Origin of the sequence: Rothia sp. HMSC058E10, from assembly GCF_001809415.1 — a bacterium.
Classification (GTDB): domain Bacteria; phylum Actinomycetota; class Actinomycetes; order Actinomycetales; family Micrococcaceae; genus Rothia; species Rothia dentocariosa.
In genome coordinates this window covers 57,287-114,957 of sequence record NZ_KV797643.1, presented here as the reverse complement: position 1 = coordinate 114,957, position 57,671 = coordinate 57,287, and the positions used below count along the sequence as shown (strand labels likewise).

Here is a 57,671-nt window from a genome sequence, read left to right as displayed (position 1 = left end):
TCCATCTCGTTTTCAAGAACATTAATAGACGCTGGTATTAACGTAAGATTAGCAGCATACTTATCAATAATATCAATACTGGTGAATGCTATGTTTCTATTGAATTTATCGATTCTATCGATAGCTTTATAAAAGGTTACCTCGTAATAAATTTTATAATTGGCAAAAAAGGGTTTAATGCTATGAATATAATAACGGCCAGTTTTTTGAAGCGAGATAGAGGTGCTAGTTTGCGTACTCTCAATAACTTCAGCAATTTTTTCATGATATTCATGTATTGACGGATCAAGATCAATTGGAAATAGTTCTATATTCTGAAGTATCTTAATGTCAAGCTCATTCTCCACCACACTCCGTAATCTTAGCAAATACTCATAGTATTTAAGCATTAATCTTTCTGATCCGTCACCTTTAAATGTATAATGTGATGCACTTACTTGCAATAGTCTATGAAATTTACTTAAGAAAGAGTACTGTCCTCTAGTACGAATATACTCTAAACCTTCTTGGACTATAGAGTATTCATATTCAATATCACCATTTTGCGACATGATCCTGGAAGCAACAGCCTCTACAAGATTTCGTAGTTGCGATAATATATTCTGAGACAAAAGTCCTCTACTATCAGCAAGATTACTAATATTTTGCGTGATTACTTCATCTGTAGATCTGATGTGTTCATCAATCGAACTCATATCATGGTCCTTTACTATTTTCGGGCTGCAATTAACACTCAATGTACTCTAGAATATCAAGTTATACTGTAAGTTTCATGATTCCATGTTCATAAAGAGAAAAATCTTCAAATATTCTCTAGCCAGGTAGGAAGACACTATACCCCGAGCATAAAACGGCAAGCATGTAAAAATCCCCGACCTCGAAAACTCGAAGCCGGGGAAAGAGCGGAGGATGGGGGATTTGAACCCCCGAGGGCGTGAACCCAACACGCGTTCCAGGCGTGCGCCATAGGCCGCTAGGCGAATCCTCCAACAAAACACCCAAAAGGGCGAACGGATAAAACTATACAGGGAACCCAACACTAAGGCAATTCTGCCCCAACGAAAGTGCCCAATGCCACTAGCCGCCCCAAGGCCCCGGCACCAAGTTCACAACCACCACAAAATCAGGTAGACTGGTACGTGCCTCTTACGTGGCGTTATCTTGGAAAACTCCCCCAGGACCGGAAGGTAGCAAGGGTATTCGAGCTATGACGGGTGCGTAAGAGGTTTTATCGTTAAACTTCGGATGCATTACACAGTGCATCAGGCTGACAGGATTTCCCAGCTTTACAGGGCCCCTGTCAGCTACGCTCGTTCCTCGCTTGCTGACATCCCTAGGCGCTTAGAAATCCTGTAGCCATGATGCACCTGCATCTCGTTTCCCTTGGGGCGGGAGGGGCAAGTGTCTCTGGGTTTCTAGTGTTTTTTGGCAAAATGATGTTTTCCGTTTCAGCGTCGAAGGTGGATTCTAGGTTCTTCTAGACTTCGGGAGCGTTTTCTTCATTCGGGAGTTTTCTTCATTCGGGAGCAATTAAAGTGCTCCCGAATGAAGAAAACGCTCCCGCTTTATGCCTTCAAGAGACTTATCTGAGATAACCTGCCTGCCATTTCTCACAGGCGAGAATTTAGGCATAAACCATCCCACGCCGATGACGAAACCAAGCCCCAAGCGTGTATCCGTGAACTAAAATAGTGTAGAACCCCGCATCGTCAACCAGAAGGTCACCCGTGAGCACAGCACTCTACCGCCGTTACCGCCCCGAGACCTTCGCCGAAGTCATCGGGCAAGAACACGTCACCGAACCGCTCATTGCCGCACTCACCAACAACCGCGTCAATCACGCCTACCTCTTCTCAGGCCCACGCGGATGCGGCAAAACCACCTCCGCACGCATCCTGGCACGCTGCCTCAACTGTGCCCAAGGACCAACCCCCACCCCCTGCGGCGTATGCGACTCCTGCCGCGAACTCTCCCGCGACGGCGGCGGCTCCCTCGACGTCATCGAAATGGATGCGGCATCCCACGGCGGCGTAGACCACGCCCGCGACCTGCGTGAACGTGCAACCCTCGCACCCGTGCGCGACCGCTACAAAATCTTCATCATCGACGAAGCACATATGGTCACCCGCGAAGGATTCAACGCCCTGCTCAAAATCGTGGAAGAACCGCCCGAGCACATCAAATTCATCTTCGCCACCACAGAGCCAAATAAGGTTCTCGGAACCATCCGCTCACGCACCCACCATTACCCGTTCCGGCTGGTACCGCCCGAAGTTCTTCTGCCCTACCTCGAAAAGCTCTGCAGCGAAGAGAACGTACCCGTCGAATCCGGCGTGCTTCAACTCGTCATCCGTGCTGGCGGCGGCTCCGTGCGCGACTCGCTCTCCATTCTTGACCAGCTTATCGCCGGTGCCAACACCGAATCCGGCATTAGCTACGACCGCGCGGTCGCCCTGCTTGGGTATACGCACGCCCAACTTCTCGACAACGTGATTGATGCGTTTTCCGCCCAGGATGCGCCCTCCCTCTTCGAGGCGGTCTCGCGGGTGGTGGCGACCGGGCAAGACCCCCGCCGTTTCGTCGAAGACCTGCTCGAACGCCTGCGCGATTTGATTGTGGTGCAGGCGGTGCCGCAGAATGCAGCGCAGATTCTGCAAGGCGTTCCCGCCGACCAGATAGAACGCCTCAAAACGCAGGCGCAAGCCTTCACCACGGTTCAGCTGACTGGCGCAGCGAGCACCGTAAACGAAGTGCTTAACTCTATGACCGGTGCCACCAACCCGCAGCTGCAGCTTGAACTGCTATGTGCGCGGCTGCTAGTTCCTGCGGGCAATTCGGGCGGTGCTGGCGGCGATATTACTGCCTTGACCTCTCGACTGGATGCGCTCGAACGTCGTCTTGCCGCCGGTGGGGTGGGTGCGCCTCAACGCGGGGGACGCTCGGGAAATCCCGCAGTGGGTCAGAGTACGCCTTCCGGCGCGCAGAATAACGTATCGCCCAGCGCTGGCGGTTCCGCCGAACGTCAAGCTCCCGCGCAGCATGCCGCTCCCCCGTTGGCGGCAGGCGGCGGAGCATCAAAGAAGGCGGCTGGTGCCGAGGCTACGAACGCATCGGCACAGCATCGCGGCCCCGTTTTAGGGCAGAACACGAATCAGCAGATGCCTAAGTCTGAAACGGAAGGCGAGCAAAAAGAGACGCCCCAGACTCAGAAGTCTCAGGGTTCCGCGCCTCAGAATTCAGCGCCGTTGGCCTCTGCCGCAGAAGGTACAGGATCTTCCGAAGCTGCGCCTTTGGAGCCCACACCATCCCGTTCGGCTCCCTCAGAACCATCGGTCGCGCAGGAAACTCCCGTCAAGCGCGTTACCGTCGCGGATGCAGAAGACCCGCTTGCCTCGGTGCGTGCCAACTGGCGTGCCGTGATTGCTCGGGTGAGTGCGCCGGGCGCATCCGAAAAACTATTACAGGTTGAACCCGTGCGTCTGATTAGCGGCGAACTGTATGTGCGGGCAGATATGCCTACACTCAAGGCGGTCGCTTCTTTTGTGCCGGAGTTGAGCGCGCGCGTAAGCGATTTTCTGCGTGAGCAGGTGCGTGTGCGTGCCGAGGTTGCGCGTCCCCAAACCCAGCCAGATGCACGCCCTGCCCAGGCACCCGCCGCGAACCAGAAATCTTCTGATCCCGCGCCGATCGCTGACGGCCCGCGTGGCGGCGTGGATGCGTGGAACCGTCACGGGCAGCCCGTCCCGTCCGGGCAAGAGGCGGCATCACAGGGTACAACCAACGTAGATGCGCCCATCACGGCCTGGGAGGTCGCGCCTATTCCGCAAGATTCCGAGGATTCCCCCGCCGAGCTACGCCCAAACGATGCGGCTGAGGGCCAGCCCGCCGCAGCATCACAGCCCGGTTCTTCCCCGCAAGATACAGCGCCTCAAGATTCCCCGTCTCAGCCCAGCGCATCCTCGGAGGCGCAAGCGAACTTGCCTCCCGAAACCGAGCCTGTACCCCCTGAAATACCCGAAGATAGCGGGAATACGAGGGTTCCCGAGGGCGGTTTTGGCGAGCGCGATTCCTTCGCGGCTTCGGGCAGCGGGATTCCGCAGCAGGATTCTCCGAGTCCGCACGAACAGGGTGAGGATAGCGGTAATAAAGATCCTCAGGATGCCGGCAACCATGATGAACCGGTGGACGATTCCGCGCCGGATCCGGGCGAGACGCAGGGTGAGGGCTCTTCCCCCTCAGTTTCCCTTGAGTCTGTAGATACCGCCGAGAATGCCGAGTTCAGCAATATCCCGGCGCCAAGCGCATCTGCACCGCTGGCTGCGGGGAATAAGTCGGCTCGGGAGGCTGCCGCATCCGCCCCGGTCTCACCTTTACCACCCCTGGCTCAGCGGCCGGATTCAGCGGACACAAAACCCGAAGAGCCGCCCGCCGAACCCGAGCAGGAGACTGCCCCGGCACGCGGACAACGCGCGCAGCAGGAGCAGAGCGATGAAGAAGATGTCGTTTCCGATGACGACGAAAGAATTGAGAACAGCGTTCATATCGGTTTACGCGCCATCGAAAAGATTATTGGCGGCAAAGTAATCGACGAACGTCCGCTCCATCAGATTTAGCGCGGCACAACGCGCTCACAGCACACACAGACGAGGAGAAGCATGTACGAGGGCGCAGTCCAAAATCTCATCGATGAACTTGGTCGCCTGCCGGGGGTGGGTCCCAAGTCGGCGCAGCGCATCGCCTTCTATATTCTCAACTCTGACGCCTCAGACATGGCACGCCTGACCAACGCGATTTCGAAGGTCAAATCGAGTGTGAGCTTTTGCGAAATATGCGGCAACGTTTCGGAGACGAAGCAGTGCGTTATCTGCCGTGATGATCGGCGTGACCCGGGCCTGATTTGCGTGGTTGAGGAATCCAAGGATGTGGTGGCGATTGAGCGCACCCGTTCCTTCACTGGGCGTTACCATGTGCTGGGCGGGGCTATTAACCCGCTAGCGGGGCTTGGTCCCGAGCAGCTGCGCATTCGTGAGCTGGTTTCGCGCCTGGCAGATGAGCGTATTCAAGAGATTATTCTAGCGATGGACCCTAACCTTGAGGGCGAAGCGACCGCAACCTACCTTTCGCGAATGCTGGTTCCGCTGGGCATTCGCCTCTCACGGCTGGCATCCGGTCTGCCCGTCGGCGGCGACCTGGAATATGCAGACGAGATTACGCTCGGGCGCGCGCTTGAGGGGCGCCGCGTGATCAGCGAAGGCGCAAGTATCGCCCAGGCGAATGCCGCCGAAGATTTTGAGCAGGTGGTTGACGAAGAGCAGGCGGAACGTGAGCGCGCTGATGCTGAGCCAAAGGCGCCGCGTAAACGCTGGAGCGGGAGCATGTTCGACGACCTTGATGATTCCCAGGGTGAGCCCGAGGATTCTTCCTCTGACGATCCGCGCGACGCGAAGAACGATAATCCTCGTACAGATAATTCTCCCTCACCTGGCACGCAGACTACCGTTGATGAGGCGCTTATCGAACAGGCGCTCGATAATTCTGCCCAGGCAGACGCCCCGAGTTCCGAAGACACGCCAGATTCCCCTCAAGAGACCCCGCCCGAGTCCCATAAATCGGCGGCTCAGGCTGAGCAGATTCCGGTGGATATTACGCGCGCTGATGCCTACCGCACCCACGCGCACCGGTCGGAGGATTATGAGGCGCGCATCCGCAAAATCCAGGAGGAGCCCTTACGCACGCCCACCCCGGAGGTTCCGCCTCTGCCCGGTGCCAAATACGTTAACCCGTGGAGCTAATAAGCCCTGCCGTTCTATAAAAGTGGGATGTGCACCGCTCGGTTCCGCAGAGTCATCCGTAACAGTTCTTCATATTTCACGTTCTAATACACATACGTGCACAATTCCCACCGCGCGCCGCACCCGCCTACTATGTAAAGAGCCGGTAAACTAGCCGGTGGCATACTCAATACTGACCTGGAGAATTCAATGAGCCTGATCGTCCAAAAGTTCGGCGGTTCTTCCGTCGCGGATGCCGAGGGTATCAAACGCGTCGCCCAGCGCATCGTGGACACCCAAAAAGCGGGCAATGATGTGGTCGTGGTTGTCTCCGCGATGGGCGACACCACCGATGAACTACTCGACCTTGCCGCTGAAGTAACCGCTACCGTTACCCCCTCGCGCGAGCTCGACATGCTCCTGACTGCGGGCGAGCGCATCTCGACGGCTATTCTGTCGATGGCGGTCAACGATCTAGGCGCGAAGGCGCAGTCTTTCACGGGTTCCCAGGCGGGCATGATTACCGACGGCGTACATGGTTCAGCGCGGCTTGTGGAAGTCAATCCAGACCGTATTCGCCGGTCTGTTGAGGCCGGAAACATCGCGATTGTAGCGGGGTTCCAGGGTGTTAACCGCCAGAGCGGTGACATTACGACCCTCGGTCGCGGCGGTTCAGATACTACGGCGGTCGCTCTTGCGGCGGCGCTTCACGCGGATGTGTGCGAGATTTATTCGGATGTGGACGGCGTGTTCACAGCCGATCCGCGCATCGTATCAACCGCGCATAAACTCAATACTGTCACAAGTGAAGAAATGCTTGAGATGGCGGCAAATGGCGCAAAGATTCTGCATCTGCGCAGCGTGGAGTACGCCCGCCGTTTCAATCTGAAACTGCATGTGCGTTCGTCATTCTCGAATCTTGAAGGCACTCTTGTTATCCCGGAAAATTCCGCGGAACTAACCCCCACCCATGTGAAGGAGATTCCCTTGGAACAGCCCCTGATTTCTGGCGTTGCACACGACCGTGGACAGGCAAAAATTACCGTGGTGGGCGTACCCGATATCCCCGGATCTGCCGCTAAGGTTTTCGGTCTGCTCAATGAGGCCAAGATTAACATCGATATGATCGTGCAGAACGTCTCGACCGACCGCCCGAACGTGACCGATATTTCCTTTACGCTCAACCAGGCGCAGGGTCCGCAGGCGTTGCAGGTACTTGAGAAGACCCAGGCCGAGATCGGTTTTGAGGAGGTTATTTACAACGAGGCGGTGGGTAAGCTTTCGCTTGTGGGCGCGGGCATGAAGACCAACCCGGGTGTCTCGTTTACCTTCTTTGAGGCGCTGAGCAATGCGGGCGTGAACGTCGAGATGATTTCGACCTCCGAGATTCGCATCTCGGTTATCACCGAGCTCTCAAAGCTTGATGAGGCGGTCCGCGCGGTACACACCGCTTTTGAGCTTGATGCCGAAGGCGAAGCCACCGTATACGGCGGAACAGGCCGCTAAACTTCTTATCTTCCAAGAAGGGTTAGGGGCGTCGGAAGGACATTTTTGTCTTTCCGACGCCCCTACTTCTTAAACTCATCTACCTTCTTTATGTGAAATATCGATTTATGCGCTTCACTTATTTCAGATATTTGATACGCTGGTATTTGTAACGCTAGCGCACCATTGCAGCTGGTTCCCGTCGAAACTCTTATTCTTCATGGTCACCGACTGTCTGCGCACGAAAGGAAAGCTTATGTCTGTAACTATTCCCAATCTGCGTGATGAAACTATTTCTCAGGCTCGTGCCGAGGCACAGCACCTCCTTGCCCAAGCGAAGGAAACCACGATTTCACTCAACGTTTCCGGAGCGGAAAGTGGACAAATCGGGGATGCGCTCAATCAGGTCATCTCTCAGGTTTTGCATGCTTTGGCTCAAGGACAGCACATCGACATTCAGACCATCCCGCACGATCTGACGACCACAATGGCCGCACAGCGCATCGGCATTTCTCGCCCTACGCTCATGAAGGCAATCCGCTCGGGAGAGCTGCCAGCTCACAAGGTTGGATCCCATTTCCGCGTTCGTACCGAAGATGCCGATAGGTTCCGCAAGAAACTACTGGAAAAAAAGGTTGCCGAAAGCAAACAAGCGCTCCAAGACCTCTGGGCGTTCGAAGAAGAAAATAACCTTGTAGATGTACTCGGGGGCCCTGCGTGGTAACACGTGATTATTCCGTCCTGCTCGATACCAATATCCTGATGAGCAAGACCCTGCGGGACTGGATCTTAATGCTCGCAAAAGAGTCCAAATATCAACTCTTCACGCCATATATCTCATGGGGAATTCTTGATGAGTTTGGGTACAGAGTGCGCCGCAATGAGCCAACGCTTGATGACGGAGTAATATCCACATGGCGAAAGCAGATTCTCAAAGTAACCGGTCAGCCACTCGAAGGTTTTCCTGTAGGCTCTGTCGAGGGGTACCCCGACCAAGATGATCTTCATGTACATGCCGCAGCCCAGTACTGCGGTATGCATATTCTCGTCACTGACGACGTAAAGCTCCTTGCCTATGCGAGCACCACAGAATCAGAGCTAACACAAAACTATGAGACCTTCAGCGCCGACGATTTTCTCATGCACCTCACAGAGCTCTCGTCCCTTTCCCTCTTCGCTCAAGTGTACGTTAAACATGTAAAGTACACCCTTAGTCGCGGCTATAAAGATATCGATGTATGTAAGGCGCTAGACCGCACAAAAGATAGACGAGGGAATATTCAGAGACCTCTCGCTCCTACGTTTGCCCGATTCTTACGAACAAATATTATTAACCGCCCGAATGTCGCCTCTGCTATCGACCGAATTCTTACGGAAAGCGCCGATGTTCCGTTCCCTCCGTCCTCATGATCTTGCGCTCCCTTATACGCCCTGCGCAGCAGATAGTTTAGTCTAGAAGAATGACTCCCAAAGTGCTACAGGTACTTGACGGCTCGCTCTGGCGTGCTTATGCGAAGGAGCATGAGCGCCGGGCGGGTCGTTTTGCTGACCCGTTTGTGTGGCGGCGCGAGCGGGGGCAGGCGCATCCGGTCGAGGATTTTCTGTTTACGTACTACACGCTCAAGCCCGGTCAGTTCAAGCGCTGGCATCCGGGGGCTGGTGTCATTCTGCTGGATGCCGCCGAGCGCACCAGCTGGAAATTCTACCGCGCTGCAACCGAGGACGAGCTCCTTTCAGCTGGGCTCTCCCCCGACGATGCACACACCCATGCCGAACGCGGCGACGCGGTTCGCGTGGATGTACCCCAATTCGTGGACAAACGTGGCACCGCCCTCACGTTCACCCGCGAAATTCTGTCAAATACAGCCGATAAAAAAGCGTTTTTTGGGTGCTTTGGTATGCACGAATGGGCTATGGCGTATAAATCAGTTCAGAACAATATTCGTCACGACTACCTGGATTTGCGCTTGGGTGCTGAAGGCACCGACCGGGTGGTTGAGTCCCACCGCATCCGCTGCTCGCATTTCGATGCGTTCCGGTTTTTCATGCCTCAGGCGGCGCCCATGAACGAGCTGCAGCCCACCCGTGAATCGCAGCGCACACTAGAACAGCCCGCTTGCCTGCACGCCAATATGGACGTCTACAAGTGGGCATACAAGCTGATCCCGCTCATCGATTCGGCGCTCGTGATGGACTGTTTTGAGCTTGCCTGGGATGCGCGCGAACTCGATATGCGCGCCGCACCGTACGACCTTCTCGATTGGGGTTATGAGCCCATCAAAGTAGAGACCCCCGAGGGTAAAGCCGAGTATGTGCGGCATCAGCGCGAGCTTTCGGAGCGTTCGGTAACGCTGCGCCGTCGCGTCTTGAGTCAGATTGAGGGCGCTCTCGATCGCGCCGCTGTGGCTTAAACTAATTTCTCCCCCGCCGGAAAACGAGGGAGAAATACTTGTGGTTGAGTTTATCTATCGCGATAGCCTGTCTTTTTCATCCCGAGGAGCATCTTCGAGCTTTTCTGAAGTGCCACACTCCTCAAGCCCGTATGTATTCGGTGAATATTTTCAGCGATCGTTATTTACTTAGTGGTGATTGTCCTGCACGGCTTGTGCGGTGACTCAGCGCGGTGCATCACCGCCCACCCCGGAAATGATGGCTCATTCCGCTCGGTGGAACGGAGTGAATTAACATAGCCGCGCGCTATGCCTTTTCAAGCCACGGTGGTTACGCGGTTGATGCAGCTCAGGGTTTGCCCGTTTTGTTTTCTGCCAGTGGTGATGACAGGAGTGCGATGAGGCGCCGCTTGAAAACTGGCGCGACATCATACACGTTCTTAGAGAATTTGTAATCATATATTCTCTGTGAACATAATCACTTTAAACAAAATGTGAGCAAAATGAATCGTTGATGTCACTTTTATGGAGCAAAAGTTTACAACGGAAATATACTATACAGCATGCGAGATTGGTTTTTATAATTTACATGTAAATAGTTTATGTGAAATCAACAACTTTAAGATTAGTTTACCACTCAAGCATACTTTAAACATTGACACGACGCTTGAAAACTAGCTGAGGCGCGCATCCTGATATGCATAATCTCCAAAATTATTCTTTAATCCGCAATTCTGAAACATCACCTGCTAGAGACTTCAAAATTCCGATGTTCGCTCACAGAGAACGATTTTTGAGAAGAATTATTACGCTTTTCTACAAGGAGTTTTGATTCCACACTTTCTTCTTGGTAAGGCATAGCTCACCATGGGTATCTTCATATTTCTGCACATCTAGTTTCACGTTCCCGTACCCGCCGCTCTTTCACTGAATACTGCGGTCAAAATTCGCTCGCCGAGCGGGCGTCAAGAAGCGTGTTTGCGGTAACATTAAGACGGCTCAATCAGAACTCATGCACCCAAGGAGTGCCCGCACATGGCCCGTATTGTTGTTGATGTTATGCTCAAGCCCGAAATTCTTGACCCACAGGGTAAAGCTATCGCTCACGAGCTGCCCCGTATCGGTCTAAATTCCTTCACCGACGTTCGCCAAGGCAAGCGTTTTGAGCTGACCGTCGAAGGCGAAGCTACCGAAGAGCATCTTGCGCAGGCACGCCAAGCGGCAGAAGAGCTACTCTCAAACCCCGTCATCGAAGACGTTGTGAACGTCTCGGTTCTGGAGGACTAAGAGCATGGCAGAATCACTCGCAGCACACGAAGTTCCCCTTGTTGGCGACTTCAGCGTCTCGGCACCCAACCCCGACTTTGCTGATGCGCGCATCGGAGTTATTACTTTCCCCGGCACCCTTGATGACCGCGATGCGGCGCGTGCAGTACGGTTAGCGGGCGGAACCGTCGTCGAACTTTGGCACGACGAGGAAGACCTCAAAAACGTTGATGCCGTCATTATTCCCGGCGGTTTCTCCTACGGCGACTATCTGCGTGCGGGCGCTATCGCAGCGAAAGCACCCGTCATGCATTCGGTCATCGCAGCAGCAAATGCAGCGGGAACATCGGGCTCTGTTCCCCTGCCGGTGCTGGGCATCTGCAATGGTTTTCAGATTCTTACCGAGTCGCATCTGCTCCCCGGTTCCATGATTAAGAACGATCACCGCAAGTTCATTTGCCGTGACCAAACCCTGCGCATCGAAAATAACGCCACCTCATGGACCGGATCTTACGAACCTGGGCAAGAGATTGTGGTTCCGCTCAAGAACCAGGACGGTCAATACGTGGCGGACGCCAAAACCCTAGAGGCGCTCGAAGCCGAGAATCGTGTCGTGTTCCGATACGTGAGTTTCAACCCGAACGGTTCACGCCACGATATTGCCGGTATCAGCAACGAACGCGGAAACGTCGTCGGTCTGATGCCCCACCCAGAACACGCGGTTGAGCCCGGTTTTGGTCCCTCATCCTCCGGATTCGGTGATGTTTCACTACGAGGCGGTGCCGACGGCTTGGGCGTCTTCACCTCCGTTCTTTCCAACCTGATCAACGCCCGCTAGACGCACGACGACAAGGATAGACACAAGCGATGAGCGAGAAGCAGTTTAACCTCGATACCGTCGAGCATGCGGCGGAAACCCCCGATACTGAACTCCCCTGGGCAGAGCTGGGGTTAAAGGAAAACGAGTTCGAAGACATCAAGAAGATTCTGGGCCGCCGCCCGACCGCGGCCGAGCTGGCCATGTACTCAGTCATGTGGTCCGAGCATTGCTCCTACAAATCCTCGAAAGTACACCTGAAGCAATTCGGCGCCAAAGTCACCGACGAGATGAAAAAAGACCTGATGGTCGGCATCGGCGAGAACGCTGGTGTAACCGATATCGGCGACGGGTGGGCGGTAACCTTCAAGATCGAGTCACACAACCACCCCTCCTATGTTGAGCCTTATCAAGGTGCGGCAACCGGCGTGGGCGGTATTGTGCGTGACATTATTTCGATGGGTGCACGCCCGATCGCGGTTATGGATCCGCTGCGCTTTGGCGCTATCGACCACCCGGATACCGCCCGCGTGGTTGGCGGTGTGGTTGCGGGCATCGGCGGCTACGGTAACTCTCTGGGGCTGCCCAATATTGGCGGCGAGACCGAATTTGACGCCTGCTACCAGGCAAACCCCCTTGTCAATGCCCTGGCAGTCGGTATTATGCGCCACGAAGATATTCGCCTGGCAAACGCATCCGGCGTGGGCAATCAGGTAGTGCTCTTCGGGGCACGCACTGGCGGCGACGGTATTGGCGGCGCATCCGTACTGGCTTCAGAGTCCTTTGACGATACCAAGCCCTCCAAGCGACCCGCAGTGCAGGTAGGCGATCCCTTCGCCGAGAAGGTTCTGATCGAATGCTGCCTGGAACTCTTCAAGGGTTCCGTGGTCGAAGGCATTCAGGATCTCGGTGCTGCCGGTATTTCCTGTGCAACCAGTGAGCTCGCCTCCAACGGCGAGGGCGGCATGCATGTAGACCTCACCAAAGTACTCTTGCGCGACCCCACCTTAACCCCCGGCGAAATTCTGATGTCGGAATCGCAGGAACGCATGATGGCGGTCGTTTCGCCCGAGAACGTCGAGCGTTTTGAGGCGATTATGAAGAAATGGGGCGTGGAGTACTCCTTCTTGGGCGAGGTGACCGATACCGGTCGCCTAACCATTGAATGGGACGGCCAGGTGATCGTTGATGTAGACCCGCGTACCGTGGCGCACGACGGCCCCACCTATGAGCGTCCCTATGCGCGCCCGGCTGGTCAAGATGCACTCCAGGCAGACCATTTCACAGGCTCCACTGCCGACGATGCGCGCCCGCGCGGCGAACAGCTGGGCGAGGCTATCAAGGCTTTCATGGCATCTCCGAATATGTGCTCCAAGTCCTGGATCACCAATCAATACGACCGCTACGTGCAGGGCAACACAGCCCTCTCTATGCCGGACGATTCGGGCGTGGTGCGTGTGGACGAGAACACCAACCTGGGGGTCGCGCTGGCGACTGACGCATCACCACGTTTTACCTACCTTGACCCGTATGAGGGCGCGCGGGCATCCCTGGCGGAGGCCTACCGCAACGTGGCAACCGTGGGTGCCCGCCCGGTCGCGGTTTCGGACTGCTTGAACTTCGGTTCCCCCGAAGATCCAGACGTCATGTGGCAGTTTGCCGAAGCCGTGCGAGGTCTTGCCGACGGCTGCATGGAGCTGGGTGTTCCGGTCACCGGCGGCAATGTTTCGCTGTACAACCAGACCGGCGGTAAGGCCATTAATCCGACCCCCGTGGTCGCGATGATGGGCGTCATGGACGACGTTACCCGGCGCACCCCCTCGGGTTGGGCGCCGGAACACGATGGTCAGGCTATCTACCTGCTGGGTACTACGCGTGACGAGCTAGACGGTTCAGAATGGGCGCGTTTCAAGGGGCACTTGGGTGGTCTGCCCCCGAAGGTTGATCTGGCGGTTGAACGTCAGCTTGGCGATATGCTCGTAAATATGTCGCGTGACGGCATGATCGATGCGGCACATGACGTTGCCGCCGGTGGCCTTGCCGCAGCACTCGCGGAAGCCTGCCTGCGTTTCAACACCGGGGCGCGCATCGGGCTGGGCGAAGTTGCCGAACGCGACGGGCTCGACCTGTTCACCCTGCTGTTCTCGGAATCCTTAGGTCGCGTGGTGGTTTCCGTCCCGCGTTCTGAGGAGGTGCGTTTCAAGGATATGTGCACCGCCCGGCAGTTCCCGTTCGCGCGCATCGGCGTAGTGGATGCGCTCTCGAACGCGCTGGACTTCCAGGACGAGGTCTCCATCAACCTTGATGACCTGCGTGCCGCTCACGAAGGCACCATGGCAGCTCACTTTGGTGAGGTGGCGCAGGGCTAGATCCCTCTATCGGCACAGCTAGGCTCTTGATGTGAATAAAGCGGAGTTTCCAACGCTTTCTTCACATCAAGAGCCTTTTTCTGCCTCAAGGCACTCCCCACCTGCGCTTTCACACGCTAGACTGGAGGATGGGTTACATAAACCGTTCACACCGATAACACATTCGCCCCGCCGAACCGCATCCAAAAAAATGCACAGACACAACAGAAAGATCACCATGACCGCAGCACCATCCGTGCAGGTCTTTACGCCAGACATACCTAAAGCGGGCAGAATAACGCTCGCGGCATTTGCTCTCTTTGTTATCGGTTGGCTTATCTATATCGAGTTCACGGGCGGACTAGACTTCAATGTCTACCGTTTCGGTGCCATGACCATCTTCGATAACGACGGCATGCACAAAGATCTCTACGCCCGCAATCTCCTGGAGTACGGCGACTTTAGGTTGCCCTTCACCTACCCACCTTTTGCCGCGCTCGTGTTCTTACCGTTCGCTTTTCTGCCCGCGTGGGTGGGTATCGCCATCATGTATGCGATCAGCATCGGTGTTGCATGGTGGCTGGCAACCCTTATCTATAACTATGCCGCCGACCGCGGCTACAGCATCCCTTTCCAGGAGAGACTCGGCACATACGGCATCATCGCTGCTCTCACGTTCATCATTATTATGACCGGGCCATGGCGGCGCGGGCTCTCGCTGATACAAATCAACCCCATCATCCTTACGCTGGTGCTTGCCGATTTTATACGACCGGCAACCCGCATTCCCCGGGGTGCGCTTATCGGCATCGCGGGCGGTATTAAGCTCACCCCGCTTGCCTTCGGCCTTATTCTGCTCATGCGCAAAGACTGGCGCGGCATCCTTACCCTAGGCGCTTCTTTCGGCACGACCATTCTTCTTGGGTTTATCTTCCTTCCGCAGCAGGCAGTTACGTTCTGGACGAGCGCCGTTTCGGATTCCGGCCGTGTTGGAGGTATTAACTTCGCCGATAATATTTCGATTCAAGGCTGGCTGATGCACCTGGGTCTGCGCGAGCCCACTCTGAGGCCTGTATATTACGCTCTTGCGCTTGCTACGATCGGTCTCTGTGCGGTGCTTCTGCGCCAGCTTATTCGCCGTAATCTTGTGCTATCTCAGGTGGCGGTCGGCGGGTTTTTGATGGTGAGCATCTCCCCCATCAGCTGGTCGCATCATAACGTCATGTTCCCGCTGATTATCATGACGCTTATTCTTGACGCTTTCCCCCTGTTTTTTGCGCACCTGCCCGCCTGGTTATCCGGTACCGCACGTGTTTTGACGTGGGTGGCGTTTATCGGTCTATATATTTCGCCTATGTGGCTGGGTGCCGCCATCGGTGGCGGATTCAACAGTCTCAACCATCTTGCGCAGTATGCCTTGTTGTTTTCGACCGTGCCGATCCTGTGTCTCTATGCGGTCATGGCTCTTTGGGCAGGTTCGGCGCTCACACCGGCCGTGCGCATAGCGCAGAATCGCGATCGCGCGGTCACGGCGGGTCCTAAACCCGAGCCCCAGGCCGCGTAGCAGCAGGTAGTGTCATGTGCAGTTGAGTTAAAACGCGCATACGGCGGTAACAAAGGATGCGGTGGCTTTCTCTCTGAGGAACCACCGCATCCGCATGACGGCTATCAGGAAGCCTAAAAATCGGAAATATTCTGCCGAAAAGCACGATTTTTTCCTCCCTCCGCCCCCTAAAACTACGTAGATCGGTAAAATATTGCCGAAATATAGTGTTTTCACCAACTTTCATGCCATAATGGCATGAATTCGGAATTATTTTGCCGATCTATAGGGTTTCAGACTCATAGAAAGGATGCGCTCGTGCCACGGGACTTAAAGGGCTCGCTCGCCCAGATCGTTCGCGAGCATCGCCGCGAACTTCGGATTACGCAGGAGTATTTGGGGCTTCTTGCCGGAGTCTCGGAGCGCACGATCCGCGATCTCGAAAAAGGGCGCGAGTCTATCGGCTTTGACAAAGTAACCGCCGTACTCGACACCCTCGGCATCGATCTCATCCCTCGGGAGCGCTAATGCATGAAATCCTTGCAGACGTCTATAAAAAGGGGAACATCGCTGGCTATCTTTCCCGAACAGACCACGGCGATACAGCGTACACATATGCCGAAAACTACATAGAGTCCGACGGCAAACCTATATCCTCTACCCTCCCCATACGCGCGGAAGCATACCTGTACGGGAGTGGTGCGTTACCACCATTCTTTACAGGTCTTCTTCCTGAGGGCCGTCGGCTTACCGGACTGCGCCAGCATCTCAAAGTGTCTTCGGACGACGAGCTCCGCATGTTGATTGCAGTAGGAGCCGATACTGTTGGGGATGTGCAGGTGGTACCTCATGGTGACCAGCCCGCCCAGCTTGTCGTCCCCGATGGGCATGACATTATCCAGGGCCAAAACTTCCACAACATTAGGTTTTCAGAAATTATCACTCAGCAAAGCGTTATAGACCCTGTCTCTATACCGGGCGTTCAGGATAAAGTTTCAGGAAAAATGCTTACGATCCCGCTGCAAAGTAACGAAGATTTTTATCTTCTTAAAGTCTCTCCTCCCGAGTACCCGCACGTAGTGGAAAATGAAGCATTTTTTCTCACGATAGCCCACGGAATACATGCATCACCCGGAGTCGTTTCTCACCGTCTTGTACATGATGCTACTGGGCGCCCCGGGCTCCTTATCCGTCGTTTTGACCGTTATGTAGATGAGCATGGAATGGCCCACCGCCTTGCCGTTGAAGACGCATGCCAACTCAATAACCGCTATCCGGCGGATAAGTATAATCTGACGGCTGAGCAATGTGCCCATGTCATTCTTCGACAGGTCTTTTCGACCCGCCTTGCCGCCCCCGAAATTTTTCGGCAGTTTGTCTACGCATGGCTTACCGGAAATGGGGATTTACACGCTAAAAATCTGTCAATCGTAGAAAACCGTAAAGGACAATACGAGCTCTCGCCCATCTACGACATTCCGTCTACGGCACCTTATGGGGATAAAAACATGGCGATTCTTCTCAGCGGTAAACGTGATGGGCTATCACGCCGCAAGTTCCTTGAATTTGCTCATGAACTAGGAATATCTGCCAAAATTGCTGACCGAGTACTTCGCGAGGTTCTTTCCGCTACCGAGAGCATGCTGGAACAGGCTCAGGAAGAGCTGCCCTTCGATTCCCATCGCCTGAAACAGCTGACAAAAGTTTTGAAGAACCGAAGGCTGTCGCTTCTTCCCTAACGTGAGAGATACTGCCTCTGTAACGGAGGATGCGGTGGTTTGCCCCTCTGGGGAACCACCGCATCCTTATATGTCTGCGTCACAGGATGAATTGCCTAAGCGCGTGTCTAAATCTGCCCTGTAAGTGTCATATAACGGTTATTTACGTATATTTTTCAGTGATAATAAACACTCTGAGGCGCTGTCTACACAGGTGTAACAATCTGTCACAAATGGTCCCGATATACCTCAAACGCGAACTTTGAACATCTATCGAGACGCTTACAGACAGCCATCCTGCTCACCTAATTGGGCAAAGAGCGCGGCATTAATACGAAACCCTTCCATAGCCTCGTCAATCAGGGCTTCACGCTGCTCTTCACTCAAAGGAGCGCGATCAAGAAGCTCCCGGTATCCATCCTTGAAGACCTTCGGCTTGGGAAGCTGAGGGAACGAGTACATGGTCAGAGCATCCCGCGCAATACCGTAATGGCGCGCCACCAGAGCCGCCACCGCCTGCCCACCCGAGAGATCTCCCAGATAGCGCAAATAATGATGCGCCAAGAACCGCTCGGGAGCCTGCGCGGTCGCCTTAATACGCGCCACATATTCGATAGTTGCCGGCAGTGGGGCATCAATCTCGGTCTGCCCTAGAGCACGAATATCATGGTGAATCGCGGCGGTACGATCCAGCCCTTCCAGAGTGAAAGGATCGGTCAGCGAGTTACCGGATTCACGCAGATTCCGAGAGATTTCCTCCAGCGCCTCATAGATATAGGTGTACTGGTTGATGAGGCGTAAATACGCGGAAGTATCGAGTCTTCCGCCCATCAAATCTTCCATAAAGGTAGAGTGCTCGGCATTGTCATGCACGCGCTTGGTACTCGCTTTTAGCCGGGCCGAAAACCGCTGGTCGGCAGCATCGGGAGAGGTGGTTTCGGGGGTAATAATGGCGGTCATGGAACGCCTCCTGAATGAGTTGAGAGTCATGAATATTTTTGATGACACTGTGTCACCAAATCAATAAATGACATAGTGTCACTAAATTTTTGGTTTTGCAACACCGATGCCAAAAAATTTTATTAAGGGTAACCTCATCATGAAGCAAAGTACTACAATTAAGCTACACAAGTCTTAGCTAATAGGTCTAGACTAAAACTGCTCATTACTAAAACCACGAATAGAGGACACACATGTCTATGTCGCATAACGCGAAGCGCTCATGGGCGTTTCTAGCGTCTGCCGCCGTTGGCCTCAGTGGCATCGCCGCCACCCCCGCCCTAGCGAACCAACCCGCACCGACCGCGCAGATCGTCTCTGAGCAGGCGCCAGCTGCCGCATCACAAAGCCTGCAGGATGCATCCGTAGATTGGGGCGTCAAATCCTCATTCCGCAGATACATCACCGGTCCTGTCGCTGGTGGTTCGCAGGAACTAACCGGTGCTACCTCCAACGCGGATGGTTCTTATCACTTCACCGCCGCTGAAGGTACCGTCGAGGCAGACGGTTCATACCACGTTAAATTCACCGGTTCCAGCGTGAAGTACACCGGGCACCACGGCGTGCTCGAAGTAACTATCAGCGACTTAGAACTTGTCATCAAAGACGGGCAAGGCAGCCTATACGCAAATATCAGCGAACGCCCCTATAACGGCAACACCACCCCGAACCCGCCCGTACAGCACGGTCACACGCTGATTGGTACTTTCGATGCTTCCTCCCTGAAAAACGAAGGTGGGCAGCTGACCTTGGCAGCATCTGATGCCACCAAGGTGAAACTCAGCGCAGAAGCAACTTCGGTGTTTGCCGGGTTCTATCAGGCGGGGCAAGAGCTGGATGCGCTGGCATTCTCCGCGAAGCTCGTTACCAAGCAGGCATCGGCACCGGAGAAACCTACTGATCCGACCCCGGAACCGACTCAGCCTGCACCTGAGCCTACTCAACCCGAGCAGCCTGCACCAGAACCGAGTAAGCCTGCCGATCCTACTCCTGAGCCATCTCAGCCTGCGCCAGAGCAGAGTAAACCTGCTGAAACACCGGCACCGCAGCCCTCACAGAGTTCCGAAGCTCCGGCACCACAGCCCTCTCAGACTTCTGAGGCACCTGCCTCAAACCCTTCAAAGCCCAGCGAAGCACCCAGCTCTCAACCGGCACCGCAGCCCTCACAAAGCACGGAAGCCGCTAAGCCCGCACCGGCTCAGCCTCCGGCTACCGATGCAGCGCCGAGAACCGACGTGCCGAAAGGTCAAGGGCACATTATTGAATCCGGCAACCTGACCTGGAATATTCGTGATTCCTTCCTGCACTACCTCAACACCATTGCGCGCGGTAACATCACCGTCGAGGGTCTGTCGAAGAATGCGGCGGGCGGGCTGGACTTTACCAGCGCATCCGGCTCGTACGATGAGGCAACGAAGACCGGTCAGATCAACTTCGCGGGCAAGGTGCATATTAGCGGGCATCACGGCCAGCTCAACAGCAGCTTCGAGAACACTCGCCTAGTCATCAAAGAGGGCAGGGGCTACCTGGTTGTCGACGCCGAAGCGCTCAACATGCAGGGCGAAAACCGCACCTTCAAAGATCTTGTACTCGCCGAGGTCGATTTGAGCGGTGCAACCTTAGAAAATAACGTGCTCTCGGCTAAGAATGCAGCCGTTACCGTTACCGTCGAGGGGTCCGAGGCGATCTTCGCCGGGCAGTACAATGACGCCGACAAGCGCATTATGGCTCCGCTCTCCTTCAGCGCAAAACTCGGTTCTCAGCTGGTGGAAAACAAGGTTACCGACACCACGGTTAAGGGTTCTAACACCGGCAGCGGTTCGGCGAACCTGGGCAATAACGCAAACGCGGGTATTGGTGGCACGAACTTTGGCGGTTCCGTGAACAATGGCGGCGACAATGCCTCCCATTCCCATAACGGCTCCACCCCGGCTGCACACCCGAATGGCGGTAAGAGTGGCTCCTTCAGCAGCGTCTCGAAGAACCCCGCCCAGCCCGTCTGCACCCCGGTGACCGTGACCAAGCAGGTTCCCGTTAAGGCTGCAAAGAATGCACCGGCCGCATCCGCAGATGGTAAGGTTGCCAGCGCAGACCTCGGGTGGGGTGTGCGCGATTCCTTCCGCAACTACATTCGCGGCGGCATCGCTAACGGCAGCTGGGATCTGAACGGTACCACCTATTCCAATAATGCCTTCCAGTGGGCGAAGGGTACGGGTTCCTTCAAAGATGGTAAGGGCTCGATTTCCTTCACCGGTTCGGTGCATTTCACCGGACACCATGGAATTCTGGACACCACCATCTCAAACCCGCGTCTGGAGATCAACGGCAAGACCGCAGTTCTCTACGCAACGGTGGTCGGCAACGATATGGACGGCAAATCACAGAATTACGGTGAAGTTGCTCTGCTCAACGTTGATGTGAGCGGTTTGCAGGTCTCTGGCGATAAAATTTCCATCAGCGGTGCGGGCACTACCATTACCGCTGAGGGTGCTAAAGCGTTTGCAGGTTTCTACGAGGCGGGTAAGGATATGGCTCCGCTGAGCTTCTCAGCGTCGCTTTCGGGTACACAACCCGCGGGCAACACCGCCAAAACCCAGACCACCCAAACTGTGACCGAAACCGTATATCAGGGTCAGGGATGCGAATCTCTCAACGCACGCGGCTCTCATGGTCGTCTGGCGCATACCGGTGCCAGCGGTGTAGAGGCTGGGGTTGCTAGTGGTCTGGCCTCTCTGGTCGCCGGTATTGGTGCCGTACTGTACACGCGCCGTCGCAAGTCCTCCAGGATGTCTGAGCGCTCCGAATAAACCTAAGATCAGCCTATAAATACCGGCATATGCGGCGGTTCTTAGGCTCGGGTTTATTCCTCGGTGCAGCATCCGCACCTCATAACTCACCGGATGCGCCAGGGTGCGGGTAGTATCGACTGCCCGCACCCTCACCCTAAGCACACGCTCTCATCACGAATACATACACTCACAGTTTTAGCCGATAGGAACTCTTCATATGGCTTTTCGTCTCTCACACCCCGGCGCAACAACACGCCCCAAACACCGGCACGGCAGAGCGAGCGCATCGCAGAAGGTTACCGCCGCGCTATTAGCGGCATCCATGTTTTTTATCTCCGGATGCGGCATCGGCACCCAAAATTCGGACAACACGAGCGCATCCTCGCACTCCGTGGTTGATGAACAGACCACCAAGTCTGAGCTTGAGAACCTTGCGCAGGAGCTCAAGAGCAATGTTTCTTCCGATCCGAAATCGCTGACGGGTCCCAGCAGCGCGAAGAACACCCCCGAAGTTCAGCCGATGGTTGAGACTCCCACCCCGCAGCTTCCCGTGACTTTCAAGGATTTCAAGGGCGATGAGGTGACTGTTAAGTCGGCGAACCGCATCCTGGCTCTTGATCTGTACGGCACTCTCGCGCAAGAGGTCATCTCGCTGGGTTTGGGTGATCGTCTGGTCGGTCGTGTAACGTCTTCAACCGAGTCTTCGCTAGCGAAGCTGCCGCTCGTCACTCAGAACGGCCACGACCTGAACGCGGATGCGATTCTCGCGACGAACCCCGATCTTGTGCTCTGGGATAAGAGCAATGGTCCCGAAGAAGTTGTTGAACAACTGCGCGATGCGGGCGTGACTGTGGTGGTGTTCGACCATGAGAGGCGCATGGATAAGATTATTCCCCAGCTCAAGGCTGTGGCACAGGCTTTAGGCGTGCAGGAGGCGGGCGATAAGGTTGCCGAGCGCGTGCAGAAAGACCTTGATTATGCCCTGAATACCATCAAAGAAGTTGCCCCTGAAGGCGATAAGAAATTGTCGATGGCGTTCCTGTACGTGCGTGGTAATGCCGGGGTATTCTTCATTCTCGGCAAGGGTTCCGGTGCGGATGATCTGATTGCCGCGCTTGAGGGCAGAGATGTGGCTTCCGAGCAGGGAACGCGCAACATTGTTCCTGCGAATAGCGAGGCGCTGGTCAAGGTGAACCCGGATGTCATTTTGACTATGACTCACGGCGTGGAATCTACCGGCGGCTTGGATGGATTCTTGGCACGTCCGGGGGTTGCCGAAACGAACGCGGGAAAGAGCAGGCGCGTGGTTGATATGAACGACGGGCAGATTCTATCCTACGGTCCGAACACCCCCGCCGTTCTGCTTTCCCTAGCCCGCGCTATCTACGCACCCCAGCGTTAAGAGGCTCTACCTGTGAATTCGTCCAACCGCACTGATGCGGCGACTCCCGGCAGCGCGGATTATCGCAGCAAACGCCGCATCCGTATTCTCGCAACTTTTGGCTTTCTGAGTATTGCCCTGATCGTCATAACCGTGGTGTCGGCGGGGTTGGGTCAGTACAATATTCCGACCGATCATGTGGTGGCTTCGCTGGGGCGCCGCTTGGGTATGATTCCCAAGGATCCGACCGCCTATCTTGAAGACAGCACCCTGTGGAATATTCGTTTTCCGCGTGTGCTTTTGGGGCTGCTCGTGGGCGCTGCCCTGGGATGCTCGGGCGCGGTCATGCAGGCGGTTTTCGGTAACCCGCTGGCCGAGCCCGGGGTTATCGGTGTGTCTTCGGGCGCCGCGGTGGGAGCATGTGTAGCGGTCGTTTTCAATCTCGAATTCTTCGATATTTACACGGTTCCAGCTTTCGCCTTCGGCGGTGCCCTCGCGGCAACAGCACTGGTTTATTTTCTCTCGCGTTCCTCAGGTCGAGCGAAAGTTCTCTCCATGATTTTGACGGGTATTGCGGTAACTGCGGTGGCAAACGCCGCAATCGCGTTCTGCCTGTACCTGGCCGATAATGTCAGCCGCGACCGCATCGTCTTCTGGCAGATGGGATCGCTCAACGGGTCTACGTGGAAGGCTCTTGCCAGCGTGTGGTTCGTGATCGTAGCGGGGCTAATCATGTGCTTGATGATTTCACGCAAACTTGATCTGTTGGCGCTGGGCGAGCGCGCGGCACAGCATTCCGGGGTGAATGTTGAGCGTCTGCGCGGTGTTGCGATTGCTGCTACGGCGCTTTTGACGGGTGCGGCGGTGGCTCATGCGGGCATTATCGCCTTTGTGGGGCTTATTATTCCGCATCTGCTTCGGCTTATTGTGGGGCCGTCTAACCGTTTGCTGCTGCCTGCTTCGGCGCTGGGCGGGGCGCTGTTAATTGCGCTTTCCGATTTGGGGGCGCGCACTCTCATTCCGGTCTCTGACCTGCCGATCGGTATTTTTACGGCGCTCGTGGGTGGCCCTACGTTCTTCTTCCTGCTGCGCCGTTCGATGGGGAAGGGAGGTCTTTAATGCTTATTGTTGATGAGGTGTCGCTGTCAGTGGGCGGGCGGCGCATCTTAGAGGATGTCTCTTTTGAGGTTCGGGCGGGCGAGGTTGTGTCGCTCATCGGTCCCAATGGTGCCGGTAAGTCCACGATTTTGGGGGTTATTGCAGGCGATATTAAGCCTGATTCCGGTTCGGTGCTGCTCAAGGATAAGCCGGTGGGTGAGTATTCATATCTTGAGCTTGCGCGCCTGCGTGCCCTGCTGCTGCAGAAAACTCAGGTGGCGTTTTCGTACCTGGCACACGAGGTAGTGGCGATGGGGCGCACCCCGTGGCGCGGTACCGAGCGTGCGCATGAGGACGACGCCGTGATCGAGCAGATGATGGCACGCACGCATACAGAGATGATGGCAAATCGCGATGTGACAACCCTTTCGGGCGGCGAAAGTGGGCGTGTGCATTTGGCCCGTATTTTTGCGCAACAGACTCCCCTCATACTCTTGGATGAGCCTACGGCGGCGCTGGATATTAAACATCAGGAACAGACTCTGCAGATGAGCCGGGAGCTTGCCGCTGAGGGCACGGCGGTGTTGGCGGTTCTGCATGATTTAGATGTGGCGGCGGCGTATTCGGATAGGATCTTGCTGCTGGATAAGGGCCGTGTGGCTGCCAACGGTACCCCCGCTCAGGTGTGTACCGAGGAGCGGCTGAGCCGTGTGTATCAGCATCCGATTGAGGTTTTGGAGCATCCGGTGACGAAGCGGCCTCTGGTTCTGCCGCGGCGATAGAGCGGCACCGTGCTTTGAGTCGTCCTTTTTCTGGGCTGCTACCTTGAATATTTCATGCCGGTATCCGACGGATTCTCAGTATATTCCCAGTTCGGCATATAAGCCCTGTGCCATGGTTACTTGTTAGAATAAAGTAATGCCCGGCGCAGGGTTACTTCTCGTGATAAGAAGTCTGAACTCGCCCGGGTGCAGCCCAAACCGTATATATTACTCTTCCCCTACCCCACGAAGGAGAGTACCCCATCCATGAGTTCTGACCAGCACAAGACAATGCTGTCTGAAGCCTCCGGTTATGTTCCCGAATATTCTGCTCAGGCACACAGCGGTTCTCAAGAGCTTGCTGTTCACGGGCTCAGCAGCGATGAGGTTGCCAAGCTCACCGCCGCCGGTAAGGTCAATGCTCAGAATAATAAGTCTTCCCGCACCTTGTGGAGCATTATGCGGGCACACCTATTTACGGTATTTAACCTGGTGCTTGGGCTGTGCGGTCTGGTTGTGATTCTATACCAGCGTTGGGCTGATTTGCTCTTTCTGTTCGCCGTGGTGGCGAATGTGATTATCGGTTTTGTGCAGGAGTACAAGGCTAAACTTGAGCTCGACCGTATCTCTCTGCTTGACCGATCCCCGATCACGGCGGTGCGCGATGGCGCTATGATCGAGGTTCCTATGGAGTCCCTGGTTGAGGGCGATGTGGTAGTGCTCAAACGCGGCGACCAGGTTCCTGCGGATGCGGTGGTCCTCACCTCCGACTCGCTAGAGCTGGATGAATCCCTGCTGACCGGCGAGAATGACCCGATTCCGAAACGTCCGGGCGATATGGTGCTTTCGGCATCGAGCGTGCTCGGCGGCACCGGGCGCGTACTGCTTTCGGCGGTGGGCTCCGAGTCCCGTGCAAGTAAAATTTCCGATGAGGCCCGTCAGTTCTCGCGCATCCAGTCTGAGCTTCGCGATGCGCTCGACCGCGTGGTGCGGTGGATTACCTTCGGCCTTGCCATCATTATCCCGATCGTGCTGTGGGGCCAGGTGCGCGCGGCAGGCGGCCTTGAGATCGTCAATCGTGACGGTCTCTGGGAGAACGTTGCTATTGCGGTAGTTTCGTCAGTAGCATCTATGATTCCGCAGGGTTTGGCGCTCATGACAACCTTGGCGTTCGCGGCGGCGGCTGTGGCTCTGGGACGTAAACACAATATTTTGGTGCAGGAACAGCCCGCCGTTGAGGTGCTCGCCCGCGTGGATACGGTGTGCTTCGACAAGACGGGCACCCTGACCGAGGGCGGCGTGATTTTCGATTCGGTACGTCCGCTGACTACTCCGGCCGAGGCAAAAGCACCCGATGAAAATCAGGCGTGGCGAGCATCCCTGCCGCAGGGCTGGGACCAGGCGTTGGCATGGTTCGGTCATGATGAAAACGCGAACCCGACCGCAGCAGCACTCACCGGCGGGTTCGAGCAGGCACCCACCGAGCAGATCAGCGGCATTGTGCCGTTCTCATCGGCGTTACGCTTTAGCGCTATCGAGTTTAAGTCTTCGGGAGCCTGGCTTCTCGGCGCTCCCGAGGCTCTGCTGAACCAGGGCACCGAGGAACGTGAGCGGGCCCGTGAACTCGCGTCATTAGGTCTGCGCACGATGGTACTCGCGCATGCATCCGCCGTGGTACGCAACGATGACGGAGACCCGGTGCAGCACATCCCCGCCGACCATACCCCCGTGCTCTTCGTGATTTTCCGCGAAAATGTACGTTCCGATGCCCCCGAAATCGTGGACTATTTCAATCGCCAGGGCGTAACCCTCAAGGTGTTCTCAGGCGATAACCCGTACACGGTACAGGCAGCTGCGAAGACCGCCGGCATGGATATTTCTGCGGGCGCGATTGATGCCTCTACCCTGCCGCAAGACGGCCCCGAACTCGCCGAAGCCGCCGCAACCCACAATATTTTCGGTCGCGTTTCGCCCGAGCAGAAGAAGAACATGGTGATCTCGCTCAAAGAGCAAGGACACGTCGTGGCAATGACCGGCGACGGTATTAACGATGCGCTCGCCCTCAAACACGCCAATCTCGGCATTGCAATGGGTAACGCTGCACCCGCGACGAAAGCCGTCTCGCGCCTGGTGCTTCTGGACGGCAAGTTCTCTTCGCTTCCCGCTGCCTTGGAACAGGGCCGCCAGGTGATTGCGAATATCGAAATGGTGGCAAACCTGTTCCTGACCAAGACCGGCTTTGCGATCCTGCTGGGTGTGACCTTTGGTCTGATGGGGCTGATCTTCCCGTTCTTACCGCGCCAATACTCGACCGCAGATTTCCTGATTGTGGGCGCTTCCTCTTTCGCGCTGGCGCTGCTGCCAAACTCACGCCGGTACGTGCCCGGATTCTTGCGCCGCGTGCTGAATTACACGATTCCGAACTCTATTATCGTGGTGGCGATGCTTCTGACCGTGAATTTGGCGGCGCTTCTGGTGTTCCCGGGAACCGATATGCGGCAGGTGCAGACTGCTTCTTTCATCACCCTGGTGATTATGGGATTGTGGAACCTTGCGGCAGTGGCTAGGCCGTTTAACAAGGCACGTATCCTGCTGTTTGGGGCGCTGCTTGCCGTATTCTTTGCGGCGTTATTGGTTCCGGTTTTGGTGCGGTACCACCAGTTTGAGGCTCCGTCGGCGCTATTGTTGTGGCTGTCGGTGGGAGCTGGTGGTTTAGGGGCGGTGCTGATTGAGGTGAACGCGCATCGTAGTCGCCGCTGGCAGAAACGCAGCTACCCCGAGCTTGAGGTGGCTTCACTGAGCCTCTTCCCTTCCGCGACGAAATAGCTCAAGATCGCATCTTCCCCTCAGTAATCTCGTCTAAGAACCGGTGCCGTAACATCTCATGAACGGCACCGGTTCGGCGTTTAACCTCTTTCGGATGCTCTGCCTCGCCGTAACGTAAAAACCGCCGCATACCTGAACGGCACAATTTACACTTTCTGAACTTTCAAAACCTCATCTTGCGCTCGTGCAGGTTTACGCCTAAAGTTACATGCAGATATTGTGATTCTTAGAATCACACAACCATAGAACACAGGGTTGTTACTGGTAAGGCAGGCAAGACCTGAGTTGCTGAATCCCTTGAGGGAATAGATTCCCTAGGGTTCATCGTTATACCCACGATGCTTTAATGCATCACGGTACGGCGGCATGCAGCTCGGGTCTTTTTTTGTTTCCCTCGGGGCGTTTTGCTCTGAGGATGCCGCCGGTAACATCCCTAACACACTATTCACCGTGCAAGGATAACAACGTGAAAAACCACGAACTTGGCGAGAAGATTCTGACGGGACTTGGCGGTTCCGAGAATATCGCCCACTTTACGCACTGCGCAACCCGTTTGCGCGTAACTCCCGCCGACAGGAGCAAGGTCAATACGGACCAGATTAAGAGCATCCCCGGGGTGCTCTCGGTCATTGAGCAGTCCGGTCAGACTCAGGTCGTGCTCGGCGACCGTGTTGAGGGGGTCTACAACGAGATGCAGACCCTGCCCGGCATGGCGAACCTTGGCGAAGATAATGCTGGTTCCAAGAAGGCTTCCGAGGGCAAGAAGGCTGGCTGGCTCACCAATATCTTCGATGTGCTCTCCGATTCCTTCCGTCCCCTGCTGTGGGCGCTGTTGGGCACCTCCATGATTCTGACCCTGATCGTGTTCCTGCAGCAGTTCGGTTTCTTCGGTCAATACACCGACCTGACCGGCCAGAGCGTGAACATCGATATTGTGAACGGTCCGCGACTTTCCGATGAAGCCGCCGGTAAGGCACTCGAAGCCGAATGGATGAAGCAGTTCGCTTTCTGGTACATCCTCAAGGCTGCCGCTCTGTCGGTGCTGAACTTCATGCCCATTATGCTTGGCGCAACCGCCGCAAAGCGTTTGGGCGCGAATATGTGGGTTGGTGCTGCTATTCCGGCGGCGCTGATGACCAGCACCTTCCAGAGCCTCACCAAACTTGCTGACCCGGCTACTAAGATGCTTGACGTATCCATTATGGGTCTGCACCTGCCGCTGTACGCCTACGATTACACCGGTCAGGTGTTCCCGCCCCTGCTGGCGGTTGCCCTCTTGGCGCCTCTGGAGCGTCTGTTGAAGAAGATCATTCCGAATATGCTGCAGATGGTCTTCGTCCCCATGCTGTCCGTTATTATTCTGGTGCCCGTAACCGCTTTCGTGGTGGGTCCCATCGGTATTGGCGTGGCTATGGGTATCTCCGACTTCCTGAAGAATGTTAACGATGTAGCTCCGGGAGCTGTGGGTGCGCTAATCGCAGGTCTGTACCTGTTCATGGTTCCGTTGGGCCTGCACTGGCCGCTGAACGCCGTGATGATTAACAACCTGCAGACCCTGGGTACTGACTTCATCCAGTCCCCCATGGGTGCTTACAACTTCGCCGTCTTCGGCGCGGTAACCGGTGTTGCTATTAGGGCTTCACGGAATAAGGAGCTTCGCCAGACTGCGGTGGGTGCTTCTATGTCCGGTCTGCTCGGTGGTATTTCGGAGCCTTCTCTCTACGGTGTGGTTCTGCGCTACAAGCGGGTTATTCCCCTCATCCTGGTACCTGCTGTGGCCGGTGGTGCCACCATCTCACTGCTGGGGGTCAAGTCGCACGCTTTCGCCTTCACCTCGCTCCTGTCGATTCCCGCAATGCAGCCTTCCGCTCTGTATGCTCTGGGCTTGTCAATTGCGTTCGGTGGTGCAATGACGGGCGTTCTGCTCTTCGGGTATGAGTCCAGGAACGCAGCAAAGACTGCCGATACTCCTGCAGATTCCGCACGGGATGCGGCGGCAAGCGCATCGGCGAAGAAAGATTCCGCCGATCAGGCCGGGTCAGCATCCGCAGCTGCAACCGCTGCAGCGCCCGCACTAGAGGCAGGTACGGTTCTTGAGGTGGCTTCTCCTCTAGAGGGTAAGGCCGTGGCACTTTCCGAGGTTCCAGACCCGATTTTCGCTGCCGGTAAGCTCGGCGAGGGTGTTGCGGTTGAGCCGACCGGCACCACCGTGGTTGCACCCGCAGCGGGTAAAGTCGCAGCTACTTACCCCTCCGGCCACGCGGTGGGCCTCAAGTTGGATAACGGCGTGGAACTTTTGGTGCACGTCGGTTTGGATACTGTGAACCTCGATGGTGAAGGCTTTACCGTCAAGGTGAAGAAGGGCGATCAGGTTGCCGCAGGCGATACGCTGATCGAGTTCGATCCTGCGGTCATTAAGAAGGCTGGTTACCCGCTCATCACTCCGGTGATTGTGACCAATACCCGCAAGTTCGCCTCGGTTGAGGGCGTTGTGGGTAATGCAAATAATGCATCCACCGTTTTGAAGGTGACCACCAAGTAGGTTTTCCGATGCGGCAAAAGCCCCGCGTGCAGTTGAACTGCATGCGGGGCTTTTGTGTATTCTTCCATTGTTTAGTCATGGCGGCGGAGTCTCTTAAGCCCCCGGTTCATACTACGATTTTTTCTCCCACCCCACGTTAATCCACACATTGGGGTCGTAGTAGGGCGCTGCGAAGAGCGCGGGGCCATAGTTGGCGAGTTTTTTGCGCACCGCAAGATAGTTGGGCCCGTTGTACAGCGGAATATAGGTGGCAACATCCTGCTGATGCTTCTGTTCGATGGCGTTGGCGCGTTCCAGCTGCTGGTGTGTATCCTCGGTTCCCAGCATCTGCGCCGCCATGCTGCGGATTTCTTCGGTGCTCCAGCGTTCCGCGGCGGAAGCGTACAGGTAGTTAACCGCCTCCACGGGGGTTGGGGTGATGCTGTACCCGGTGAAAACCGCATCGTAGTCGCCAGCGGCGAGCGCAGTGCTGTATTCGTTGGCTGGGCGGTTTTCAACTTTGGCGTCGATCCCCATGCGCTTGAGTTGTTCCATCATGAAGTTGCTCATGGAAGCCACCGTTGGCTCGGTCGTGAAGTTGGTGATGGTCAGGGCTGCTTTTTCTTCGCCTTTAGTGTAGATACCTGCGCGGGTGTATCCGGCTTTCTCAAGGATTTTGACGGCGTTTTCGATGCTTGATCTGCTGGGATAGTTGTTGCGGTACCCGTTTTGGAGCGGCAGGAAGCAGAGCGAGCCGGGCAGGGTTTCTTTCCAGCCAAGCTGTCCGAAACGTATATGCTGAATCTGTTTGCGGTCGATTCCGGCAACCACGGCCTGGCGTATGGGCAGTGGAACTTTGCGGGGGTTGAGCTGTAAAACGCCCGCGTAGAGCGCCATTCCGCGGCGAATTTCGATGTCTGCAACACTCGTGATGTCGTTGTAGGCGCTCACGGTGCTCACGTTAACAACATCAAGTTCTCCGGTTTTGAAGGATGCGCGTTCCTCGGCGCTGTCTTCTATCTCGTACCAGGTGATGGTATCGAGAAGGGGCTGCGTGCCCCACCATGCTGGATTTCGCTCGACTCTCAGGTATCTTTCGGCGGTATTCCACTCTTGAACTTTGTAGGGTCCTGCCCAGTATTTATCAAGGGGTTTATCAAAGCCGTTGTTGAAGAGCTCCGGGTCTTTCAGCGCCGGGTGCAGGAAGATGCAGAGGCTTCCATCGGCTGGGTACCACGGGGTTTTCATGGTAATGCTGATGGTGTGTTTGTCGCCTGCTTCTTCGATGGAGGCTATCTGTTTCCAGGCTCCCCCGTCGTGTATTCGGTAGTCGTTGCCACCATCGTCTTTGCCGCGCAGGATCTCCCAGGTGGTGCGCAGTGCCTCAATGTCGATAGGGGTTCCATCATTGAACGTGGCTTTTGGGTTGATCTTGATGCTGATGGTTTGTGAACCGTTCGCGGTTTCGGCTTTGAACTCGGTAACGTAGTCGGGGTTGGTGGTGAGTTTTCCGGCGTAGTCGCTTATCCATCCCCCGGTGGCGGCCGCCGAGTTCACGGCCGCGTGAATAGTAAGCATTGAGATGCCGTACCCGGATTCGGAGGCGATGTTGAAGTTTGGTCCGATAGCGGGATATGACAGGTTGAGGCTGCCACCCTTGCTCAACTCGGCTCTATCGCGCGGATTGGTTGCTGTTGCCTCTTGAGAGTCTGTTCCCCAGCCCGAGCCGGGCAGTTCTGAAGCATTCGTTCCAGCCTGGCAGGCGGTTAGCACGCTGATTCCTGAGAGCGCGAGAGTACCAGTGAGCAGGGTTCTGCGGGTGACAGATACGTTCTTCATCGAAGCTCCTGAGGTTCCGGGGAGAATCTGTGCCGGGTGAGCTAGTTCGCCGTGGATGGGTAAAACATACCGGATGCACAACAGTGAAACATCCCTGCTTAATTATATCCCGGCTATCCTGCCTTTTGAGCTTATTTCACGCGGTTTCATGAGCTTTCGCAACACCCTTCATCTTTTAATCTTCGCCACGCTGATCTTGCCGGTGGCTGTCGGCGGCGGAGGTATATACTGCCTTCACTGGTTGGAATTGCGTAGGACCAGCACAGACCCTCAAGGGCTTCATCTTGGCGACTACTAGTATCTTTCAGAAAACAGCCCAGCAAAAGCAAGTGCCCCCAACCGCATATCGGTCAGGGGCACTTCGGCTCAACAATGCTGCAAGATTGACTACTCCTGCCAGCCTACGTTCATCCAGTAATCGGCGCTCGTGTAACTCGTTTTGAAAAGGCTCGGCCCATAGTTAGCCAGCTTAGACTTGACGGCATAATATTCCGGACCATTAGCGTATGGAAGGTACATCACGACCTTTTCAAGGTGCATCTTCTCAAGTTTATTGGTCATCTTGAGCTGTTCTTCACGCGATTCGACGGTCAGAAGCTCTTCACAGAACTTATCGATCTCGGGATCGCCCACGCCGTTGTTATTGGCGGAATGGTAGAGGGAAACAGCCGACTCTGCCGGGTCAAGACTGGTGCCGAAACCGCCTAGTATCGCCTCGTAAGATTTTGAGCCGATGACCGAGGTGTAATTTGAACCCGGCTGATTATCAGTATTCACCTTGATTCCAGCCCGCGACATTTGCTCGGCAAAACTACGTGCCAGGGCCTGAGTCGTGGCCTCACCACCGAAGTAGGTGATAGAGAATTCTGCTTTTTTGCCGTCCTTCTCATAAATATCGCCATTGAGCTTATAACCGGCTTCTTCCAGAATCTTCTTGGCGGCACCGGCACCGGTTTCTTTGGGGTAGTTATCCTCGTACCCTCTTTGGAAAGGCATAAAGACAATAGAGCCGGGCATCGGCTCGCTCCAGCCAAGCTGAGAAAACATAACGTTCGCCAGTTGAGCGCGGTCTAAAGCTGCGGCGATCGCACGGCGCAAAGCCAAGTCAGTAATACGCTTGGGGTTCAGGTGCACACCGCGCACTCCTGTACGCTGACCCTCGCGGATATCGGTACCCGCCTGCCCCTTGAGCTCGGTATAGGTATTGTTTTCGACAAATTGAGTAGCGTCAACATCACCATTTTTGAAGGCCGCCCGAATAGCATCGGTTGTCATTTCACGCCACACAATACGGTCCAGAAGGGCTTTCTTTTCGCCCCACCAATTCGGGTTTGGCACAAGGGTTAGAGTCTTCTCTGCGGAATTCCAGCCATTTTCCGCGACCTTGTACGGACCTGCCCAATACTGGTCGAGAGGCTTATCCACAAATCCCTGATTGAAGAGTTCCTTATCGGTCAGCGCCGGATGCACTGCGGTAGCAAACAGGCTTTCTGCCGGATAGTACGGGCTCTTAGTCGTGATTTTGACTGAGAACTTATCACCATCTTCTTCGATGGATTCAACGAGTTTCCACGCTTCAGATTCGAGGAGTTCGTACCCGGTTTCTTCGGTGGTCTTTCCGTAGAGAGTCCAGCATGCGCGCACCGCTTCAATATCCATTGGGGTGCCGTCGTTAAACTTTGCTTTGGGGTTAAGTTTCATGCGGATAATCTGTTTACCGTCTTTGGTTTCCGCCTTATGTTCCAGGCACAGATCCGAGTTGAGGCTTAGGTCTCCGTTATAGTCGACATTGAAGAAGCCAGCACCCGAGGGGATATTACAGGCGTTAATGGCATCCAGGTTTGAGCTTGTGTACCCGGTCTGAGTTAGGGTATTAAAGTTTGGTCCCAATGATGTAACGACGAGGCGCAGCTCGCCGCCCTTCTTCAGCGAAGAGTACTCTTGTTTATTCACGTTCACACGCGAGAGGACATCTGCAGAATCGGTAGCGGCAGTGCCGCCCGGTTTATTGGATTTACCGCCTCCGCACGCAGCCAGCAGGCCTGTAGTTCCCAGGGCAACTGTTCCCATAAGCAAGTTGCGTCTCGACACAGGTGTTTTCATGATTTTCTCCTTAAGAGTGGATAGGAAGAAGCGCCGCTGCTACCTTCCAGAAATGCTCACCCACTGGGGATTTAGAGGTATCCCAGGGGTGAAAGATGCTTTTAGTATAACCCATTGTGAGACGCATCTATGATACAAAACATATTATGAAGGCTCTAAGGAAACTTTTAGAAAAATACACACCTGGTATTAACACAATGAGGGCACCTACCTCACGATATATATGTGAAATAGGTGCCCGCGTTGATGAGCCGCTAAAGACTACTCCTGCCAGCCTACATTGACCCATAGATTAGCATCTGTATAACTTGTCTGGAACAAGCGAGGACCGTAGTTTGCCAGCTTACTCTTCACAGCCGAGTAGCTCGGACCATTAGCGAAGGGCAAGTAAATAGCAACCTTTTCCATGTGGAGCTTCTCTACCTGATTGGCAAGCTTAATCTGCTCATCTTTAGATTCAGTTGCCGAAATCTTAGCAATCAGCTTATCGATTTCGTCGTCACCCACACCGTTGTTAATATCCTTGGTGTAGAAGTACTGGGGGCTATCTGCCATATTCGCGCCTACAGCCCAACCGGAAAGCGTACAATCGTAACTCTTCGTACCCACGACAGAGTTAAAATTCGACTCTGGCTGATTATCGTTGGTTACTTTAATACCGGCTTGTTTAAGCTGTTGCTCTATTCGCTGGAATTTTGCTTGGGTGACGGTATCACTACCGAAAGTAGTAATCGAGAATCCTGCAGTCTTACCGTCCTTCTGGTAAAAGTCACCGCTCTTGGTGTACCCTGCTTCTTCCAGAATCTTCTTGGCAGCATCTGCTCCCGAATCCTTCGGAACGTTATCCTCATATCCCTTCTGGAAAGGCATAGCGAGCATAGACCCGGGCATTGGTTCTTCCCAGCCAACCTGCTTAAAGGTAACATCTGCTAGTTGAGAACGATCAACCGCTGCAAAAGCAGCACGGCGAACCGCCAGATCTGTAACGCGAGTAGCATTAAACTGCAAGTTCTGCACACCAGTATTCTGACCTGAACGAATTTCAGTACCGTTCTGCCCCTTAACCGCGCTATAGGTTGCAGCATCGGTAAATCCTGCGGCATCCAGTTCACCGTTCTTAAACGCAGCCCGAAGAGAATCGATACCCATCTGACGCCAGATAATCTTCTCCAGCAATGGCTTCTTCTCGCCCCACCACTTATCGTTCGGAGCCAAAGTAATAACCTTCTCAGAAGAGTTCCAGTTACTTACCTTAAAAGGACCAGCCCAGTATTGATCCATAGGCTTATCGACAAAACCATCGTTGAACAGCTTCTTATCGACAAGAGCAGGATGTGTAGCAAACGTACCCAGGTCATCCGATAGATAGTATGGAGTTGAGAGAGTAATCTTCACATGGAACTTGTCACCATCGACAGCTTCAATACTTTCCATCTGCTCCCATGAAGGGTTGGGGATGATGTTGTAGCCTGAGTCTCCGCCACCCTTATAGATCTCCCAGTATGCCTTGACTGCTTCAACGTCAATAGGAGTACCGTCATTAAAGACAGCCTTAGGGTTAATCTTGAATTCTACGGTCTGAACCCCATCTTTAGTCTCCATCTTGTGTTCCAAACAGAAATCTTTGTTGATAGAGCGTTCGCCTGCAGGGTCCGTATTATAAAAACCAACAACGGCTGGTATGTTACAAGGGCCTCCAAAAGCTGCTAGGTTCTCTGTGGTATAGCCGCTCTGAGTCATGGTGTTGAAGTCCGGGCCCAAAGCACTTACGGAAAGTTTCAGTTCGCCACCCTTCTTCAGTGAAGAGTAGTCTTGCTTGTTAATCTGCAGATTCTTGACAACTTCTTCCGCGCTAGAAGCTGCTTTGCCGCTTAGCTTGTCATCTTTTGAACCGCCACACGCAGCCAGTAAGCCAACACTTCCCAGGGCGACAGTGCCCGTCAGCAGGGTGCGGCGGTTGAAGGTTCTCTGAACGTTCATGAGGATTCTCCTTTACTGCCTCGAGTCTATACGATGTGACACATCACCTATGATTCAAGGCACATACAACAATGTTGCTTTTATAGTACAGAACCCCCTACCCCACCGCAAATAGTTTTCGAGCCTTACCAATCTACGGAATTTCTACCATACAAAGCCGTAGATTCTCCCCGTCATATATTTGCTTTTTTAGAATAAAACTAATTTTTATCCGCAAATGCGATAAAGCGCGAGCAGATAATATTTTGTCGAGCAGATAGCGGGTTGTTATCTGCTCGACAAAATATTATCTGCTCGCCGGGTTAGGGTGAGTGCAAATGTGCATAACACCCACACCATCCGTCAGAGAGCGAGCAAAACTACTTCACCCAACCAACCTTAGTCCAGTCGATGGTCTTGAACAGGAACGCACCATAGTTAGCGAGACCCTTCTTCGTAAAGACGTAGTGAGGACCGTTAGCGGCGCATCCTAAGAAGGCAAGTTCGGCGGTATGCTTCTTCTCGATCTCGTCGCATTTGAGGTTCCGCTCCTTATCGTCCTCAATCAGAAGCATTTCATCAATCATGGCGTCGATCTCAGGGCTGCCGATACCGTCGCTATTGGACGAGTGGAAGAACTGTTGAGTGGCGACCGTAGCATCGGGGTTATTCGCCTCGTACCCCGCGAACGTAATGTCGTACTCCCAGTTGCCCAAGACCCGACCGAAATCGCCTTCGGGATGCTGATCGACCTCAATATTGAGCCCGGCTTCTTTCATATTCCGCGTAAAGGTCTGAGCCATACCCTTATCAACAGGATCGTCGCCAAAGATCACGATCTTATAGTGAATCTGCTGCCCATCTTTCGCGTAGAACTCGCCGTCTTTAGTGTATCCGGCGTCCTCAAGCACCTTCTTGATGGCGTCTTTGGGACTGCCCTCTACCTTGGGGAATGCATCCTGATAGTACTCCGAGAACGGCATGTGGAGCATCGATCCGGGTATCTCTTCTTCATAGGGCAAGCCCTGGTACCGAATCTTGGCGAGGGCTTCCCGATCAAGCCCATAGAAAATAGCCTTCCGCACGGCGGCATCCTTGACCCGCCGGGGGTTCACATCGATACCGGAAACATGCAGGCGCACTCCCTTGTGGAGTTCCGTGCCTGCCACCGCCTTAAACTCGGAGTAGGCAGAGGCGGTTCCGGCAGCCGCAGCATCAATTTCGTCATTCTTGAAGGCCGCTTTCTTCGCTGGTTCATCCATCTGCCGGAAGATAATCTTCTCCAGCACGGGCTTATCACCCCACCATTTATCGTTCGGCACCACCGTAATGGTCTTCTCGGAGGAGTTAAAACCGCCGTCTTTGATCGTGAAGGGTCCACAGCCCCACTCGGGATGCAGATTATCCACAAAGCCCTCATTGAAGACCTTAGGATCTTCCAGCGCCGGATGCAGAATAAAGGTGAATAGGGCGTTCAAGGGGTAGAAAGGCTTCGAGAATGTCACCTTTACGTGGAAGTTATCTTCTTCGGCTTCCACGCTTTCAACGTATCCATAAATATCCGAGGTCACAATATTGTATTCCCCGTCAGCCTTTTGCTGAGTTTTCCAGGTGGCCTGCAGGGCTTTCACATCAATAGGCGTTCCGTCGTTGAACTTGGCCTGGGGATTCAGCACGATCTTGACGATAACCTTCTCACCCTCTTTGCCGGGGGTAAAAGACTGAGCATATTCTTTCCTGAGGGTCGTAGTACCGTCAAAGTCTAGGGTCCACAAGCCTGCATCATGAATAGTGCTCATGATGGTCTGGGTATCGGTCATATTGCCCGACGTAGTCCGGGGGTTGAAATCTGGCCCCATCGACCCGACCGGCAGCCGCAGGGTTCCGCCCTGTTTCAGCTCAGAAACCTCGTGAGCATTGATGTCGTAGAGGTCTTTAAGGTTTGCACCCTGCCCGGGAGCGGTAGTTTTTCCGTCCTTCGCGCCGCCGCCACATGCGGAAAGCACACCGACGGTTCCAGCTGCCGCAGCTACGCCCAGCAGAGACCGGCGAGTCAGTGCATGAGGAATGAACGCTGCTGGGGTTTTGCTGATGCTCATGATGTGTTTCCTTACGTGTATGCGCCCTGCGATGGGCTTGGTGTTTCAAAGGCTTTGAGATAACTTATGCAGTATTATGCATAAATTATCCATATCCAGAACCATACACCGAACTTCATGCGAAAGTTAAGAGAAACAGCGATAATGTGTTGTAGATTACATATTTTCATGCATATTTACGCAATCTTTGAGCAGATATTTCCCTACTTTCAGGCAATAATGAGCATAACTTACGACAATCCAGGATATTTACTGAATATCATGTGTGGCTATGAGAGCACAGACAAGGCGCATCCCCACTCCCCCGCGAGGGAATGTAGGATGCGCCTTATACATATTTGTAGAACGCTCCCCTAATTTCTAGGGGCTATAAGCCCGTCCAACTAGCCAGTGAACCCAATACGCGACCACGCCGAAGGGTTGTACTGCGGATCATCAAAGAGAAACGCACCGTAGTTCGCCAGGTTCTTCTGGCAGCATACGATTTGTGGACCGTTGTAGAAGACGCTGCTCGTAGCAAATTCCTCCATATGCTTCTTCTCGATCTCGTTGCACTTGAGGTTACGTTCTTTAGCATCCTCAATGGAGAAGAGCTCTTCAATCATGGCGTCAATCTCTTCGGAACCAGCCCCATCGTTGTCTTCGCGGGAGTAGAACTGCTTGGTGCCTTCAGTACCATCGTCGCTGTTTACACTGTACCCAATGAAGCTCAGTTCGTGCTCCTTGGCAGACATCACCTTACCCAAGTTACTAACAGGCTGCTGATCGACATCGCTCTCAATGCCCAGATCACGAAGCTGCTGAGAGAGGAAACGTGCCAGAGATTTTATGGTGTTATCCTCGCTAAAGTTGTTCACCACTACTTTCGCGCGTTTTCCATCCTTTTCATAGAAATCGCCGCTTTTAGCGTATCCGGCCTCTTCAAGAATCTTAGCGGCCGCAGCCTTCCGATCGGCTGCCTGCGGCATACTATCGGCATAGTACTCCGAGAACGGCATATGGATCCTCGATCCGGGCAGGGCCTCGTTGAACGGCAAACCCTTAAAGCGAGTATCGGAAAGCGCCTTACGATCCAAGCCCACCATAATGGCGCGGCGAAGCGGAGTATCGACTTTGACGGGGTTCATCACCACACCGCCTGCAAAGAGGCGTTGGCCCTGGCGGAACTCGGCATTCTTAACATTTTCGAGTTCCTTGTATACGCTCACGACATTAGCGTTTACGGCGTCAAGCTCGCCATTGGCAAAGGCAGAACGCTGCGCAGGGGTATCGAGCAGACGGAACGTAATGGATTCGAGAACCGGTTTTTCGCCCCACCATTTGTCATTTCGTGTGACGGTCAGCGTTTTCTCGGTTGAGTTCCAGCCGCCTTCGGCAACCTTAAACGGCCCTGCCGCATAATCGGAATTCGGCTTATCCACTAGACCATTGGCAAAGAAATCGGTATCCGTCATTTTCGGATGCACCACATAGCTGAAGAGGCTGGCAATAGGGTATGAAGGCTTCGACATCGTGACCTTCACGCGGGTTGCGCTGCCGTCTTCTTCAATAGACTCAATATTTGGGTACAAACCCGTGCTCTGAATCTGATAAGTCTTGTTGTCTGAAAGAACTTTATGAGTCGCTCTCAGAGCTTCAATATCGAGCGGGGTACCATCGTTGAATTTTGCCTTTTCATTCAACGTGATATGCAAAACCTGTTTGCCGTTCTCCATTGCGGAGGTGAACTCGGTACAGAAGTCGGGGTTAGGTGAAGTTTTACCTTCGTAATCTTGCTGCCACAGACCACTCGTGAGCAAAGAATTATACGAAGAGATAGCACGAGCATTATCGCCAACGGCGCCCTGAGTATGCAGAGGGTTGAAATTTGGTCCCAAACTGGTGACCGCCAGACGCAGCTTTCCGCCGGATTTGAGGGCAGAAACATCCTGCTTATTAATTTTCACGAGGTCTGCGATATTCGCACCTGCCGTTGCTGCAGCCTGAGTAGAACCGGAACCACTGTTCTTGCCGGAACAAGCCGCAAGCATACCAGCGGTGCCCAGCGCAGCACCACCTGCGAACAGGGTGCGGCGGTTCAGAGTGGAGTGAGCTTTCACGAGCGTATTCTTTCTATCACCGACAAACGCACAGTCTAGCGCTACCGCCCGTGGTAGCGGCGTTTGATACACCTTAATTGTATTCATGGAATTACAGAGCGAGAATTTATTTCCTGCAATCTCAAATATTGGTAATTCATATCACTATTTCGCTTTATCGCATAATATAAATTTTTAGCTCTTTAAAACGTTGCGGGGGTGACTCTCCTATGAAAATCACCCCCGCAACACACATGCGGTTCTACGAAACCGACTCTAGCGCTACATCGGGAAGGTCTGCACCATCCGGGTAGTAGCAAGCATAACCGTGGTCTTCGCCGTCAAGCGTGATAACCTCGGGCTTTTCCTCCAGGCACCGCTTCTGCTTATCCTCAGGAAGCAGCTTGAAGATGGGGCACCTGCTGGAGAAACCGCATCCTACCGGTGCATTAACCGGGGTGGGCAGGTCGCCATCCAGCATGATGCGCTGGCGCTTAGCCTCAACCTCCGGGTCTGGCACGGGAATAGCCGAAAGCAAAGCCTTGGTGTACGGGTGAATCGGGTTATCAAAGACCTGATCCACGTGACCAATCTCGACGATGCGCCCCAGGTACATAACCGCAACCCGGTCAGAAGCGTGGCGAATCACGGCGAGGTCGTGCGCCACCATCAGGTAACTCAGACCCAAGCTCGCCCGGAGTTCCTCAAGCAGGTTAATCACGCCCGCCTGAACGGAGACATCCAACGCCGAGACAGGCTCGTCCAGCACCACAAGTTTCGGGTTCACGGCAAGCGCGCGGGCAATACCAATACGCTGGCGCTGACCGCCCGAGAACTGGTTCGGGAAGCGGTTCACGTGATCGGGCTGCAGACCCACGATCTTCATCAGCTCAACCACACGCTTTTTAATGTCCGGACGCTTCATGCCCTGGTTTTCCAGGGGCTCAGCAAGAATCTCGTAGACGGTAAAGCGCGGGTCGAGGGCGCCCGTGGGGTCTTGGAAAACCATCTGTTGGTTCTTGCGCAGTTCAAGAATCTCACTGACAGATTTATGATCCTGCGTAGAGACGCCGTTAATCAGAATCTCGCCATCGGTTTTCTTGCTGAACTCCATAATTTCCAGCAGCGTGGTGGTTTTACCACACCCGGATTCGCCCACGATTGAGAAGCACTCACCCTCACGAATATCGAAAGATACGCCGTCCACGGCCTTCACGGTGCCCACGCGGCGCTTCATGAGGGAACCCTTCATGAGCGGGAAATGCTTCTTCACGTTGCGCACTTCAAGCACCGGCGCGCGATCTTCGCGCGGAATGCTTTCAAACTTCGAAACGGGAGTTTCAGGAACGGTATAGAGTTCTTCGGCCGTCTTACTGATGAGTTCCTGCGAGATAGTGCAGGAGGAGTAGTGACCCTCACCAGCGCCCTTGAGCGGAGCGAGCTCGGGCTCACCGGCATCGTCCTTGCAGCATTGACCGCCGTTTTTGGCGACGGGGCAACGCTCACGGAACGAGCAGTGATCCACCGGGTACAGCAGATTCGGCGGAGTACCCTCAATGGGCACCAAAGAGGTCTTCTGCGAGCGATCCACGCGGGGAACCGCACCCAACAGGCCAATCGTGTAGGGATGGCTGGGGTACTTGTAAAGGTCTTCAGCCTTAGCAATTTCTACCGGTTTACCCGCGTACATCACCAGAATGTCATCAGCCATACCAGCGACAACACCCAAGTCGTGGGTAATCATGATAGTTGCCGCACCGGTTTCATCCTGCGCCTTATCCATAACCTCAAGCACCTGCGCCTGAATGGTGACGTCAAGCGCGGTAGTAGGCTCATCCGCAATAAGCACGCGCGGATCGTTGGCAATCGCCATTGCGATCATGATGCGCTGGCGCATACCGCCGGAGAACTCATGCGGGAAAGAACGCAGACGGTCGGCTGGGGAAGGAATACCCACTAAGCGCATGAGTTCGATAGAGCGATCTTTAATCGCCTGCTTGCTCATACCCTTATTGTGGATTTTGAGGACTTCGGCAATCTGATCCCCGATAGTGTACACCGGAGTCAGCGAAGACAGCGGATCCTGGAAGATCATGGAGATGTGCTTGCCGCGGTACTGGCACATTTCCTTATCGCTCAGACCCAGCAGTTCGGTGCCGTTGTATGTGATAGACCCGGTAATATCGGCGGTCGTAGGGTGAAGCCCCATAATCGCCATAGATGCCACGGATTTACCCGAACCGGATTCGCCAACGATACCCAGGGTTTTACCGGCGTAAAGGTCAAAATCGACGCCGCGCACCGCATGTACAACACCGTTTTCGGTATTGAAGCTAACGTGCAGGTCTTTAACACTCAGAACGGGAGAAGTGCTCATGAGTTTTATGCCTCCTCATTCTGGGCGGATGCCTGAGCATCGGGATTGGGGTCGGTTGATGGTGCTGCAGCGTCGGCTTCCTGAGCCTCCACGTCTTCGACCTTAGATACCGATTTCTGGCTCTTAGGTTTCTTTGACTTCTTGATCTTACCGACCGACATGGAAGTCGGGTCGAAGGCATCGCGCAGGCCATCATTCATGAGCGAGAGCGGCCCCACCAGCAGGAAGAAGAAGATAACGGGGAACCAGAACATATGCGGCAGGGTATTAAGCTGCTGTGCAGCATCGGAGATCAACGACCCCAGCGAGTAGTTCGGGTAGGTAATACCAATGCCGATAAAGGAGTACGCTACCTCAGAGAGCACAGCGATCATGATGCCGGTCGTGAAGTTCAGAACGAGCATCGAGCCGATATTCGGTACGAGGTGCCGCAGCACAATCTTGAAGGGATGTACGCCCATGTAACGTGCTGCCTTCACGTAATCGCGCCCAATCAGGGATTGCGCCATCGCACGAATCACACGGGCAGGTCCCATCCAGCCGAATACAATCAGCACAGAGGAGAGCACAATCCACGTGGGAACGGTCTTCTGAATCTGCTTACCGATCTGACCGTTGATGAAAATCGCCAAAATCAGCAGAGAGGGAACCATAATCATGGTCTCCAAGAGGAAGAGCATAACCCTGTCGATCCAGCCACCAAAGTACGCCATTACGCAACCGTAGATCGCGGAGATAATGACGGTGGCGATACCCACGACCAGGCCGATTTCCATTGAGGTCCATACGGCTTCGCTCATCATGGCGAAGAGATCGTTACCGCCCACGGTGGTGCCAAACCAATGCTCTGCGGAGGGGCCTTCACCGCCGAGGGTCATAAAGTCAGATTCGGTTGCGGAGTACTTAGAAACATATTTGCCGAAGTACCCGAAAAGCCCCACACAGATAAAGACGATAAGCCCGAACACCGCAGCCTTGTTGCGCAAGAAGCGGCGGAGGATAATCACGTTCTTGTTGAGAACTTTAAAATCACCATTCTGCACGACAGGTACCGTGCTTGTTTCAGTTACCTGGCTCATGAGATCCTCACTCGGGGGTCGACGATCGTGGTCGCGATATCGGCGATAATGGCACCGATGGCGAACAGCACGGAACCGTAGGCGAGAGTAGCGGTCGCAGCGTTCACATCCTGCTGGCCGATCGCGTCAATAGACCATTTACCGATGCCGGGCCATGCAAACACGGACTCCGCGAAGAAGGCACCCGCAAAGATGGTGGGAATGGTGTACGCAATCGACTGTGCCACCGGGATGAAGGACACACGCAGAGCGTGGCGGGTAATCGCCTGGTTACGGGTGAGTCCTTTCGCGCGAGCGGTACGCACGAAGTCTGCGTTCACGTTATCGAGCAGGTATTGCCGCTGGGCAATCTGATAGCTGGCCCATCCGAAAATCGTCATACAGAAGGTCGGCACCACATAGTGCGCCGCCATATCTATGGTGGTATCCCAGAAGCCTGTAACACCGGGCGTCGAAATACCGGTCACATAGAAAATCTTTTCGCCACCGTTTTCAACCACGATGTTGTTAATGGCGGTCGCTCCCTGCTGCACCACGAAGTATGCCACGGGGGCGGGAATAATGTAGACGAGATAGGAATAACCGGTAATAACCCGGTCGGAAAACTTGTACTGACGCGCTGCCGAGTAAACGCCCAGCGCCACACCGATGATAATGGTCAAAATAGTCGCCGCGAGCATCAATCTGGTAGAAACCCACAGACGCTGACCGAATTCCTGATTGATATATGCGCTGTTTGGGCTGCGTCCCCAATCAAATTTGGTGACAACATTCGTCAGCCATTGAATGTATCGGTCCCACGCACTCATTTCGGGGTCTAACCCAAGGGATGCGAGGGTGCGGTTCACCTGCTCAGGCGAGGGGCGCGGTACCTTTTCCTGCTCCAAAAGGGCAGGTTTTAGAGTGGTAACAGCCGCAAAATAACCCATAGTCGTGGTTAAGAAAACCATCACGAGGTAAGTGAGCGACCTCCGGAGGATGTACCTAAACATGGGGCGGTTCCCCTCCTAGATATTTTGGTTTCGTAGGCATGTGTGTAATAGCTTCCGTCATCGGATAATCCAGTGACTATAGTCACTAGAAGCGTAGTTCCTTTATCTTATATTTACATTCGGGTATCCACCAAACCCACATCGCCTTAAAATCAGCCGACAAGCACCATTTTGCGGGGTGTTGCGAGGAGTTTAGAGGCGGCATCCCCGGTATCGCTATCAAAATAAGGTTCGGCAAAAAGTTACGAAAGATTTACACACACCGAAGATTTGTGGCGTCATATTTTTCCAGAACGCCTCAAACCCTCTCCAGACCCCAAAAAATCCACGAAAAACCATGTAAACAGGAGCAAAACCAACATCTAAAATAAGTAGGCCCTAACTTATATTTTCGGGATTTAGGGCAAAAAAATTTTATGAATTTCATACCAAAAAGCACCCCGTATCCTGTGATTTATGAATGGCATCACAGGATACGGGGTGAGAATGTATCTCTTTTACACGTGACTTTCTACGTTCGTGAAAATTCTAGAACCGGTTACGGTACTCGCTCGCAGCAGCACCGGTGCGGAAGGCACGAATATTGTGGGCGATCAGTTCCTCCGGATTTACGGGGCGACCACCGGCGGCATGCGGGGTGATCACGATATTCTTCGCATCCCACAGGGGAGAATCGGAGGGGAGCGGTTCGGTTGCCGTCACGTCCAGTGCCGCACCCGCAATCGAGCCGGAGTTTAGGGCGGCGACGAGTGCATCCTCATCAACAGTGGTACCGCGCCCGACGTTAATCAGGTAGGCGCGCTTGGGCAGCAGCTGCAGCTTATGGGCATCGAGCGCTTTGAAGGTCGAATCGCTGGTGGGAAGCACCATCACGAGAATATCCGTAGTTGGCAGGTATTCATCGATTTGTTCGGTCGCAATCACCGGGAATCCGGAGCGCTCCCCCGCGCTCTGTGCAACGCCGGTTACGTTCGCGCCGAAAGCCTTGAAGAGCCGCGCGGTCTCTTGGCCAATCGAGCCGAATCCCCACACAAGCACATTGGCATCAAGCAGGGTTGTGACCTGGTCTTTCGGATGAAGTTCCTGCGCGCCACCTAGCTCCTCAGCCCAACGATGCTCGACCGTCGCCTGCGCCAACGTCGGCAAGAAGCGCACGAAGTTCAGGGTCAGCGCGAGTGCATGTTCCGCAACGGTCTTCGAGTGCAGACCCACACCTGCACAGATGGCGGCATCTGGGGTGAAGCCTGCCGCGCGCACCGCATCCGGTCCCGCAAGAAGCGCCTGAATAAGCCCCACATTTTTCATGCGGCGGGCGGAATCCGCGAGCTGATCGGCGGTATTCGCCCAAGCAATCAGGACCTCGGCATCGGTATCCTCCTCGGCGATAGGTTCCGTGGGGTTGTAGTGCCGCACGGTATCGCCGGGTTCAAGCCCTAGTTTCTCTTCGTCGAGCGTAATTGAAGTAGGGATCAGAATCTTCATGGGTCCTCCTGTAGATGGCGCATGCGGACTGGTGTTCAGCAACGAAGGCAACCCGCACCCGTGTGAGGGGGTTAACAGTTATTCCCCTCCAGCATAGCGTGCGAGGGGAATAACTGTATAGGGTTACCTAAGAAAGCCGTTAGGGCTTGGTGCCGCGCGAAGGTTCGCCGGTGTCCTCTAGATCCTGAGCTTGATGCTCGGTTTCAGCCGGTGCATCGGATGCACTATCGGCAAGTTCCGGGTCGATCACGGTATGCGATTCACCCTGCATCTTCTTCAGACATTCGGCATCTTTCGCCGCCATTTCGGGCGTGATGACCTCAATGGCACCCGTTGCCGAACGCGCCACATCGGTAGTAGTGTGCGTTTCGATGGTGGTGGCGAGCGCATCCTCACGGATGAAGAGAAGCAGAATCGCGGAGATTAGCCCGAGTGGTGCCAGGTAGAGGAAAAGCGGAATCAGGGCATCATTGTAGGCGTTCACGATAATGCCGTGAATCGGCTCAGGAATCCGGCTGACGAGCTCGGGAGTCAGGGAGGAGGTTCCGTGTTCCCCTGCCGAGGCTACTGCTTGCGCGGGCATGCGTTCACTGAGCAGGCTGCTCAGGCGTGAGGTAAACAGACCACCCACGAGCGATGCACCCACGGTTGAGCCGACCTGGCGGAAGAAGTTGTTGGCTGCGGTGGCGGTTCCTACGACGGTGACGGGGAAAGCGTTTTGCACGATGAGGGTGAGGAACTGCATCGACATGCCCAGGCCCGCGCCCATGACCGCCATGTAGCTGCAGAAGATCCAGGTGGGGGTGCTCGGGGTGATGGTGGAGATGAGGTAGAGCCCGAGCGCCACGAGTGCGGTACCGGTGACCACATATGCCTTGTATTTGCCGCGTGCGGAGACCAGCCGTCCGGTAATAATGGAGACCACGAGCAGGGCGCCCATGAGGGGAATCATGAGCAGACCCGCCACGGTTGCGCTCACGCCCAGGGACATTTGCAGGTAGGTGGGGATGTACTCGACGGCACCGAACATGGCAACACCGAGGGCGAGAGAGGCGCCCAGGGTGAGCAGGAAGTTGCGGTTGGTGAAGAGGTACATGGGCATGATCGGCTCTGCGGCTCGGTTTTCAACCGGGATGAAGATCAGGGCCGCGACGACGGATGCGATGAGAAGCCCAATAATCTGCGGGGAGTTCCAGGCGTACTGGTTGCCGCCCCAGATGGTGGCGAGCACGAGCGCGCTGGTTCCTGCCATGAGAATAATGCTGCCCAGGTAGTCTATCTGCCGCTTTTCGCGGTCTTTGAGCGCGGTGTGCGGGAGCAGGAAAATGACGGCGAAGATTGAGAGTACGGCAAGCGGCAGGTTAAGCCAGAATGCCCAACGCCAGCCGGGCCCCTCAGTGATCCACCCGCCAATGAGCGGCCCGGCGACCGAGGAGAAGGCGAAGACGCCGCCGATAATACCCATGTATTTACCGCGTTCGCGGGCGGGGATCACGTCTGCGACCACGGATTGGGAGAGAATCATGAGACCGCCACCGCCGACTCCCTGGAGCGCGCGGGCGACGATCAGCCAGGTCATATCGGGAGCGAGCGCGCCGATGATAGATCCCGTCATGAAGGAGAGGATGGCAAAAATCAGGAAGGGTTTACGCCCGAACTGGTCGGAGAGTTTGCCGTACACCGGCATGGTGATGGTGGAGAGCAAGATGAAGGTGGCAATTACCCAGCTCATATGCTCCACGCCATGCAGTTCGCCCACAATGGTCGGCAGTGAGGGTGCGAGGATGGTTTGGTTCAGTGCCGACATGAGCATCACGATGACCAAGCCGGAGAACATGAGCGCTATTTGATGTTTTTTAGCTTCAGCCGTGGTGGCTTCAGCGGTTTTGTCTGAGTGCGACGTCATTCCTAGTTTTCCTTCAGCAGGGCTTGAAAAGTTTTGACGGTGTTGTGGATGCGCCGCTCGACCTCGTCTTCGTCGGCAATATCCTTGGCGAAGTGCAGCTGCCGCAGCACCGCGGATGCGAGCTGGACCGTGGCACGGGTGCGTTCTTCGGCAGTTTCTGTCAGCGGCATATTTTCGGGGCGGGTTATCAAAGGGCCGCGCCTTCCTGCGGCGTTGAAGGCATCCCAATCGACGGTATTGAGATAGTCAATGAGCACCTGTTCGCAGTTGATATGGTGTACCTTCAGCCGGTGCCTAAATTCGGGGAATTCGTCGATGCGCTCCCGGAATTTTGCGTGATTGGCAAAGTTGAAGCTGTGCCGCACGATGTACAGCAGCAGATGGGTGATACGCACGATGAGGTTGTCGTTTTCGTGCGCCCGGTCGCTGGCGAGCAGCTCGTCGGTGATGGCGGGGGCGCGCAGGCCGAGCACCGCATCCTCTTTGGTTCCGAAGTAGTTGAAGAAGGTGCGGGGCGAGATTCCGGCTTCCGCCGCGATATCTTCGACGGTACTGCCGCGCATGCCGTGCTGGCGGGCTAAGCGCAGGGCGGTTTCGTGAATGTTCGCCCAGGTGCGTTCGCGGCGGCGTTCACGCAGGCTTGTCTCGGTGCGACTCGGCTCAGATTTTTGCATAACTGCAATTATTGCATTTCTGCATTTTTTGCACAACTGCACTATGCAGGCGACGCAGCGTGTCCTGTCTCTCCCCCACAGAAGACAAGATACTAGGCATAATAATAGGGTGAACTTTTTTTCCCCCGGATACCTCGACTTCCTACCCGATTGGCTCAGGATTATTCTGTTCTTCGCAGACCTGAGCATCCGTGTGCTGTCCCTATTCTGGCTGCCCTACAACCGCAAGCCCGTGGTCGCACTCGGCTGGCTCATGGCTATCTTCTTCATCCCGTTCATCGGGTTCCTAGCCTTCCTAATTTTCGGGTCTTCTCATCTTCCGCAATACCGGCGAGCCCGGCAGCACGCCATGAACGACCTGATCCGCGAGACCACCGGCGGCACCCCGCAGCTCACCGACTCCGACGGGCTCAACGAAGCAACCTTGGTCGCCAGCCAACTCAACTACAAGCTCGGTTCGCTCCCCCTCGTCGGCGGGAACTCCTTCACCCTGCATAACGACAACCACGAAGCCATGCGCATCATGGCGCAGGAAGTCAACAAAGCCCAGCGGTACGTTCACTTCGAGTTCTACATCACCGCCTACGACGAAGCCTCCAAAGTACTCTGGGATGCCCTCTTCGCCGCCCAAAAACGTGGCGTGCGGGTGCGTGTGCTCATCGACCATATCGGCTCGCGCAAATATCCCTCATACCGGCAGCTGACAAAAATGCTCAACGAATCGGGTATCGAATGGCGCCTGATGCTGCCCATCAAACCCTGGCGACTGCAATGGCAGCGCCCCGACCTTCGCAACCACCGCAAAGTCCTCGTGATAGACGGCGCAGTGGCTTTCTCAGGCTCGCAAAACGCCATTCACCGCTCCTACGACCTCAAAGAAAACGTGCGTAAAGGTCTGGAGTGGAAAGACCTCACCTTCTCATGCACCGGTCCCATCGTCGAAGAGCTCAACGCGGTATTCGTCTCCGATTGGTACTCCGAAACAAACCAGCTGATCCTCGAAGAAATTGAGGCGAAAATCCCCTACGTTCCAGGATCGATGCGCGCCCAAGTAGTTCCCTCCGGCCCCGGGTTCGAGACGGAAAACAACCTGCGCCTAATCAACTACATGATCTACAACGCAGAAAAACGCATCACCATCTGCTCACCCTACTTTGTACCCGACGAAACCCTGCTGCAGGCACTCACCAACGCAGCATTCTCGGGCATCGAAACCACCGTGATCGTCTGCGAAAAAGGCGACCAGTTCCTCCCCAATATGGCGCAGCGCTCCTACTACGAGACGCTGCTGCAATCCGGGGTACGCATTCTGCAATACCCCAGCCCCACAGTACTGCATTCCAAGTTCATGTACGTAGATGACGAAATGGCGTTTATCGGCTCATCAAATATGGACCCCCGCTCATTCTCGCTCAACCTCGAAGTATCAACCTTTATCGCAGACCCCGCTATGGTGGATGCGCTCGCCGACGTTGCGCGAACCTACGAAAGTATCTGCACGGAACTGCGTTACGGCCCGTGGTCCTCACGCCCGCAGCGCATTAAGGTCACCGAAAATATCTGCCGACTCTGGTCATCACTCCTGTAAAACGTGGTCTGGAAACGCCCTTAACATGAGGGAGTTCGGCATGACCGCACTCTCGAAGCGGTACCTGCGGCTGTGGTGATGACCGTGTGCAAGTGCACCTTCTGCCGCCTCTGAAAGACCAGCTGACATGGGGTTTTATACCGATTCGCCATATCCGCGATGTTTTCCCCGCGAATGCAGAAAACGCACGATCGCCCGCACCCGTCGCGGACGCATCGCGCGTCGTCCATTTCTACCCAAAAATATAGTATATAGCCTATCGCCACATGCGATTTCCCGCGTGTATCGCCGAGGGTTTAATCTGCAGCCACTCCGGACTGGGCAGCCGCACGGCCTTCTTGCACCCCGACAGAGCCGTGATAATCGACTCGCACCGGCGGTTGAACTCAACCGTATGCCGCTTATCCACGATCTGCCCCGGAAAATGGCGGTGCATCTTCGACACCGAATCGCTGCTCTCCTGCAGACCGTGCCCGGTATGGCCCGGCACATGCTTCACAATCACCCGATGCGCCCGAATAGCCGCAGTCAGCTGTTCCATCTCGGCGATAACCCGGGCATCCTGCACGCCCTCACGCACCCAATAATCGAAAGCCCAACGGCTGTGCGCCAGCCGAAGAAGAAAAGTCAGCGCGCCCAAGGAATCAGTGTTAATAATCAGGCGGCGACCGCCGTGATAAAACACGTGAAACGCCGCGAGCATCGCCGAAAGCTCACCGGTCATAATATTCACGGCATCATAGTGGGTGTGGAAGTAAAAGCCGTCCTCGCTCACCCCGGCAATGCCCATGCGCCCACCGCGCAAATACTTCTTATTGTGGGTGGCGCGAAAGGAACAATCGGTAAACACGTTATAGTCCACGAGCTGATTTTCGGGAACCTCTGCCAACGTATCAGCGATCATCTGCTCGGTCAGCTGCTCGGCACGATCCTGAAAATAGCGCATCGTCTCGGCGGCATCCGTACCGGCAAGGCGCACATGCACCTCACCCAGCGAATGGTTATCGTAAGGGTCAAGCACCTTCTCAAATGCCCGGTACTCCATCGCCTTCTTAAGCTGCTCACAATTACGAAAAAGAAGCTTCAAATCGTGCCGGTCGGCAGCAACCGTCACCAGGTGGTGCGTGTAATCCGAAGGAATAACATCCCAGGCATTAAGCACAATGCGCCCCAAAGTCTTCGGGTGCACCACATCGCACGGGTCAAGAAGCGAATGCATACACGATTCAACCACCGGTTCCTGGTTGATGACAATGCGCTCACCGTTTTCACGCGAAATATAGACGAGAGCCGTGAGGGTGCTGTAACAGTACCCCTTGGTTTTACGGGTGTATTCGGCAACTGCAATCACAGCCACGCCCCGAGTTGTATAGCCCGCTGGGTACGAGGTGCTGTAGTCGGGCGCCTCCCAGGTTAGGGTGCACCGTTTAATATGAGCCGGTGAGAATCCCACGTGTGTACACCCCCTTGCCGCATAGTCTCCTTCTTTCGTGTAGTGAGGAATTGTTCCACTATCTTTTATATGCCCGCCGGTGTCTGTGCGCAAACGTTGAACAGGTTATTTTACAGTCAGCGAAGAACCTTAAAAAGGGAAGCTAAAACCGTTTCTTGGCGGGGATTATGCGCGGTGAATGAGAGGTTCTGCCCCGCTCTGGCGCGCATCTGTGCGACGGTGTAGGGTTGGAGTTATCCGGTATATCTAACCTTGAGAAGGAGCACACCATGATCGGTGTTTATGCAGGTGTTTCGGTCAAGCCCGAGCACGTTGAAGAATTCCTGGCATCCGTCCCCGCCCTCGTCGATGCATCGCGCAAGGATGCGGGCAATATCAGCTACGATTTCGGCCCCGCCGCCGGTGAGACCCCTGCGGGTGAGCCGCGCGCCTTCGCGTTCATTGAGCGTTGGGAGTCACAGCAGGCGCTCGAAGCGCATATGGCGACTGAGCATTTCGGCACCGCTGTGAAAACCTGGGAGCCGCTGCTCGCCGCAGAGCTGGATGTGCGCATCTTCGAGATGTAACTCTACTCCCCCTGTTCTCCTCTGCTAAAAAGAGCCTTTATTTGAATAAAGAGGGTTTTTCGCCGCTTTATTCAAATAAAGGCTCTTTTTATGCTCGGTCAGTAGGCGATTAGATTCCCTCCGGGAGGATGCGCACCCCGCCCTTATCGGCAGAGGCGGCCAGCATCCCGTAAACCTTCAGCGCATTCGAGACTTGACGTTCGCGCGGCTTGGTGGGCTTCCACGGGAGGGCGCCCTTCGCCTTGCGCCGCGCCTCCAAAACCTCGTCCGGCACATTCGCCCGCAGGATGCGGTTGTGTACGTCGATCTCGATCTCGTCGCCGGTTTCCAGCAGGCCGATAGCACCACCGGCGGCAGCCTCCGGCGAAACGTGGCCAATCGAAATGCCCGAAGTACCGCCCGAGAAACGCCCGTCGGTAATGAGCGCGCAGCTTTTGCCCAAGCCCAGACCTTTCAGGTACGAGGTGGGGTACAGCATCTCCTGCATGCCGGGGCCGCCCTTCGGACCCTCATACTGAATCACCACAATATCGCCGGGTTTCACGTGCTTCGACAGAATCTCAAACACGGCTTCATCCTGCGACTCAACCACAAATGCCTTACCCACGAAGTGGAAGAGTTCTTCATCAATACCGGCGGACTTGATGATCGCGCCGTTCTGGGCGATATTGCCGCGCAAAACCGCCAGACCGCCGTCTTTCGTGTAGGCATGCTCCACGGCGCGAATGCACCCGTTTTCGGCGTCCGTCTCATGCGATTCGTACTTGTTCGCGGTCGAGAACGCCTGCGTGGTGCGCACCCCGCCGGGTGCGGCAAGATACAGTTCTTGAGCCTGCTCGCTCGCGGTACCGGAACGGATATCCCACTCGCCAAGCCATTCATCCAAGGAATCAGCATGAACAGAATGAACGTTCTTGTTTAATAGCCCGGCACGGTCCAGCTCACCCAGCAGCGCAGGGATACCGCCCGCACGGTGCACATGCTCAATGTGATACTTCGTAGAGTTCGGTGCAACCTTCGCCAGACAGGGCACATGGCGCGAAATACGGTCGATATCGTCCAGGGTGAAATCAACCTGCGCCTCGTGGGCAATCGCCAGAATATGCAGCACGGTATTGGTGGAACCGCCCATAGCCACATCCAACGCCATAGCGTTTTCGAAGGCTTCCTTGGTGGCAATAGAGCGCGGCAGAACGGACTCGTCATCCTGCTCGTAGTAGCGCTTCGCCAGGCCAACGATGCGCTTACCCGCCTGTAAAAACAGCTCTTTACGCGCGATCTGGGTCGCAAGCGTGGTACCGTTGCCGGGCAGTGCCAGACCGATCGCCTCGTTCAGGCAGTTCATGGAGTTTGCGGTAAACATGCCCGCACAGGAACCACACGTGGGGCAGGCGTTCTTCTCGATCTGGGCGAGCGCGGTATCGCTCACGGAATCGTCCACCGCCATGACCATCGCATCCACCAGATCCAGGCGGTGCTCCACAACGCCTTCAACGCCCTCGCCGGATTCCATAGGGCCGCCCGACACGAAAATTGTGGGGATATTCAGGCGCATCGCCGCCAAGAGCATACCGGGGGTGATCTTGTCACAGTTCGAGATACATACGAGCGCATCCGCGCGGTGAGCGTTCACCATGTATTCGACCGAGTCGGCGATGAGGTCGCGTGAGGGCAGGGAATAGAGCATGCCGTCGTGGCCCATCGCAATGCCGTCATCAACCGCGATGGTGTTGAATTCTTTCGCCACACCGCCAGCCTCACGAATAGCGCCAGCCACCAGGTCGCCCATATTTTTCAGGTGCACGTGACCGGGCACGAACTGGGTGTAAGAGTTGGCAATCGCAATAATCGGTTTGCCGAAATCATCATCACCCATGCCGGTTGCGCGCCATAGAGCACGGGCACCCGCCATATTCCGACCGTGAGTTGAGGTGCGTGAGCGTAATTCGGGCATGTCTTTACCTTCCGTTGTGATGCATCTATAGATTCTACGCGCAGGCGTGCGCCCAATCATCGAAGGGTTACTTTGGTTTCATATGTTGGCATGCCGTGATGCTTGGTCATGAGCTGTGCCTGTGGCACGCCGAAGGGTGAGTGTGGATGCGGCGCGCACCTTATGCCGCGGGGCGGGCAAGGATGCCGGATCTGCGGCAGATTTGCCCCCTTGAGAATATATCCCCGTGCAGCGTGGAATGAGTCTATTATGCCCCCTATGCTGGTGGGGTAAGAACTCCCTCCGCGTGATTTGCGCCAGCTAGCGAACAAACACTACACAAGCGCACGAAGACTCGCACGGCAACCCCCGTTATCTTCTCCATTGGATGTATAGATGCCTCACTCCCCCGCCTCGTTCCGAAGCACCGTGATCTACCAAATCTACCCGAAGTCATTTTATTCCGCGCACGGGCGGCCAACCGGCGATATTCGCGGCATTATAGAGAAGGTACCCTATGTGGCATCGCTGGGGGTGGGTATGGTGTGGTTCAACCCGTTCTTCGCCTCGCCCCAGCACGATAACGGCTACGATATTTCCGACTACTACGCCATTAACCCCGAGCTGGGCACGATGGAGGACGTTGAAGAGATGATCGCCGCGTTTGGGGAGCACGGCATCGGGGTCATGTTCGATATGGTGCTCAACCATGTTTCGACCGAGCATGAGTGGTTTAGGCGGGCGCAGGCGGGCGAGCGCGAGTACTGGGATTATTTCTATCTTCGCCCGGGGCGGGTTCAGCCTGACGGCACGGTGGTTCCGCCCACGAACTGGGGGTCGAAATTTGGCGGTTCGGCTTGGGAGCCTTTCACCGATACGGCGGGTGAGGTTTATCGGGACGAATCGGGGGCACCGCTGTACTATCTGCACCTTTACGACGTCACACAGGCTGATCTGAACTGGTATAACCCCGCCGTGCGTGAGGAACTCTATAAGGTCGTTAATTTCTGGTATGACAAGGGTGTTCGCGGGTTCCGCTTCGATGTCATTAATGTGATCGGCAAGTCCGAAGAGCTTGAGGATGCGCCCGCCGGGGTTATCGATAAGACCCTGTATACCGACACGCCCATCGTGCATACGCATCTGCGGGAGCTGAACCGCGCATCGTTCGGGTGGTATGGGGATACCGTGACCGTGGGTGAAATGTCTTCGACGAGCATTGAGAACTGCGTGGGCTATTCCAACCCTGAGAACCGCGAGCTCGACATGGTGTTTAGTTTTCACCATCTGAAGGTGGATTATGAGGACGGCGAGAAGTGGTCGAAGGTGCCGTTCCGCTTTGCTGAGCTGAAGGGTCTGCTCAACGATTGGGCGCTGGGCATGCAGGCGGGCGGCGGGTGGAATGCGCTGTTTTGGAATAATCATGATCAGCCGCGTGCACTCAACCGTTTTGGTGACGTTCAACGGTATCGGGCGGAATCTGCGACCATGCTGGCGACCGTGATTCACCTGCTGCGCGGCACTCCATATATTTATCAGGGCGAAGAGATCGGCATGATTGACCCGGTGTATTCTTCGATTGACGACTACGTGGATGTTGAGGCTCATAACGCTTTTAAGACCCTGCGTGCGCGGGGTCTCTCGGAGGGCGAGGCGCTTGAGGTTGTGCGCGCCAAGGCACGGGATAATTCGCGTGTTCCCATGCAGTGGGAGTCTGGTTCTGGTGGGGAACGCGGCGCGGTTGGATTTGGTACCGCCATCCCCTGGCTGGCGCCCGCGCCCAGTGTGGATGCGGCAACCGGCGCGGGTATTTCGGTGGCGGATGAGGAACGTGACGGGGTGATTTTGCCGTACTATCGCGAGCTGATTCGCCTGCGCGGGCAGTACCCGGTGATTTCTGAAGGCAGTTATGCGCCCTATGCGCTCGACCATGAGCGGGTCTTCGGGTACCTGCGTGAACATATCGCTAAAGGCACGCGCACGCGGCTGTTGGTGCTCAATAATTTCTTTGGGGACGAGACGGCGGTGCGTGTTCCTGCCGAGTTCATGCCGGGCGAGGTTCTGGACGCAGTCGCTGGCAGTGAAGGCTCACGAGTTCCAGCGGAAGTGCAGTCTGCACGGGTGCTTTTGTGTAATTACAAGAATCCGCTCAGTCAGGTTAGCGGTGTTTCCGGCTCCGATCCCCGCGAGGTTGAGGTTACGCTGCGCCCCTACGAATCGTTGGCTTTGATCGTGGAAGAGCCCATCGTTTCTTCTTAGCTCGCCAGATTAATTGCTCGGTTACCCACGCGCGGTTACATGGGCATTTACAGGTATGGTTACATGCACGAGCAGGTGGTTTTTTGTTCCGAGCAGGTAGGAAAATCCTACCTTTTCGGCAAAAAATGACCTGCTCGCGGTTTAAAACGCAGTTAAAGTGGGAGCATGAGTTTTGATTACATGCCCTCCGAAACCTTCCAACGTGCCGACCTTGACTCGCTTCTGAGCGTGCGGATTGATGTGGCGCAGGTGCCGGGCGGCGCATCCCAACGGCAGATTTTGGATGCAGTACGCACCTTCTTGGGCTCCCTCACTCATGACGATTCCGCCGACGGGCACGCGATTGACCCGGTTCTGGGGTTTGCGCGCCCCTACTATGCGGGCGGGGTTACGGTGGGCGTGGTGCCCGCATCCGGGCGGGGCAAGGTGGCGCTCGCCGGGATCCATGAGGGAGCACAAGCTGTTGGGTTAGGCAGGTTCAGCGTGCCATCGAACGGTAAGGCGGGCTGGCGCATCGTGACGTCGGTGGTGGTCTCTAGCGCGGGCGAGGATGTGCTGGATTCCCTAGAGGCTGGCATCGAATACCTGACGGATGCGCTCGGTGACCTGCGGGTAGGCCTCTCCCTCACGGAACTCCCGGTCGTTTAGGCTCCTCTCCCCTTTCCAGTTTCTCCGACCGTCAAACCGTCAAAAGAGCCTTGATGATGAATAAAGCGGGATTTCCAACTCTTTATTCATCATCAAGGCTCTTTTTATGCGCCCGGAAGAATTAGTGCGTAGGCGCAGGGTCGTCCTGCGCATTGGAAAAGACGGTACCGCCGCGGGACATGCACACTTCTTGCGCCCGGCCCGAGTCAATGTAGTCGAAAAGTAGTTTCTGATCCTCTTCAGAGTAGGCCTTAGCCCAACGGTTATTCAGGATGCGGAAGGTTAGCTGGGCTTGGAGATAGGCCAGGTTGGCGCATACGCTTGATGCCTGCACAGAGTTTATATCTCGCCCATTATTGACTATTTTGCCGCTCCCCTGCAGGACAATTCCGGTTTCATAACCGTCATCATAGACGTTATATCCCGTAATGTTCTTATATTCAATCTTATTTTTATGCCCTTTGAAGGTACATGTTTCAACAAAGCTTCGGGTTATCATTACATATGTATTAAAATAAATTAAAGTTACGCCAATAACTATTATTGCAACAACAAACATAATAGCAATAGAGACATATATGTTCGTGGAACTATATAAGGATGCAAAAAACATGATACCCATAGCAACTAGGCTTAGTAAAAACTGCACGAGACCAAGAGGTTTTATGCGTTGTTCCTTAAAGTTGTCTGGATCATTCTTCTGACTACTCTTCGACAGATATGCTTTAAGACCGTTTGACATTTTAGAAGGCTGAAAATCTTCCATGATAAATTTTCCTTTCTTCATTCATTTTTATCGCAAGAATTGACAATAAGATAATCTGGTACGTCTGTAAAATTACTCCTTACTTTCCCGGTATGGACTATTATCGTTCTCTGGGAAAACAAAACCGCTTTGCTCCAAACAAATCTCACGCGCTCGA

The 57,671-nt window shown here is 54.9% G+C and carries 38 protein-coding genes, 1 tRNA gene and 1 other RNA gene (1 of these 40 cut by a window edge); 23 read left to right on the top strand and 17 right to left on the bottom strand.

The window, feature by feature from the left end; genetic code table 11:
* Both HMPREF2609_RS09850 and HMPREF2609_RS09845 read right to left on the bottom strand, forming a co-directional pair.
* Positions 1-695, bottom strand: partial view of an ATP-dependent DNA helicase gene (locus HMPREF2609_RS09850; protein ID WP_070536671.1) — the beginning only. 2,029 nt of this gene lie to the left of the window's left edge; only the first 695 of its 2,724 coding nucleotides appear in the window; the start codon lies at positions 693-695; its stop codon lies off the left edge, out of view.
* Between the two features lie 208 nt (positions 696-903).
* Positions 904-988, bottom strand: a tRNA-Ser gene (locus tag HMPREF2609_RS09845).
* 152 nt (positions 989-1,140) lie between these two features.
* Between HMPREF2609_RS09845 and ffs the strand changes: the two genes are divergently transcribed.
* From ffs to HMPREF2609_RS09780, 13 genes are all read left to right on the top strand, one after another.
* An RNA gene (gene ffs, locus HMPREF2609_RS09840) (signal recognition particle sRNA small type) lies at positions 1,141-1,231 on the top strand.
* A gap of 496 nt (positions 1,232-1,727) precedes the next feature.
* A complete protein-coding gene (locus HMPREF2609_RS09835) occupies positions 1,728-4,613 on the top strand; it encodes a DNA polymerase III subunit gamma and tau (protein WP_070536669.1) in 2,886 nt (961 codons plus the stop codon).
* Between the two features lie 42 nt (positions 4,614-4,655).
* Entirely contained in the window at positions 4,656-5,792 is a 1,137-nt protein-coding gene (recR, locus tag HMPREF2609_RS09830) for a recombination mediator RecR (RefSeq protein WP_070536667.1), read from the top strand.
* A gap of 189 nt (positions 5,793-5,981) precedes the next feature.
* Entirely contained in the window at positions 5,982-7,277 is a 1,296-nt protein-coding gene (locus HMPREF2609_RS09825; protein WP_070450847.1) for an aspartate kinase, read from the top strand.
* Between the two features lie 235 nt (positions 7,278-7,512).
* Positions 7,513-7,980, top strand: a complete 468-nt coding sequence (locus HMPREF2609_RS09820) for a helix-turn-helix domain-containing protein (protein ID WP_037232110.1) — start codon at positions 7,513-7,515, stop codon at positions 7,978-7,980.
* Entirely contained in the window at positions 7,974-8,666 is a 693-nt protein-coding gene (locus HMPREF2609_RS09815; RefSeq protein ID WP_246824097.1) for a PIN domain-containing protein, read from the top strand. The genes HMPREF2609_RS09820 and HMPREF2609_RS09815 overlap by 7 nt, the downstream gene beginning before the upstream one ends.
* A 50-nt stretch (positions 8,667-8,716) precedes the next feature.
* Entirely contained in the window at positions 8,717-9,667 is a 951-nt protein-coding gene (locus HMPREF2609_RS09810) for a 3-methyladenine DNA glycosylase (RefSeq protein ID WP_070536665.1), read from the top strand.
* A gap of 1,014 nt (positions 9,668-10,681) precedes the next feature.
* A complete protein-coding gene (purS, locus tag HMPREF2609_RS09805; protein ID WP_004006543.1) occupies positions 10,682-10,933 on the top strand; it encodes a phosphoribosylformylglycinamidine synthase subunit PurS in 252 nt (83 codons plus the stop codon).
* Positions 10,934-10,937: 4 nt separating this feature from the next.
* Entirely contained in the window at positions 10,938-11,750 is an 813-nt protein-coding gene (gene purQ, locus HMPREF2609_RS09800; RefSeq protein WP_070536663.1) for a phosphoribosylformylglycinamidine synthase subunit PurQ, read from the top strand.
* A gap of 29 nt (positions 11,751-11,779) precedes the next feature.
* Positions 11,780-14,098: a phosphoribosylformylglycinamidine synthase subunit PurL gene (gene purL / locus HMPREF2609_RS09795; RefSeq protein WP_070536661.1), complete on the top strand. Its 2,319-nt coding sequence runs from the start codon at positions 11,780-11,782 to the stop codon at positions 14,096-14,098.
* 217 nt (positions 14,099-14,315) lie between these two features.
* The gene (locus HMPREF2609_RS09790) at positions 14,316-15,641 is read left to right on the top strand and encodes a glycosyltransferase 87 family protein (RefSeq protein WP_246825648.1); all 1,326 of its coding nucleotides are present in this window, start codon (positions 14,316-14,318) and stop codon (positions 15,639-15,641) included.
* A 297-nt stretch (positions 15,642-15,938) separates the two neighbouring features.
* On the top strand, positions 15,939-16,148 hold the full coding sequence (locus HMPREF2609_RS09785) for a helix-turn-helix domain-containing protein (protein ID WP_070536657.1): 210 nt from the start codon (positions 15,939-15,941) through the stop codon (positions 16,146-16,148).
* Positions 16,148-17,359 (top strand): type II toxin-antitoxin system HipA family toxin, encoded by a 1,212-nt coding sequence (locus HMPREF2609_RS09780; RefSeq protein ID WP_070536655.1) that lies wholly within the window; start codon positions 16,148-16,150, stop codon positions 17,357-17,359. Before HMPREF2609_RS09785 ends, HMPREF2609_RS09780 begins: the two co-directional genes overlap by 1 nt.
* A gap of 261 nt (positions 17,360-17,620) precedes the next feature.
* On the opposite strand, the gene HMPREF2609_RS09775 is transcribed toward HMPREF2609_RS09780, so the two are convergent.
* The gene (locus HMPREF2609_RS09775) at positions 17,621-18,328 is read right to left on the bottom strand and encodes a biliverdin-producing heme oxygenase (RefSeq protein ID WP_246825647.1); all 708 of its coding nucleotides are present in this window, start codon (positions 18,326-18,328) and stop codon (positions 17,621-17,623) included.
* 203 nt (positions 18,329-18,531) lie between these two features.
* On the opposite strand from HMPREF2609_RS09775, the gene HMPREF2609_RS11240 reads away from it, so the two are divergent.
* The 6 genes from HMPREF2609_RS11240 to HMPREF2609_RS09745 all read left to right on the top strand — a co-directional run bounded on the left by HMPREF2609_RS11240 (position 18,532) and on the right by HMPREF2609_RS09745 (position 29,734).
* Positions 18,532-21,144, top strand: a complete 2,613-nt coding sequence (locus tag HMPREF2609_RS11240) for an HtaA domain-containing protein (RefSeq protein ID WP_070536649.1) — start codon at positions 18,532-18,534, stop codon at positions 21,142-21,144.
* Positions 21,145-21,343: 199 nt separating this feature from the next.
* Positions 21,344-22,528 (top strand): heme/hemin ABC transporter substrate-binding protein, encoded by a 1,185-nt coding sequence (locus tag HMPREF2609_RS09765; RefSeq protein ID WP_070536647.1) that lies wholly within the window; start codon positions 21,344-21,346, stop codon positions 22,526-22,528.
* Positions 22,529-22,540: 12 nt separating this feature from the next.
* The gene (locus tag HMPREF2609_RS09760; RefSeq protein ID WP_048754548.1) at positions 22,541-23,626 is read left to right on the top strand and encodes a FecCD family ABC transporter permease; all 1,086 of its coding nucleotides are present in this window, start codon (positions 22,541-22,543) and stop codon (positions 23,624-23,626) included.
* Complete coding sequence (locus HMPREF2609_RS09755) at positions 23,626-24,387, top strand: heme ABC transporter ATP-binding protein (RefSeq protein ID WP_070536645.1); 762 nt, start codon at positions 23,626-23,628, stop codon at positions 24,385-24,387. The genes HMPREF2609_RS09760 and HMPREF2609_RS09755 overlap by 1 nt, the downstream gene beginning before the upstream one ends.
* Before the next feature lie 246 nt (positions 24,388-24,633).
* Positions 24,634-27,192 carry an HAD-IC family P-type ATPase gene (locus tag HMPREF2609_RS09750; protein WP_210391469.1) on the top strand — a complete coding sequence of 853 codons (2,559 nt, stop codon included), beginning with the start codon at positions 24,634-24,636 and terminating at the stop codon, positions 27,190-27,192.
* Between the two features lie 466 nt (positions 27,193-27,658).
* On the top strand, positions 27,659-29,734 hold the full coding sequence (locus HMPREF2609_RS09745) for a glucose PTS transporter subunit IIA (protein ID WP_048780245.1): 2,076 nt from the start codon (positions 27,659-27,661) through the stop codon (positions 29,732-29,734).
* A gap of 111 nt (positions 29,735-29,845) precedes the next feature.
* Here the strand turns inward: HMPREF2609_RS09745 and HMPREF2609_RS09740 are convergent, their stop codons facing one another.
* The 11 genes from HMPREF2609_RS09740 to HMPREF2609_RS09690 form a co-directional block, all read right to left on the bottom strand.
* Positions 29,846-31,552: an ABC transporter family substrate-binding protein gene (locus HMPREF2609_RS09740; RefSeq protein ID WP_070536643.1), complete on the bottom strand. Its 1,707-nt coding sequence runs from the start codon at positions 31,550-31,552 to the stop codon at positions 29,846-29,848.
* A 387-nt stretch (positions 31,553-31,939) separates the two neighbouring features.
* Positions 31,940-33,655, bottom strand: a complete 1,716-nt coding sequence (locus HMPREF2609_RS09735) for an ABC transporter family substrate-binding protein (protein ID WP_004006529.1) — start codon at positions 33,653-33,655, stop codon at positions 31,940-31,942.
* Positions 33,656-33,916: 261 nt separating this feature from the next.
* Positions 33,917-35,635 (bottom strand): ABC transporter family substrate-binding protein, encoded by a 1,719-nt coding sequence (locus HMPREF2609_RS09730; protein WP_004006528.1) that lies wholly within the window; start codon positions 35,633-35,635, stop codon positions 33,917-33,919.
* Positions 35,636-35,994: 359 nt separating this feature from the next.
* Positions 35,995-37,713, bottom strand: coding sequence for an ABC transporter family substrate-binding protein (locus HMPREF2609_RS09725; RefSeq protein ID WP_004006527.1), 1,719 nt, complete (start codon positions 37,711-37,713; stop codon positions 35,995-35,997).
* 383 nt (positions 37,714-38,096) lie between these two features.
* The gene (locus HMPREF2609_RS09720) at positions 38,097-39,812 is read right to left on the bottom strand and encodes an ABC transporter family substrate-binding protein (RefSeq protein ID WP_070520685.1); all 1,716 of its coding nucleotides are present in this window, start codon (positions 39,810-39,812) and stop codon (positions 38,097-38,099) included.
* A gap of 241 nt (positions 39,813-40,053) precedes the next feature.
* Positions 40,054-42,168: an ABC transporter ATP-binding protein gene (locus HMPREF2609_RS09715; protein ID WP_070536640.1), complete on the bottom strand. Its 2,115-nt coding sequence runs from the start codon at positions 42,166-42,168 to the stop codon at positions 40,054-40,056.
* Positions 42,169-42,173: 5 nt separating this feature from the next.
* Positions 42,174-43,247, bottom strand: coding sequence for an ABC transporter permease (locus tag HMPREF2609_RS09710; protein ID WP_070536638.1), 1,074 nt, complete (start codon positions 43,245-43,247; stop codon positions 42,174-42,176).
* Entirely contained in the window at positions 43,244-44,239 is a 996-nt protein-coding gene (locus tag HMPREF2609_RS09705; RefSeq protein WP_070536636.1) for an ABC transporter permease, read from the bottom strand. The genes HMPREF2609_RS09710 and HMPREF2609_RS09705 overlap by 4 nt, the downstream gene beginning before the upstream one ends.
* Before the next feature lie 528 nt (positions 44,240-44,767).
* Entirely contained in the window at positions 44,768-45,721 is a 954-nt protein-coding gene (locus HMPREF2609_RS09700) for a phosphoglycerate dehydrogenase (RefSeq protein WP_070536634.1), read from the bottom strand.
* A gap of 139 nt (positions 45,722-45,860) precedes the next feature.
* A complete protein-coding gene (locus HMPREF2609_RS09695; RefSeq protein ID WP_070536632.1) occupies positions 45,861-47,627 on the bottom strand; it encodes an MDR family MFS transporter in 1,767 nt (588 codons plus the stop codon).
* Between the two features lie 2 nt (positions 47,628-47,629).
* On the bottom strand, positions 47,630-48,301 hold the full coding sequence (locus HMPREF2609_RS09690; protein WP_246825646.1) for a TetR/AcrR family transcriptional regulator: 672 nt from the start codon (positions 48,299-48,301) through the stop codon (positions 47,630-47,632).
* 109 nt (positions 48,302-48,410) lie between these two features.
* Here HMPREF2609_RS09690 and cls point away from each other — a divergent pair, with 109 nt between their 5' ends.
* Complete coding sequence (gene cls, locus HMPREF2609_RS09685) at positions 48,411-49,889, top strand: cardiolipin synthase (protein WP_013398413.1); 1,479 nt, start codon at positions 48,411-48,413, stop codon at positions 49,887-49,889.
* 256 nt (positions 49,890-50,145) lie between these two features.
* Here cls and HMPREF2609_RS09680 read toward each other — a convergent pair whose 3' ends face one another.
* Positions 50,146-51,342, bottom strand: a complete 1,197-nt coding sequence (locus tag HMPREF2609_RS09680) for an RNase H family protein (RefSeq protein WP_048753412.1) — start codon at positions 51,340-51,342, stop codon at positions 50,146-50,148.
* A 269-nt stretch (positions 51,343-51,611) separates the two neighbouring features.
* On the opposite strand from HMPREF2609_RS09680, the gene HMPREF2609_RS09675 reads away from it, so the two are divergent.
* Positions 51,612-51,908 carry a putative quinol monooxygenase gene (locus HMPREF2609_RS09675; RefSeq protein ID WP_070450863.1) on the top strand — a complete coding sequence of 99 codons (297 nt, stop codon included), beginning with the start codon at positions 51,612-51,614 and terminating at the stop codon, positions 51,906-51,908.
* Between the two features lie 109 nt (positions 51,909-52,017).
* Here the strand turns inward: HMPREF2609_RS09675 and ilvD are convergent, their stop codons facing one another.
* A complete protein-coding gene (gene ilvD, locus HMPREF2609_RS09670; RefSeq protein WP_070536628.1) occupies positions 52,018-53,862 on the bottom strand; it encodes a dihydroxy-acid dehydratase in 1,845 nt (614 codons plus the stop codon).
* A gap of 375 nt (positions 53,863-54,237) precedes the next feature.
* Between ilvD and HMPREF2609_RS09665 the strand changes: the two genes are divergently transcribed.
* Together HMPREF2609_RS09665 and HMPREF2609_RS09660 are read left to right on the top strand one after the other, a co-directional pair.
* Complete coding sequence (locus HMPREF2609_RS09665) at positions 54,238-56,100, top strand: alpha,alpha-phosphotrehalase (RefSeq protein WP_070536626.1); 1,863 nt, start codon at positions 54,238-54,240, stop codon at positions 56,098-56,100.
* A gap of 165 nt (positions 56,101-56,265) precedes the next feature.
* Positions 56,266-56,748, top strand: coding sequence for a hypothetical protein (locus HMPREF2609_RS09660; protein ID WP_070536624.1), 483 nt, complete (start codon positions 56,266-56,268; stop codon positions 56,746-56,748).
* 121 nt (positions 56,749-56,869) lie between these two features.
* Here HMPREF2609_RS09660 and HMPREF2609_RS09655 read toward each other — a convergent pair whose 3' ends face one another.
* The gene (locus HMPREF2609_RS09655) at positions 56,870-57,514 is read right to left on the bottom strand and encodes a hypothetical protein (protein WP_070536623.1); all 645 of its coding nucleotides are present in this window, start codon (positions 57,512-57,514) and stop codon (positions 56,870-56,872) included.
* Positions 57,515-57,671: the final 157 nt, after the last annotated feature.

Coding starts and splice junctions, on each gene's coding strand:
- HMPREF2609_RS09725 (WP_004006527.1), bottom strand. CDS start 37,713: ATGAGCATCAGCAAAACCCCAGCAGCGTTCATTCCTCATGCACTGACT.
- purS (WP_004006543.1), top strand. CDS start 10,682: ATGGCCCGTATTGTTGTTGATGTTATGCTCAAGCCCGAAATTCTTGAC.
- HMPREF2609_RS09825 (WP_070450847.1), top strand. CDS start 5,982: ATGAGCCTGATCGTCCAAAAGTTCGGCGGTTCTTCCGTCGCGGATGCC.
- HMPREF2609_RS09780 (WP_070536655.1), top strand. CDS start 16,148: ATGCATGAAATCCTTGCAGACGTCTATAAAAAGGGGAACATCGCTGGC.
- HMPREF2609_RS11240 (WP_070536649.1), top strand. CDS start 18,532: ATGTCTATGTCGCATAACGCGAAGCGCTCATGGGCGTTTCTAGCGTCT.
- HMPREF2609_RS09820 (WP_037232110.1), top strand. CDS start 7,513: ATGTCTGTAACTATTCCCAATCTGCGTGATGAAACTATTTCTCAGGCT.
- HMPREF2609_RS09695 (WP_070536632.1), bottom strand. CDS start 47,627: ATGACGTCGCACTCAGACAAAACCGCTGAAGCCACCACGGCTGAAGCT.
- HMPREF2609_RS09665 (WP_070536626.1), top strand. CDS start 54,238: ATGCCTCACTCCCCCGCCTCGTTCCGAAGCACCGTGATCTACCAAATC.
- HMPREF2609_RS09790 (WP_246825648.1), top strand. CDS start 14,316: ATGACCGCAGCACCATCCGTGCAGGTCTTTACGCCAGACATACCTAAA.
- HMPREF2609_RS09735 (WP_004006529.1), bottom strand. CDS start 33,655: ATGAAAACACCTGTGTCGAGACGCAACTTGCTTATGGGAACAGTTGCC.
- HMPREF2609_RS09755 (WP_070536645.1), top strand. CDS start 23,626: ATGCTTATTGTTGATGAGGTGTCGCTGTCAGTGGGCGGGCGGCGCATC.
- HMPREF2609_RS09710 (WP_070536638.1), bottom strand. CDS start 43,247: ATGAGCCAGGTAACTGAAACAAGCACGGTACCTGTCGTGCAGAATGGT.
- HMPREF2609_RS09660 (WP_070536624.1), top strand. CDS start 56,266: ATGAGTTTTGATTACATGCCCTCCGAAACCTTCCAACGTGCCGACCTT.
- HMPREF2609_RS09705 (WP_070536636.1), bottom strand. CDS start 44,239: ATGTTTAGGTACATCCTCCGGAGGTCGCTCACTTACCTCGTGATGGTT.
- ilvD (WP_070536628.1), bottom strand. CDS start 53,862: ATGCCCGAATTACGCTCACGCACCTCAACTCACGGTCGGAATATGGCG.
- HMPREF2609_RS09810 (WP_070536665.1), top strand. CDS start 8,717: ATGACTCCCAAAGTGCTACAGGTACTTGACGGCTCGCTCTGGCGTGCT.
- HMPREF2609_RS09740 (WP_070536643.1), bottom strand. CDS start 31,552: ATGAAGAACGTATCTGTCACCCGCAGAACCCTGCTCACTGGTACTCTC.
- HMPREF2609_RS09675 (WP_070450863.1), top strand. CDS start 51,612: ATGATCGGTGTTTATGCAGGTGTTTCGGTCAAGCCCGAGCACGTTGAA.
- HMPREF2609_RS09750 (WP_210391469.1), top strand. CDS start 24,634: ATGAGTTCTGACCAGCACAAGACAATGCTGTCTGAAGCCTCCGGTTAT.
- HMPREF2609_RS09655 (WP_070536623.1), bottom strand. CDS start 57,514: ATGGAAGATTTTCAGCCTTCTAAAATGTCAAACGGTCTTAAAGCATAT.
- purQ (WP_070536663.1), top strand. CDS start 10,938: ATGGCAGAATCACTCGCAGCACACGAAGTTCCCCTTGTTGGCGACTTC.
- HMPREF2609_RS09715 (WP_070536640.1), bottom strand. CDS start 42,168: ATGAGCACTTCTCCCGTTCTGAGTGTTAAAGACCTGCACGTTAGCTTC.
- HMPREF2609_RS09690 (WP_246825646.1), bottom strand. CDS start 48,301: ATGCAAAAATCTGAGCCGAGTCGCACCGAGACAAGCCTGCGTGAACGC.
- HMPREF2609_RS09730 (WP_004006528.1), bottom strand. CDS start 35,635: ATGAACGTTCAGAGAACCTTCAACCGCCGCACCCTGCTGACGGGCACT.
- purL (WP_070536661.1), top strand. CDS start 11,780: ATGAGCGAGAAGCAGTTTAACCTCGATACCGTCGAGCATGCGGCGGAA.
- HMPREF2609_RS09700 (WP_070536634.1), bottom strand. CDS start 45,721: ATGAAGATTCTGATCCCTACTTCAATTACGCTCGACGAAGAGAAACTA.
- HMPREF2609_RS09775 (WP_246825647.1), bottom strand. CDS start 18,328: ATGACTCTCAACTCATTCAGGAGGCGTTCCATGACCGCCATTATTACC.
- recR (WP_070536667.1), top strand. CDS start 4,656: ATGTACGAGGGCGCAGTCCAAAATCTCATCGATGAACTTGGTCGCCTG.
- HMPREF2609_RS09765 (WP_070536647.1), top strand. CDS start 21,344: ATGGCTTTTCGTCTCTCACACCCCGGCGCAACAACACGCCCCAAACAC.